Consider the following 55,406-nt stretch of genomic DNA (forward strand, 5'->3'; position numbering starts at 1 on the left):
ATTGCCGGGTTGATGGGTGCTAAACCCGTTTAAGGCTTGAAACCGGGTCGCCTTCATTCGCGAGCAAGCCCGCTCCCACATTCGACTGCATTCCAACGGTGGAACTCGATCAAATGTGGGAGCGGGCTTGCTCGCGAAAGCGTTATCAGCCGCGCAGGCTAATCACCGGCCAACCACGCTTCTCAGCCTCAGCCCGCAGATTCGGATCCGGATCCACCGCCACCGCGTTCGTCACCTGCTCCAGCAACGGCAGGTCATTCATCGAATCGCTATAGAAGTAACTGTCCTCCAGGCTATACCCGGTCTCTTCCAGCCAACGATTCAAGCGCGTCACTTTACCTTCGCGAAAGCACGGGATATCCGTGCTGCGCCCGGTGTAACGGCCACCTTCCATCTCGCATTCCGTCGCAATCAGGGTTTCAACCCCCAGCCGCTCGGCAATCGGTGCCGTCACAAAACGGTTGGTCGCGGTGATGATCACCAGCTTGTCGCCCGCCGCCCGGTGCTTGGCCAGCAATTCAACCGCCTGGGGCAGCATGATCGGCTCGATGCAGTCGCGCATGTAGTCACGGTGCCATTCATCCAGCTGGGCCATCTCGGTGCGGCCGAGGATTTCCAGGCAGAAGTTCAAGTACTCGGCGTTATCCAGCTTGCCGGCCAGGTAGTCCTGGTAGAACTCATCGTTGCGGGCCTTGTAGGCCACGGCGTCGAGAATCCCGCGTTCACAGAGGTAATCGCCCCAGGCGTGATCGCTGTCACCCCCCAAAAGCGTGTTGTCCAAGTCGAATAAAGCCAGGCGCATTGCAGTTACTCGCTGAAATGTCTGTAAAAAGGCGTCCAGAATACGGTCTTTTCACAAGAGTGCACATAAGGTAAGCAGCCTCGTTGCCGCTGTATCAATCTTTGTGGAACAATGCGGTGACATGCGTTTGCGAGGTTGTTGCCGTGATCGACCCCGATGGTTTCCGTCCTAATGTCGGGATTATTCTTACGAATGATGCCGGACAGGTGCTATGGGCTCGCCGTATCAACCAAGATGCCTGGCAGTTTCCTCAAGGCGGAATCAACCCCGACGAAACCCCTGAAGACGCCTTGTACCGTGAGTTGAACGAAGAAGTAGGCCTTGAACGTGAAGATGTGCAAATTCTGGCCTGCACCCGAGGCTGGTTGCGCTATCGTTTGCCGCAACGTCTGGTGCGTACCCACAGCCAACCGCTGTGCATCGGCCAGAAACAGAAATGGTTTCTCCTGCGCCTGATCTCCAACGAGCAGCGGGTGCGGATGGATTTGACCGGTAAACCGGAGTTCGATGGCTGGCGCTGGGTCAGTTATTGGTATCCGTTGGGCCAGGTGGTGACATTCAAGCGCGAGGTTTATCGTCGCGCTCTTAAAGAGCTTGCCCCGCGCCTTTTAGCGCGCGACTGACGACGGAGTTCGACCCCGAGCCATGCTCAATACGCTGCGCAAGATCGTCCAGGAAGTTAACTCCGCCAAGGATCTCAAGGCGGCGTTGGGGATTATTGTGTTGCGCGTCAAGGAAGCCATGGGCAGCCAGGTCTGCTCGGTTTACCTGCTGGACCCCGAGACCAACCGTTTTGTCCTGATGGCCACCGAGGGCTTGAACAAGCGCTCCATCGGCAAGGTCAGCATGGCGCCCAATGAAGGTCTGGTGGGCCTGGTGGGGACGCGTGAAGAACCCCTGAACCTTGAAAACGCTGCCGATCACCCGCGTTATCGCTACTTTGCCGAAACCGGCGAAGAGCGCTACGCCTCGTTCCTCGGTGCACCGATCATTCACCACCGCCGCGTTGTCGGCGTGTTGGTCATCCAGCAGAAAGAACGCCGCCAGTTCGACGAAGGTGAAGAAGCCTTCCTCGTGACCATGAGCGCGCAGCTCGCCGGGGTTATTGCCCACGCCGAGGCCACCGGTTCGATTCGCGGCCTGGGGCGCCAGGGCAAGGGTATCCAGGAAGCCAAGTTCGTCGGCGTACCGGGTTCGCCGGGCGCAGCCGTCGGTACCGCCGTGGTCATGCTGCCGCCGGCCGACCTGGACGTGGTGCCGGACAAGACCGTCACCGACATCGACGCTGAAATCATCCTCTTCAAGACCGCCCTCGAAGGCGTGCGCAATGACATGCGTACCCTGTCGACCAAGCTGGCCACCCAGCTGCGGCCTGAAGAACGGGCGCTGTTCGACGTGTACCTGATGATGCTCGACGACGCGTCCCTGGGCAGCGAAGTCAAGGACGTGATCAAGACCGGCCAGTGGGCCCAAGGCGCGCTGCGCCAAGTGGTCACCGATCACGTCAACCGTTTCGAATTGATGGACGACGCCTACCTGCGCGAACGCGCCTCGGACGTGAAAGACCTCGGTCGCCGTCTGCTGGCCTACCTGCAGGAAGAACGCTCGACCACCCTGGTGTACCCCGACAACACTATCCTGATCAGTGAAGAACTGACCGCCACCATGCTCGGCGAAGTGCCGGAAGGCAAACTGGTGGGCCTGGTCTCGGTATTGGGTTCGGGTAACTCCCACGTCGCGATCCTGGCCCGGGCCATGGGCATTCCGACGGTGATGGGCCTGGTGGACCTGCCGTATTCCAAGGTCGACGGCATCCAAATGATCGTCGACGGCTACCACGGCGAGGTCTACACCAACCCCAGCGAAGTGCTGCGCAAGCAATACGCTGAAGTGGTGGAAGAAGAACGCCAGCTGTCCCAGGGCCTCGACGCCCTGCGGGAGCTGCCGTGCGTGACCCTCGACGGCCACCGTGTACCGCTGCTGGTCAACACTGGCCTGCTGGCGGACGTGGCACGCGCACAACAGCGCGGCGCTGAAGGTGTTGGGCTGTACCGCACCGAAGTGCCGTTCATGATCAACCAACGTTTTCCGAGTGAGAAGGAGCAGCTGGCGATTTATCGCGAGCAACTGTCCGCCTTCCATCCGTTACCGGTGACCATGCGCAGCCTGGACATTGGCGGCGACAAGTCACTGTCGTATTTCCCCATCAAGGAAGACAACCCCTTCCTCGGCTGGCGCGGTATTCGCGTTACCCTCGACCATCCTGAAATCTTCCTCGTCCAGACTCGCGCCATGCTCAAGGCCAGCGAAGGCCTGAATAACCTGCGCATTCTTCTCCCGATGATCTCCGGCACCCACGAGTTGGAAGAAGCCCTGCACCTGATCCACCGGGCCTGGGGCGAAGTGCGCGACGAAGGTTCTGATGTACCGATGCCGCCGATTGGCGTGATGATCGAGATTCCGGCGGCGGTGTACCAAGCTAAAGAGCTGGCGCGGCAGGTGGACTTCCTGTCGGTGGGTTCCAACGACCTTACCCAATACCTGCTGGCCGTTGACCGCAACAACCCACGGGTGGCCGACCTTTACGACTACCTGCACCCGGCAGTGCTGCAAGCCTTGCAGAACGTGGTGCGCGACGCCCATGCCGAAGGCAAGCAAGTGAGTATTTGCGGCGAGATGGCCGGTGACCCGGCGGCGGCCGTGCTGTTGATGGCGATGGGCTTTGACAGCCTGTCGATGAACGCCACCAACTTGCCGAAGGTGAAATGGATGCTGCGCCAGATCAACCTGAGCCGGGCCAAGGAACTGCTGGCGGAGTTGATGACCATCGACAACCCGCAAGTTATCCACAGCTCGCTGCAATTGGCGCTGAAGAACCTTGGGTTGGCGCGGATGATCAATCCGGCGTCTGCAAAAAGCCTCTAGCCGGATTTCAGAGCCTGTCCCCAATCGAAATGTGGGAGCGGGCTTGCTCGCGAAGGCGGTGTATCAGTCAGCTTATGTATTGGCTGACACGCCGCCTTCGCGAGCAAGTCGAATCGTCGCACCGCCGCTCCCACATTTGATTTGCGTGACGTTCAGATTTTGAGTTCCACCTCGCCCAGCCTGCCGCCATGGGGCCCAAAACTGCGCTCCACGATATGCCGTGTCCCGTCGGCATTCACAATCAACGCCGTACTCGCCCGCGTCCCGTAACTGGGGCTGGCAATAAACACGCTCGACAACAGACTCTCTGTCGCCAATCCCACGCCGGTATCCGGCAAGTCGGCAAACGGCGCGGTCTGCGGGTCGCTCAAAATCCCCAGCAAGGCCTCGGGCTGAGGATCTTCCAGCACTTGCGTCAGCGCCGCCTTGGCCTTCAACAACTTCGGCCACGGCGTATCCAGCCCCGCGTTGGATAACCCATAAACCCCTGCTTCCAGGCGCGTCGGCGCTGATTCGCTGGCGTTGTAATGCCACAATTCGTCCCGCGTCCCCACCAACAGGTTAAACCCGGCATATTCAATCGATCTGCCGTTAACGTCGGCCAAGTAATCGTCAATCAGCAGCGAACCGCTGAGAAACCGCGCCACCAATTCGCCCCGCGACTTGCGCGCCGGCGGCTGGTGCGGGTCACGGATATTGGTCAGCGCCGCAAAGCGCCCATCCGCCCCGACCCCCAGCCAGGTCCCGCCGGCTTCCTGATCGCGCCCGGCGTAAACATGGGGCGCATCCAGCCACTGGGCCAACGGCAGACTGGGCCGGGCATAGAACTCATCACGGTTGGCCGCGACGATCAGCGGCTGGGCGTGGCCCGGCCGCCAGGCAAAAACAATCAGGCACATAAGGCGATCCCTTTGTGTTTTGCCCACTCTACCCATAGAACCCTGTGCTTTGCATCCGTTAACATGCCGGTCTGTTTTCGGGGGCTCCCATGGAATTTCTGCTGTATTTGCTGCTGGGTTCCTGTGCGGGCATGCTCGCCGGGCTGTTTGGCGTGGGCGGCGGGATCATTATCGTGCCGGTGCTGGTGTTCAGTTTCACCTTGCAGGGCTTCGATCCCTCGGTGTTGACCCACCTCGCTGTCGGCACGTCCCTGGCGTCTATTATCTTCACCTCGGTCAACGCGGTGCGCGAGCATCACCGCCGGGGAGCCGTGCGCTGGCCGATCTTTGTGTGGATGGCCGTGGGCATTCTGCTGGGTGCAGGCTTCGGTGCGCTGACTGCCGAGGCGATTTCCGGGCCGCATTTGCAGAAGATCATCGGTGTGTTCGCCCTGGTGATCGCTGTGCAGATGACCCTGGAGCTCAAGCCCAAGTCCAGCCGCCAGGTGCCGGGCAAGCTCGGCCTGACCTTGGCCGGCGGCGTGATCGGCTGGTCGTCGGCGATTTTCGGCACCGGTGGTGGTTCGTTGACCGTGCCGTTCCTGACCTGGCGCAGCGTGCCGATGCAGCAGGCGGTGGCCACTTCGTCGGCTTGCGGCTTGCCGATCGCCCTGGCCAGTGCATTAAGTTTCATGATTCTGGGCTGGCATGACCCGCTGCTGCCCGAGCATAGTCTCGGCTTTGTGTATTTGCCGGCGCTGCTGGGCATTGCCCTGACCAGCATGGTGGCGGCCCGTTTCGGCGCGCGCCTGGCGCATCGGTTGTCGCCGCGCTTGCTCAAGCGGCTGTTCGCCGGCTTGCTGTTTTGCGTAGGTTTGAATTTTTTGTTGTAACGCAGGCTTAATCGCGCAACGGCATGGTCCGATGCGCCATGACTATTGATTTAACGAGGAGTCGCAATGCTGCCTTACCCGCAGATCAACCCGGTGGCCTTGGCCATCGGTCCGCTGCAAATCCATTGGTACGGGTTGATGTACCTGATCGGCATCGGCGGTGCCTGGCTGCTGGCTTCCCGGCGCCTGAACCGTTTCGACCCGACCTGGACCAAGGAGAAGCTCTCCGACATGGTGTTCTGGATGTCGATGGGGGTCATCGTCGGCGGACGCCTGGGGTATGTGCTGTTCTACGACCTGTCAGCCTACATCGCCAACCCGACGCTGATCTTCGAGGTGTGGAAGGGCGGCATGGCGTTCCACGGCGGGTTTGTGGGCGTGATGATCGCTGCCTGGTGGTTTGGCCGGCGTAACGGCAAGTCGTTCTTCCAGCTGATGGACTTCGTCGCGCCGTTCGTGCCGATTGGCCTGGGTGCCGGGCGTATCGGTAACTTCATCAATGCCGAATTGTGGGGCAAGCCGACTGACGTGCCGTGGGCCATGGTGTTCCCGCCGTTCAGCGACCCGGCGCAGTTGCCGCGTCACCCGTCGCAGCTGTACCAGTTTGCCCTGGAAGGTGTGGCGCTGTTCCTGATCCTCTATATCTTCTCGCGCAAGCCACGCCCAACCATGGCCGTGTCGGGCATGTTCGCGCTGTTCTACGGGATCTTCCGCTTTATCGTCGAGTTCGTGCGGGTGCCGGATGCGCAGCTGGGCTACCTGGCGTGGGGCTGGTTGACCATGGGTCAGATTCTCAGCCTGCCGATGATCATCGCCGGCCTGGGTCTGCTGTGGTGGGCTTACAATCGCCCGCAAGGCATCAAGAACACCGCGCTTTAAATTCGAACGCCGGGGCCCGAGGGTCCCGGCTTCAACGAAACAGGTATAGACATGAAGCAATATCTCGAACTACTGAACGATGTCGTGACCAATGGCCTGACCAAGGGCGATCGCACCGGCACCGGCACCAAGGCGGTGTTTGCCCGTCAGTTTCGGCATAGCTTGGCCGACGGCTTCCCGCTGCTGACCACCAAGAAGCTTCACTTCAAAAGCATCGCCAACGAATTGATCTGGATGCTGAGTGGCAACACCAACATCAAGTGGTTGAACGAGAATGGCGTAAAAATCTGGGACGAATGGGCCACCGAAGACGGCGACCTGGGCCCGGTGTACGGCGAGCAGTGGACCGCCTGGCCAACCAAGGACGGCGGCAAGATCAACCAGATCGACTACATGGTCGAGACGCTGAAGACCAACCCCAACAGCCGCCGCATCCTGTTCCACGGCTGGAACGTCGAGTACCTGCCGGACGAGACCAAAAGCCCCCAGCAAAACGCCCGCGACGGCAAGCAAGCGCTGCCGCCTTGCCACCTGCTGTACCAGGCTTTTGTGCATGACGGTCACCTGTCGATGCAGTTGTACATCCGCAGCTCCGATGTATTCCTCGGTCTGCCGTACAACACCGCGGCCCTGGCGTTGCTCACCCATATGCTGGCCCAACAGTGCGACCTGATCCCTCACGAGATCATCGTCACCACGGGCGACACCCATGCCTACAGCAACCATATGGAACAGATCCAGACCCAGCTGGCGCGCACGCCGAAGAAGCTGCCGGAACTGGTGATCAAGCGCAAACCCGAGTCGATCTACGATTACAAATTCGAAGACTTTGAAATCGTGGGCTACGACGCCGACCCGAGCATCAAGGCCGACGTAGCCATTTAAAGGCGGTCTCGGTCTAAATGTGGGAGGGGGCTTGCTCGCGAATACGGTGTATCAGAAACACATTCAGTGGCTGACACTCCGCTTTCGCGAGCAAGCCCGCTCCCACATTTGTTCTGTGTACACATTCAATGGCCGTGGCTTCTGCCCACATGTGAGGGCTCAGCCTCGCTGGCCGCGACACTCCCGCTGACTTCCAGCCGCTGCAAAATCCCGCACTGGTCCAGATCCGGCCCGCCGCCGCAGCGTTGGCGCAGGTCGAGCAACTGTTCCTGCAACGCCAGCAGCCCGTCGATCCGCGCTTTCACGTGGTGGATGTGCTCGTCAATCAATGCATTCACGCTTTCGCACTGATCCTGAGGACTGTCCCGCAGGCCCAGCAGGCTGCGAATTTCCTCAAGGGTCATGTCCAGGCTGCGGCAGTTGCGGATAAACACCAGCCGTTCGGTGTGCGCCTGGGTGTACAGGCGGTAGTTTCCGTCACTGCGCGCAGGCGGCGGCAGCAGGCCTTCCTTCTCGTAATAACGGATGGTTTCCACCTGGCAATCCGTCAATTTTGCCAATTCGCCGATCTTCATCGCAGCAATCTCCAAAAGGGTGCTTGACCCTATAGTGGCTACAGGGTCTTTACTTGGCAACAGGCACCTTTACGGACGCGACAGAATGAGCGACTCCATCCACACCCCGCACAAGCACGACCATGATCATGACCACGCGCACGATCACGGCCCCAAGCTGAAACCTGTACAGAAGCACGACCATGGCAGCCATGGCGATTCCTGCTGTTCCAGCAAAGCGGCGCCTGCGCTGGTGAAGCTGACTGAAGCCCCGACGGCGGGCTCGCGGCTGAGCACCTTCCGCATTGAAGCCATGGACTGCCCCACCGAGCAGACGCTGATCCAGAACAAACTGGGCAAGCTCGCCGGTGTGCAGCAACTGGAATTCAACCTGATCAACCGCATCCTCGGCGTGACCCACGACTTGCCGACTACCGCGCCGATCATCGACGCCATCAAGTCCTTGGGCATGCAGGCGGATCCCATCGAAGAGGGCGTCGCCCCGGCGGAACCGCCGGCGAAGAAGCACTGGTGGCCGCTGGCCCTGTCTGGCGTTGGTGCGTTAGGCGCCGAAGTGCTGCACTTCACCAACGCAGCCCCGACGTGGGTGATCGCCCTGGTCGCGCTGATCTCGATCTTCAGCGGCGGCCTCACCACCTACAAAAAGGGCTGGATTGCCCTGAAAAACCTCAACCTGAACATCAACGCCCTGATGAGCATCGCCGTCACCGGCGCGATCCTGATCGGCCAGTGGCCTGAAGCCGCGATGGTGATGTTCCTGTTCACCGTGGCCGAACTGATCGAAGCCAAGTCCCTCGACCGTGCTCGCAATGCCATCAGTGGCTTGATGCAGATGACCCCGGAACAGGCCACGGTTCGTCAGGCCGACGGCAGTTGGGTTGAACAGGATGTCAAAGTCATCGAACTGGGCGCCATCGTGCGGGTTCGCCCCGGCGAGCGCATTGGTCTCGACGGTGAAGTCACCTCCGGCCAGTCCACCATCGACCAGGCGCCGATTACCGGTGAAAGCCTGCCGATTGAAAAGACCCTGGGCGACAAAGTCTTCGCTGGCACCATCAACCAGGCCGGCTCCCTGGAATACAAAGTCACCGCCGCCGCCAACAACTCGACCCTGGCGCGGATCATCCACGCCGTGGAACAGGCCCAAGGCGCCCGTGCGCCAACCCAGCGTTTTGTCGACACCTTCGCCAAGGTCTACACCCCGGCGGTGTTTATCTTTGCCTTGGGCGTGGCGCTGATTCCGCCGCTGTTCATGGCAGGCGCGTGGTTTGATTGGATCTACCGTGCGCTGGTATTGCTGGTCGTCGCCTGCCCTTGTGCGCTGGTGATTTCCACCCCGGTGACCATCGTCAGCGGCCTGGCCGCCGCAGCGCGCAAAGGCATCCTGATCAAGGGTGGCGTGTACCTGGAGGGCGGTTACAAGCTCGACTACCTGGCCCTGGACAAGACCGGCACCATCACCCACGGCAAACCGGTGCAAACCGATTACCTGTCGCTGTTCCCGAACATGGAAGACAGCGCGCCGGCCCTGGCCGCGAGCTTGGCCGGGCGCTCCGATCACCCGGTGTCCCTGGCCATCGCCAACGCAGCTGTGGATAAGAATCTTACCGTTCACACTGTGGATAACTTCGAAGCCCTGGCGGGTCGCGGCGTACGTGGTGAAATCAATGGTGAAGTCTATTACCTGGGCAATCACCGTCTGGTGGAAGAGCTGAACCTGTGCTCGCCGGCCCTTGAAGAAAAACTCTTCGCCCTGGAAAAACAAGGCAAGTCCGTGGTCCTGCTGCTGGACAAGTCCGGCCCATTGGCGCTGTTCGCCGTGGCCGACACCGTGAAAGACACCAGCCGCGAGGCCATCCAGCAGTTGCATGATCTGGGCATCAAGACCCTGATGCTCACCGGCGACAACACCCACACCGCCAAGGCAATCGCCGATCAGGTCGGCATCGACCAGGCCCAGGGCGACCTGTTGCCCACCGACAAACTGCAAGCCATCGAAGCGCTCTACGCCAAGGGCCACCGGGTGGGCATGGTTGGCGACGGCATCAACGACGCCCCGGCGCTGGCCCGTTCCGAGATCGGGTTTGCCATGGCCGCCGCCGGTACCGACACCGCCATCGAGACCGCCGACGTGGCGCTGATGGACGACGACCTGCGCAAGATTCCGGCATTCATTCAACTGTCGCGGCGCACGTCGAGTATCCTCAAGCAGAACATTGCCCTGGCCTTGGTGATCAAGGCGATCTTCCTGGCGGTGACCTTCCTTGGGATGGCCACCATGTGGATGGCAGTGTTCGCCGACATGGGCGTGAGCCTGCTGGTGGTGTTCAATGGTCTGCGCCTGTTGCGCAAATAGTCGATGAGAGGGTGGTGTGCTGAGTGCCGAGCTGAAGGCGTTTTACATGGTCGCCCGCCTGGGCAGTATTACCCAGGCGGCGAAAAAGCTCGGGCTGAGCCAGCCCACGGTGACCACCCAGATTCGTCACCTGGAAAGCCAGTACTCGGTGGAGTTGTTCTACCGTGGCGGGCGCCGCCTGACCGTCAGCGACGAAGGCGCGCGGCTGTTGCCGATGGTCAAGGCGCTGTTGCAGCAGGAAGCGGACATCGAGTTTTTCCTGCGTAACAGCGGCCAGGTGCAAGGCGCGTTGAGGATTGCCGCGACGGCGCCTTATTACATTCTCGACCTGGTCAAAACCTTCCGTGAGCGGCTGCCGCAGGTTGAGGTTTCGGTGGAAATCGGCAACTCCCAGCAGGTGCTGGAAGCGCTGGATGACTACCGCGTCGACGTCGCTGCTTCATCCCAGTTGCTTGAAGACCCGCGCCTGATCCGGCGGGTACTGGGCATGGACCCGCTGGTGCTGGCGGTGCATCGCAATCATCCGCTGGCAGTGCTCGACCATGTGCCGTTGACCGCGCTGGCCGGGCACACCTTGCTGATGCGCGAGCCGGGCTCCACCACCCGTCGGTTAACCGAGGAGATGCTGCAGGGCGCCGGTGTGAGTTACGGGCCGTTGCTGGAGATCGGCAGTCGGGAATCGATCCGTGAGGCGGTGTTGCGTAACATCGGCATCAGCATCATCGCCCGGCAGGAAGTGCCCCACGATCCGCAACTGCGTGTGCTGACCATCGAGAATGCCCCGCAGATTCCCGAATATTTGTACTGTCTTAAAGAGAGAAAGGGTGCCCGATTGCCGGCGGCTTTCCTGGGGTTGGCGCAGGAAATGTCTCCGGCAGGCTAACTTGCTTCCATGGCGAGCGGGCTTTTGTGGCGAGGGGGCTTGTCCCCCGTTGGGCTGCGAAGCAGCCCCAATAAGGTCACTGCATTTTTCCTGGCAGATCGCGCCAGCAGGGTTTAGGACTGCTGCGCAGTCCAACGGGGGACAAGCCCCCTCGCCACAAGCGCTAGGCTTTAGATACGGGGTAAACCTTACCCAAATCCACCAATACCACTATCGCCACGTTTTGCCTTTCTGCCACAAGAGGGACGCATTGCCTGCATAGGATGACCTTCATCAGTTTGATGAGGTGCCTCCATGAACACAGCACAGACCCGCCCCGGCGCGCCAATGAAGGTGCGCGGTGTGCAGAAACGCTTCGGCGCCTTTACCGCGTTGGATAACGTGTCCCTGGATGTCGCCGCCGGCGAACTGGTGTGCCTGCTGGGCCCGTCAGGCTGCGGCAAGACCACCTTGCTGCGCTGCATCGCGGGCCTTGAACGCCAGGACAGCGGCGAGTTGTACCTCGGCGACCGCGACGTTTCCCTACTGGCACCCCAGGCACGGGACTACGGCATTCTGTTCCAGTCCTACGCGCTGTTTCCCAATCTCACCGTCGAAGCGAACATCGGCTACGGCCTCACTGGCAGTGGCCGCGATGAGGTGCGCAAGCGCGTCGGGCAGATGCTGGAACTCGTAGGCCTGGTGGGCAGTGAAAAGAAATTCCCCGGTCAACTCTCCGGCGGCCAACAACAGCGCGTCGCCCTGGCCCGCGCCCTGGCACCGGCGCCGTCCTTGTTGTTGCTGGACGAACCCATGTCGGCCCTCGACGCCCGGGTACGCGAGCATCTGTGCACCGAGCTTCGCCAACTGCAACGCCGCCTGGGCATTACCACCCTGATGGTCACCCACAACCAGGACGAGGCCATGCTGATGGCCGACCGCATTGCCGTGATGAACAACGGCAAGGTCGAGCAGTACGCCACGCCCCAGGAAATCTACGATCGCCCGGCCACGCCGTTCGTGGCCGAGTTCGTCGGCCAGGGCAACTGGCTGCCGTTCAGCCGCAACAGCGACAGCCACGCCCAGGTCGGCGGGATGAACATGCGTCTTGCGGAAAACTCGGGTGCCGCAAAATCGGGTCGCCTGTTCTGCCGCCCGGAAGCCATCAACGTCAACCCGCCGGTGCATGAAGAAAACCTGTTCCCGGCCAAGGTCCGCGAGATCACCTTCCTCGGCAACCGCTGCCGCATGAGCTTTGAGCTGGACCAACTGCCCGGCCATCCGCTGCTGGCCGAACTGGCCCCGGAAGCCATGCCACGCCTCGGCGCCCAGGACATCTGGGTCGCGCTGCCCCCGCGCAGCCTGCAGGTGTTTGCCTGAGATGGCCCGCGATATAACTCTGCCGATACCCGGTAACGTGGCTCGTCAGGTTTCCCGTGCCGAAGTCGGCGACCGTATTTTTGTTATCGGCGGCAAGCTGCTCTGGCTGTGTTTGCTGGGCGTCGCGGTACTGCTGCCGCTGCTGGCCATCTTCTGGCGCGGCTTCAGCAGTGAAGCCGGGCAGGGCGGTGGCCTGGTGGCTGCGCGGGAACTGGTCACCAGCGATAACTTCCACTGGTTGCTGGGTAACAGCCTGAAGGTTTCCCTCAGTGTGGCGGCCATCGTCGTACCGCTGGCTTACCTGTTTGCCTACGCTTTGCAACGCACGCTGATTCCCGGCAAGGCGATCTGGCGCGGCATGTCGCTGCTGCCATTGATGGCGCCGTCGATGCTGCCCGGGATTGCGCTGGTCTACCTGTTCGGTAACCAGGGCATGCTGCGCGGGCTGCTGTCGGACAACATCTATGGCTTCTGGGGCATCGTCCTCGGTGAAGTGATCTACACCTTTCCCCATGCCCTGATGATCCTGTTGTCAGCGCTTTCCCTGGCGGACGCACGATTGTTTGACGCCGCATCGAGCATGGGCGCGAGTCCCGCCCGGGCGTTCCGCAGCATCACCTGGCCGGCGACGCGTCAGGCTGTCTTCGCTGCATTTTGCCTGGTGTTCACCTTGACCATCACTGACTTCGGCGTGCCCGTGGTAGTCGGTGGCGACTATCAAGTACTGGCCCTGGAAGCCTACAAAGCCGTGGTCGGGCAGCAACAATTCGGCCGGGGCGCCTTGATCGGCATGGTCCTGCTGCTGCCGGCACTCTTCAGCTTCGGCGTCGACGCCTGGCTGCGCCGCCGTCATGGCGACTCCATGAGCGGCCGCGCCCAAGTGTTCCAGCCGGCACCGTCGAAGCTGCGGGATGGCTGCTACCTGGCCATCGTCCTGCTGATCTGCGCGATCCTGTTGCTGGTGTTTGGCATGGCGGTCTACTCGTCGCTGGTGAAATTCTGGCCCTATAACCTGTCGCTGTCCCTGGCCCATTACCAGTTCGAGGACACGGCCGGCGGCGGTTGGCTGGCCTACCGCAACAGCATCACCATGGCCCTGTGCACTGCATTGATCGGCAGCGTGCTGATCTTTACCGGCGCCTACCTGATGGAAAAGACCAAGGGCCAGAAGGGCCTGAACCTGGCGTTGCGCATGCTCAGCTTCGTGCCGATGGCGGTGCCGGGGTTGGTGCTGGGCCTGGGCTACGTGTTCTTTTTCAACCTCAACGGCAACCCGCTGCATGTGCTCTACGGCACCATGACGCTGCTGGTGGTGTGCACCATTGCTCACTATTTGACCACCGCACAAATGACCGCCACCACGGCCCTGCGCCAGTTGGACGCCGAGTTCGAAGCCGCCGCGCTGTCCCTCAAGGCGCCGCTGTACCGGCATTACCTGCGGGTCACCGTGCCGATCTGCCTGCCGGCGCTGCTGGACATCGTGCGCTACCTGTTCGTCTCGGCGATGACCACCGTCTCCGCCGCGATCTTCCTCTACAGCCCCGACACCATCCTCGCGGCAGTCGCCGTATTGAACATGGACGACGCCGGCAACGTCGGCGGCGCGGCGGCCATGTCGACCCTGATTCTGTTCACCTCGGCGGGCGTGTCCTTGCTGCTGGCGTGGGCCTCACGCGGCTTGTTGCGCCGCTCCCAGGCCTGGCGCCAAACCGCGCCCGGTCAATAAATCATCCATAAAGGAACTGCACCATGTTCAAGCCCCTGGCGTTAGCCGCTGCTGTGCTCACTGCGTTCAGCCTGAATGCCTTTGCCGCCAAGACCGAGTTGACCGTGTACACGGCCCTCGAAGCCGAGCAATTGAAGACTTACAAACAGGCCTTCGAAAAGGCTAACCCGGACATCGATATCAAATGGGTACGCGATTCCACCGGCATCATCACCGCCAAGCTGCTGGCCGAAAAATCCCGCCCGCAGGCTGACGTGGTCTGGGGCCTGGCGGCTTCCAGCCTGGCGATCCTCGACCAGCAGGGCATGCTGCAAAACTACGCACCCAAGGACCTGGGCAAGATCGGTGCGAACTACCGCGACGCCGCCAATCCGCCGGCCTGGGTCGGCATGGACGTGTGGGCTGCGACTATCTGCTTCAACACCGTTGAAGCCGAAAAGCAGGGCCTGAGCAAGCCGCTGAGCTGGCAAGACCTGACCAAGCCTGAGTACAAAGGCAAGATCGTGATGCCCAATCCGGCCTCGTCCGGCACCGGTTTCCTGGATGTGAGCGCCTGGCTGCAGACCTTCGGCGAGAAGCAGGGCTGGCAGTACATGGACGACCTGCACCAGAACATCGGCCAGTACGTTCACTCCGGTTCCAAGCCGTGCAAGCTGGCGGCCTCGGGTGAGTTCCCGATCGGCATTTCGTTTGAATACCCGGCCGTTCAACTGAAGCGCCAGGGTGCACCGCTGGACATCATCCTGCCGAAAGAAGGCCTGGGCTGGGACATCGAAGCGACTGCCGTGATCAAAGGCACTGCCCACGCGGACGCGGCACAGAAACTCGCCGACTTCTCCGCCAGCCCGGCGGCGATGGAGCTGTACAAGGAAAACTTCGCGGTACTGGCCCAGCCGGGCATCGCCAAACCGCAGACCGAATTGCCGGCTGACTATGAGCAGCGGCTGATCAAGAACGACTTCGCCTGGGCGTCGAAAAACCGCGACAGCATCCTGACCGAATGGCGCAAGCGCTATGACGGCAAGTCGGAAAAGGTGGCGGGTCAGTAATTTTTCGGGTTGGGCTGATGGCCTCTTCGCGAGCAAGCCCGCTCCCACATTTTGAATGTGTTCACAAATCAAAATGTGGGAGCGGGCTTGCTCGCGAAGGCGGTCTCGAATTCAGGACATCACTTCATGACACAACTGCTGATCATCGGCGCCGGCATCCTCGGCCTTTCCCACGCCTACGCGGCCGCCAAACGCGGCCTCAAGGTCAAGGTCTTCGAGCGCAGCGCCACTCCATTGGGCGCTTCCGTGCGCAACTTCGGCCAGGCACTGGTCACCGGCCAGCCGCCCGGGCCGATGCTCGACCTGGCGCGGGAAAGCCGCGAGATCTGGGGCCAGTGGGCAAAGCTCGCCGGTATCCAGCTCAAACGCAACGGCTCCTACCTGTTCGCCCGTACCGAGGCCGAAGAGCACTTGCTTGAAGCTTTCTGTGCCGGTCGCGCCAAGGAGCACGGTTATCGCGTCGAGTTGCTGCAAGGTGCCGACCTGCACGACCTTTACGGCGGCCAGTTCAAGCATCACCGCGCCGCGCTTCACGGGCTGGACGATCAGCAACTGTATTCCCGCGAAGCCATCCCGGCGCTGATCAACTACCTGAGCCGCGAACTCAACGTGGAGTTTCACTTCTCCACTCTGGTCCGCGACATCGAACCCGGGCAGGTGCACACCACTGCCGGTTCCTTTCGCGGCGAGCAGATCATTGTCTGCTCCGGCCACGACTACCAGACGCTGCTGGCCGAGCAGATCGCCGAGCTCAACCCGCAAATCTGCCGCCTGCAAATGCTGCGCGCCCGGCCTGCGGTGGAATTGAACCTGCAACACGCGCTGCTGACCGGTCTGAGCTGCGTCCACTACGGCGCCTTCGCTGATTTGCCGGAAGCCGCGCCGGTGCAGGCCGAAATCCTGCGGGATGTACCGCATCTGCACGAAAACGGCATTCATCTGCTGATCAGCCCAACGCCTTATGGCGAGCTGATCATCGGTGATTCCCACCATTACGGCAGCGACCCTTCACCGTTCAACGCTGAGCAGGTGGACACCTGGATGATCGAGTTGGCCGAAGAGACGCTGGGCTGCAAGATCCAGGTGGTGGAACGCTGGCAGGGTGTCTATGGTTCCCGTGGCCCAGGGCCGTTTTCGTTCCTGCGGGCGGCACCGGGGGTGAGCGCGGCGCTGATGCACACCGGCGTGGGCATGAGCGTCGGGCCGGCGATGGCCGAGCGCAATATCACAGAGCTGTGGGGGAGTGCTTGATGAACACTGAACAGGCAATCGCCGAGGTCTTCGGCCTGTATGAACTACACGGCACCGCTGACTACATCGGCGAACCGGTCTCGCAGATCGAGCACATGTCCCAGGCTGCGCAGTTGGCCATGGCTGAGGGCTTCGATGATGAAGTGGTGCTGGCGGCGTTCTTCCACGATATCGGGCATATTTGCGGCCAAGGTGGCGAGAACATGGGCGGCTATGGCGTGGTCAGCCATGAACGGCTGGGCGCCGATTATCTGCGCCGCGCAGGCTTCAGCGAGCGTATGGCCAAACTGGTGGAGTACCACGTGCAGGCCAAGCGTTACCTGACCTTCAGCCAGCCGGATTACTACGCACGCTTGAGCGAAGCCAGCCGCCGTACCTTGGGTTACCAGGGTGGCGTGATGACAGCCGAGCAAGCACGGGCGTTTGAGCAGGATCCGCTGTGCGCCGTCAGCCTGCGCATGCGCCACTGGGATGAACAGGCCAAGGAAATGCATGTGCCGGTGCTGGACCTTGAAGTGCTGAAGTCCAAGGCGCGGCAACTGTTGGCGGCTTAGGTCTCGTCCAGGCGCTGGGCCAGGGCTTCGATCTGTTCCTGGCGCTCGGCCTGGCTCAACTTGGGGTGCGGGTTAAGGGACGACCATTGCGGGTGGGCACGGGCCTTGTTCAGGGCTTCCGGCAGCTTGCCTTCGCGCCAGGTCTTGTCCTGGGGTGTGTCGACCTTGATGCTGTGGATCGCCGCGTGACCCCGCAGGTTAAGGGCCTTGAGCAGTTGCCGCTGGCGCAGGGCCAACAGGCGCAGCACGCTGTCGTCGACGGTCAGCTCGCGCTGGCCCTTGATCTTGCCCAGCAGGCGGCTGCCATAACTGCGAGCCGTTTGCAGTGCGCCTCCCGCGATGGCTCCGGCGAGCGCGGCGGCGCCGAGGGTCAGGCCGCCTACGAGTAGATCCACACCCGCACCGGCGGCCGCGCCGGCTGCGATACCGCCACCGACCCGCACGCCCAGTTGCTTGAGGGTTTCGGGGTTGAACAGGTCATCGCCCCAACGCCCGTCCAGCAGCGGTAAATCGCTGGCGGCGGCGTCTTGCGGGCGGAAGCCGAACAGCTTGAGCAAGGCCTCCACGCAACGCTGTTCGCGCTGGCGCACGGCTTTGCGCAGTTCGCTGATGGCTTGCTGTTCTACCTCGGCTTCGCTGACCACGCTGCGGCGGCAGGCGGCGCAGTCGACCAGCAGTTCGGCGATCAGCCGTGCAGCACTTTGCTGGCGAGCCTGGCGCTGGGCTTCCTGATCGAGGATCAGCCGCTCCAGTTGCCCACGGGAATTTTCCAGCAGCAGGGCGAGGCTTTCATAGAGGCGGCGCTCGCCGTCTTCCGGTGGCGCGACGCTGTCGAAACGCACCAGTGCGTGCAGGCCGAGGCGGGCGAGGGCTTCGCGCCAGTCCGGCTCGCGGTGGTCGGCGCTGCTGACAAAATTGAGCACCGGCAGCAACGGCTTGCCACAGCTGGCCAGCACTTGCAGCTCATCGCGGTACTTGGCCAGCACCGGCTCCCTGGCATCTATCACATACAGCCCGGCATCCGAGGCCAGCAGTTGGCGCAGCACCTTGGCTTCCTGTTCGAAGCGTTGCCGGGCCTCGCTGCCTTCCAGAAAACGCGCCAGCCGTGCCGGGCCGTCGAGGCGTTCGCCGGGGCGGTCCAGGCGCTCGAGGTAATCGAGCAGGGCGATGGCATCTTCCAGGCCGGGCGTGTCGTACAGCTCCAGCAAGGCTTCGCCGTCTACCGACAGCCGAGCACCTTCGACATGCCGGGTGGTGCTGGGCCGATGGGAGACTTCTCCGAAGCCGACGTCTCGCGTGAGGGTGCGCAGCAACGAGGTCTTGCCGACGTTGGTGTGGCCGACCACGGCGAGTTTCAGGGGCTTAGTCATGACCGGTCTCCAGCCAAGTGAGCGGCGCGCAATCAGCGAACGGGATCTGCAACTGCTGCAATGCTGTATGCCAATCACCCAAACGTTCCGCGTCCAGCGCCTGGCCCGCCGGCGCTTGCAGCAGCCAGACGCGGGTGGCGGTGGCGCTGCGGGCCAGTTCGGCAATCAGCGCGAGGCTGCCACGATCCGGCGAGCGCCGTGGGTCGCAGGCGATGGCCAGGCGTGCGGGCGGGAAGCGGGTGAGTTGCTCCAGCAGCTTGTTGCGGGATTCACGGCTGTCGAGGATGCCGGCGTCCTTGACGCTGGCCGGGAGCTTCGGAGGCCAGGTGCGTTGGTCATCGAGTTCAATGGCCACCAGCAGGGCGCCGTCGCTTTCCAATTCGCTGACGCCGCCGGTCACGTTGTGCAACTGTTCGGGCGCTGCATCGTTGACCCCAAGCCGTTCGCTGCTGGGCATCAGCCGCTCACGCAGTTGGCTGTAGCCGGGCAGGTTAAGGTCGAGGCTCAAGGCGGCGCGCCCGCGTTTCCAGCGCCACAGGCACAGCAGCGCGAGGATCAGGCGCGGCAGGATGCCGTAAACCAGCAGCACGCCCACCAGCCAAGCGGCCCAGGCCTGGCGGGCGCTTTCGATATTCAGGGCGGCATCGCCGCTGGCGCGGATCATCTCGACGGTGGGCACATTGAAGCCGAGCAAGGCGGGCAGGGCGCCGAGGGTTTGGGTCACGGCGACAAAGGTATCGGCCCGCAGGATGGTGGTTTCCCACACAAAACCGTAGCGCCGGGTGGCCAAGAGCGTCAGCAGGATCACCAGGGCGCTGAGCAGGGCCAGCAGCCACAAGCTGTTGACCAGCACACCGACGGCCCAGCGATTGAGTTTGCGCCGTTGCAGCAACAGCAGCAGGGCGGGCGCCAGTTGCGCGGCCTTGGCGTCGCGGGCGAGTTTTTCGCTGAGCCATAACCACAGGCGGCCGAGGCTCGCGCCGTGTTCACCGGCAAACAACAGGCCCAGGGCCCAGCTCAACAGCAGGATCAGGTTCAAACCCAGCAAGCTGCCCAGGGCCCAGAACACATTGACCGGCGCCAGCCCGTTGCCCAGCGCGGCAAAGGCCAGGCCGGCACCGCTGACGATAGCAACCACCGCCAGCAGGATCAGCGCCAGGCGTGCACCTTGCAGCCAGCGGGTCAGGGCGGCGGTCAGGCCATCGCGTTCAGCCAGCCACAGCGCGCGGTTTTGAATGCGCGTCGGCAAGTCACCGCCGCTGCTGCGGGCCAGGCGATTGGCTTCCTGGTCTTCCAGGGCGCCGGCGTGTTCCTCGCGCAAGCGCACGGTTTCGGTCAGCCAGAGTGTTTGCAGGGGATTCAGAGCTGTCACGCGCCGTCCTGTTGAGCCAGTGAGGTTGGAGCATAACCGCTGGAACGCCGGTTGGGGTATGCCGCGCGCGCCTCTGGTATTCTCGTCGCCATGAAAAAAACTCTCCCTTTAAGCCTGATCGCAGCCCTCGGTGAAAACCGTGTGATCGGCGTCGACAACAGCATGCCCTGGCATTTGCCGGGGGATTTCAAATATTTCAAGGCCACCACCTTGGGCAAGCCGATCATCATGGGGCGCAAGACCTGGGATTCCCTGGGTCGACCGTTGCCGGGCCGGTTGAACATTGTGGTCAGCCGTCAGACCGACTTGGCGCTGGAAGGTGCGGAAGTTTTTCCGTCCCTCGAAGCGGCAGTGGAGCGGGCTGAGCAATGGGCCAAGGCGCAGGGCGTGGATGAGCTGATGCTGATCGGCGGCGCGCAGTTGTATGCCCAGGGGCTGGAGCAGGCGGATCGCCTGTATTTGACGCGGGTGGCGTTGAGCCCGGACGGGGATGCGTGGTTTCCCGAGTTTGATTTGAACCAGTGGAAGCTGGTGTCGAATGTCGAGAATGCGGCTGAGGGTGATAAGCCGGCGTATAACTTTGAGGTTTGGGAAAAAGCCTAAAATTCATGTGGCGAGGGAGCTCGCTGTGGCGAGGGAGCTTGCTCCCGCTGGGCTGCGAAGCGGCCCTGAAAGCTGATCCCTCAATCTCTCAGAAAACTCGGTCGCCTGCTTTGGGGCTGCTGCGCAGCCCAGCGGGAGCAAGCTCCCTCGCCACAAAGTTCAGCCGTTAAGCCTGCGCCAACTCCGCATGCTCATCCGCATTCAACAACTCTTTATCCGTCTGCTGCATGATTTGGCTGGTAATCGCCCCGGCCGTCATCGAACCGTTCACGTTCAACGCCGTACGGCCCATGTCGATCAGCGGCTCAACCGAAATCAGCAACGCCACCAGTGACACCGGCAAGCCCATCGCCGGCAGCACGATCAGCGCGGCAAACGTCGCACCGCCGCCCACGCCCGCCACACCGGCGGAACTCAAGGTGACAATCGCCACCAGTGTTGCGATCCACAGCGGGTCCAGCGGGTTGATGCCCACTGTCGGCGCAACCATCACTGCCAGCATCGCCGGATAAAGGCCCGCGCAACCGTTCTGGCCAATCGTCGCGCCAAACGAGGCGGCAAAGCCGGCGATGGACTGCGGAATCCCCAGGCGACGGGTCTGCGCTTCAATGCTCAGCGGGATGCTGGCGGCGCTGGAGCGGCTGGTGAAGGCAAACGTCAGCACTGGCCAGACCTTGCGGAAGAACCGCAGTGGGTTGACCCCGGCCAGGGACAGCAGCAGGCCGTGCACCACAAACATCAGGCCCAGGGCCAGGTACGACACCACCACAAAACTGCCGAGCTTGATGATGTCTTGCAGGTTGGAGCTGGCGACCACTTTGGTCATCAGCGCCAATACGCCGTACGGGGTCAGTTTCATCACCAGGCGCACCAGGCGCATCACCCAGGCTTGCAGGGTGTCGATGGCGTTGAGGACTTTCTGGCCTTTTGCCACGTCATCCTTGAGCAGTTGCAGCGCGGCAACCCCGAGGAATGCAGCAAAAATCACCACACTGATAATCGACGTCGGCTTGGCCCGGGCCAGGTCGGCGAACGGGTTCTGCGGGATGAACGACAGCAGCAGTTGCGGGATATTCAGGTCGGCGACCTTGCCTGCGTAATCACTCTGGATCACTTGCAGGCGCGCCATTTCCTGGGTGCCGGCCACCAGGCCTTCGGCGGTAAGGCCGAACAGGTTGGTCAGGCCGATACCGATCAGCGCCGCAATCGCCGTGGTGAACAGCAGCGTACCGATGGTCAGGAAGCTGATCTTGCCCAGGGACGACGCGTTATGCAGGCGGGCTACGGCGCTGAGGATCGAGGCGAACACCAGCGGGATCACGATCATTTGCAGCAACTGCACGTAACCGTTGCCGACCAGGTCGAACCAGCCGATCGAGGCCTTGAGCACCGGGTTGCCGGCACCGTAGATCGCGTGCAGCACCACACCGAAGATCACGCCGAGTACCAACGCGAACAAGACCTTCTTGGCGAGGCTCCAGTTGGTTCGACGGGTTTGTGCCAGGCCCAGCAACAGGGCCACGAACACCAGTAAGTTGAGAATCAGGGGCAGATTCATTGAAGCTCCGTTGAGAAGGCAGCCAATCGCGTGAGCCTGCGATTGCGAACCGGAAATGCTAACAGCTTGAAATATAATGATTTAATACCTTTATGGAATGGTCACTGTCGTTTTTGGAATAAGCAAATGGCGCCCAGGCGTACGCGGGTGGCGCGATCACGACGAAAGCGGTCGCGCTCGGGCGATAACTGTCACACAGATTTGTTAGCGTCGATGTCTTTCACTCAGGGAGAAAACGCACATGAAGCTAGCGCCGAAACTGTTTGCCGCCGCGCTGTGCCTGGGCCTTGCGAGCCAGGCCTTTGCCGCCACCGAGTTGAAACATTGGCCTGCGGCTGCCGCGAAGCAACTGGACACGATGATTGCCGCCAATGCCAACAAGGTCAACTTTGCGGTATTCGACATGGACAACACCAGTTACCGCTACGACCTTGAAGAGTCGTTGCTGCCGTACCTGGAAAACAAGGGCCTGATCACCCGCGACACCATGGACCCTTCCCTGAAGCTGATCCCGTTCAAAGACACCGCCGACCACAAGGAAAGCCTGTTCAGTTACTACTACCGCCTCTGTGAAGTCGACGACATGGTCTGCTACCCATGGGTCGCGCAGATTTTCTCCGGCTTCACCCTCAAGGAACTCAAGGGCTACGTCGACGAGATGATGGCGTCGGGCAAGCCGGTGCCGGTCACCTATTACGAAGGTGACGTGGTCAAGAAGATGGAAGTGCAGCCGCCGAAGGTCTTCACCGGCCAGGCTGAGCTGTTCAACAAGCTGATGGAAAACGGCATTGAGGTCTACGTGATGACCGCCGCGTCCGAGGAACTGGTGCGCATGGTCGCGGCCGATCCGAAGTACGGCTACAACGTTAAACCCGAGAATGTCATCGGCGTGACCACCTTGCTCAAGGACCGCAAGACCGGCGAGCTGACCACCGCGCGCAAGCAGATTGCTGCAGGCAAGTATGACGAGAAGGCCAACCTCGGCCTGGAACTGACCCCGTACCTGTGGACCCCAGCCACCTGGATGGCTGGCAAGCACGCGGCGATCCTGACCTATATCGACGAGTGGAAAAAACCGGTGATCGTCGGTGGCGACACGCCAACCAGTGACGGCTACATGCTGTTTCATGACGTGGACGTGGCCAAGGGCGGCATCCACCTGTGGATCAACCGTAAAGACAAATACATGACCCAGCTCAACGGCATGATGGCCAAGCACGCGGCGGCCCAGGCCAAGGAAGGGTTGCCGGTGACAGCGGACAAGAACTGGGTGATCGTCAAGCCGGACGAAATTCAGTAAGTACGGATGTACTCGGTCAAAAATGTGGGAGCGGGCTTGCTCGCGAAGGCGGTGGATCAGCTAGCTTATTCAGTAACTGGCACACCGCAATTCGCGAGCAAGCCCGCTCCCACAGTTGATCTCCTTTGTTTGAGGAATTATCTCCAGGCAAAAAAATGCCCCGCACGTGACGGGGCATTTTTATGGGCGAGGTTTACAGACCGTCAAGCATCGCCTTGTTACGCACAGCACCTTTGTCGGCACTGGTGGCCAGCAGGGCGTAAGCCTTCAGCGCGGTGGTGACTTTGCGCGGACGCTTCTCCACCGGCTTCCAGCCTTTCTTGTCCTGCTCGACCCGGCGTGCCGCCAGTTCTTCGTCGCTGATCAACAGGTTGATCGAGCGGTTCGGAATGTCGATCAGCACCTTGTCGCCATCTTGCACCAGGCCAATGGCGCCGCCCGCAGCGGCTTCCGGTGACGCGTGGCCGATGGACAGGCCCGAAGTGCCGCCCGAGAAGCGGCCGTCGGTCAGCAAGGCGCAGGCTTTGCCCAGGCCTTTGGATTTCAGGTACGACGTCGGGTAGAGCATTTCCTGCATGCCCGGGCCGCCTTTCGGGCCTTCGTAGCGGATGATGACGATGTCGCCTTCTTTCACTTCGTCAGCGAGGATGCCGCGTACCGAACTGTCCTGGCTTTCGTAGATCTTGGCGCGGCCTTCGAACACGTGGATCGACTCATCCACACCGGCGGTTTTTACCACGCAGCCATCGAGGGCGATGTTGCCGTACAGCACGGCCAGGCCACCTTCTTGCGAGTAGGCGTGCTCGACACTGCGGATGCAGCCGTTTTCACGGTCGTCGTCGAGGGTTTCCCAGCGGGTCGACTGGCTGAACGCGGTTTGCGTCGGGATACCGGCCGGGCCTGCCTTGAAGAAGGTGTGCACGGCTTCGTCGTCAGTCTGGGTGATGTCCCACTTGGCGATGCCTTCAGCCAGGGATTTGCTGTGCACGGTCGGCAGGTCGGTGTGCAGCAAGCCGCCACGGGCCAGGGAGCCCAGGATCGAGAAGATCCCGCCGGCGCGGTGCACGTCTTCCATGTGGTACTTCTGGATGTTCGGCGCGACTTTGCACAGTTGCGGCACGTGGCGCGACAGACGGTCGATGTCCTTCAGGTCGAAGTCGATCTCGGCTTCTTGCGCGGCGGCCAGCAAGTGCAGGATGGTGTTGGTGGAACCGCCCATGGCGATGTCCAGGGTCATGGCGTTTTCGAACGCCTTGAAGTTGGCGATGTTGCGCGGCAACACCGACTCATCGTTCTCGGTGTAGTAGCGCTTGCACAGCTCGACGATGGTGCGGCCGGCCTGCAGGAACAGTTGCTCGCGGTCGCTGTGGGTGGCCAGTGTCGAGCCGTTGCCTGGCAAGGCGAGCCCTAAGGCTTCCACCAGGCAGTTCATCGAGTTGGCGGTGAACATGCCGGAGCACGAACCGCAGGTAGGGCAGGCGCTGCGCTCATATTCCGCGACCTTCTCGTCAGAAGCGCTGGAATCGGCGGCGATGACCATGGCGTCCACCAGGTCGAGGCCGTGGGAGGCGAGTTTGGTCTTACCGGCTTCCATCGGGCCGCCGGAAACGAAGATCACCGGGATGTTCAGGCGCAGGGAGGCCATCAGCATGCCGGGGGTGATCTTGTCGCAGTTGGAGATGCACACAATGGCGTCGGCGCAGTGGGCGTTGACCATGTATTCCACGGAGTCGGCGATGATCTCGCGGCTCGGCAGGGAATACAGCATGCCGTCATGGCCCATGGCGATGCCGTCATCCACGGCGATGGTGTTGAATTCTTTTGCCACGCCGCCGGCGCGTTCGATCTCGCGGGCGACCAGTTGGCCCAGGTCCTTGAGGTGGACGTGGCCGGGTACGAACTGGGTGAACGAGTTGGCAATCGCGATGATCGGCTTCTTGAAGTCGTCATCTTTCATCCCCGTGGCGCGCCACAGTGCGCGCGCGCCGGCCATGTTGCGGCCGTGGGTGGATGTTTTCGAACGGTAATCTGGCATGGAACACTCCGGGCGGCTAATCAGGTGCTAAAGGGGAAGTGAGCTTCTATCGACGTCTGGAACACTCAGAAAATGGCCGTGTGTCCGGAAGTTGCCACTCGCGTCGCGGGATCGCCGCGTGCTTGGGCCTCGAGCTCATAAACCCGCCGGGGGATGACTGGCGATGAATAGGTCCGATTCTACACCGTCTACCTGTAGGAGCGAGCTTGCTCGCGAAAAACGTCAACGATAACGCAGCGCTATCAGGTGGCCCGTGTCGCCTGTTGGTTTTTCGCGAGCAAGCTCGCTCCTACAGGGTTGCGTATTTTAAAGCCACATGGCGTCCCAGAGCGGATAGTCGCCGATACGCTCAACCAGCCCTGCTCTTAATGGATTGGCGACGATGTATCGGGCTGTTGCTTTCAGGTCATCTTCCCGGCGCAACGCGCGATCAAAGTAGCCCTTTTGCCAAAGTGTCCCGTGGCAACTCCTCGCTTTGTTAATGGCGTGGGCACTTCGCGACTTGGTGATTCGCATCAGCCTTGGCAAATCGCCGTTGTGCAATTCCACCAGCCAATGGAAATGGTCCGGCATCACGACCCAGGCAAGTGAAGTCGCCTCGCCGTCAACCTGAGCCTTTCTGAATTCGCGAACAAGCAGGCGGCCGATACGCCAGTCCTGGAAGATTAGCTGTCGTTGATGGGTGACAGCGGTGAGCAGGTAAATGCGGCCGGATTCTGAATAGCGGCCTGTACGCAGACGATGTGCGTTTTGGTGGGTGGACATTCCTTCGTCCTCTTCGTGTGGGTAGAAGAGAGACGGTAGGAGGCAGCGGTGTCTATTGGCGTTTAAACACTGGTTCTGAATATGTCATGCCTTTCTGTAGGAGCGAGCTTGCTTGCGAAGAACGTCAACGATAACGCAGCGCTATCAGGTGGCCCGTGTCGTCTATACGTTTTTCGCGAGCAAGCTCGCTCCTACAGTGGGAGGGCGTTAGTGTCCGACTCTAATGTTCGTCACCACGCCCCAGACGCTGAACACGATGAAGCTGATAGCGATGGTCATCAGCAAGTTGGCTCCGGCTTGGGCGAGCGCGGCGCTGCTGACGGCGGCGGTGATGAACATGATGCTGTTGCCGGCCGAGGCGGCGGTGCCGGCGCTGCTGGAGAACAGCAACATGGCCGCGGAAATTGCGGCGGGGCGAACCAGGGTCACGGCCAGGGCGCTGATCAGCATCGGGATCAGCAGGGTGACGGTGGTCATGGCCTCATAGTGAATGACCAGCGCCAGCAACACGCCGGCGACCCCCAGTAGGCCCAGCCCGAGGTTGATTTGCCGCGTGAGGGAGATATGTTTCTGCAGGGCGGTCGCTGCAACGCCGCCCAGCAGATAGGCAACGCCATACACCATCAGCACCACCGCGTACTGGTATTCAGACAGCTTCAACTCATCCATGAAAATCAACGGCGTGACGCTGATCAAGGCGAAGTAACAGGCGAATACCAACGCGGCGATCCACCAATAGCGGATGAAGTCCCGGTTCCCGGCGATGGATTTCAGCGTGGCGATGATCGAGACAGGGGCTCTTTCAGGGCTGGCCGCCTTGGACGGCAATATCAGCCAGGCGTGGATAAACATGCCCAGCGCCATCACCGCAAACCCGTAGAAGCTGCCCTGCCAATCAAATGTGGTTTGCAGCCAGGAACCGAGCAGCGGCGACAGCGCAACGAACGATCCGCTCAGGGTCATGTAATAGATGCGGATGCGGGCGCGATCCTGCTCTTCAAACAGGTCCTCCACCAGCGCATGGCCCAGTACGAAAAAACCACAGCCGATGGCCTGGACGGCGCGAAACAGCAGGAAGCTCGGGTAATTGGCCGCCAGTGCGCAGCCGATCGAGCCAAGGGTGGAAACCACAATGCAGCCCAGCAGGACTTCCTTGCGCCCGAACTTGTCTGAAAGCGGGCCGGCGATCAGCTGGGAAATCGCAAATACCAGGGTGAACAGGCTGATAGACAGCGCGACTTCAGCGGTTGAAGTGTCGAACTTCGCGGCCAGGGCTGGAAAGGAGGGCAGCAGGATATTGATCGGGAAGAAGCTGATCAGGGAGATGCAGGTGATGAGGATGAAGCGCGAGCGTTGTTGGCGTTTTACGTCGCCATGGGGTGGCGAATAAGAGGACTCAGACATTGTTTTTATTTTCCGGAGTAAAACCAGAAACCGATACTAGTCTGCGAAACGGGGAATTCAATCAAAAGTGTTGTGGGAGGCCAGCCCATGATGATGTTTGTTGCCGCTGTAGGAGCGAGCTTGCTCGCGAAGAACGTCAACGATAACGCAGCGCTATCAGGTAGCCCGTGTTATCTATTCGTTTTTCGCGAGCAAGCTCGCTCCTACAGTTGATCCGGTTCCAATTGGGCGTTAGCTATTCGGCAACAACCGGCAAGTAATGCTCTTGATATACCGGGTCTCGGCAATCGCCGGGTGCACCGGGTGATCCGGGCCCTGGCCGCCGCGTTCCAGCATCTGGATATTGCGGTCCAGGTGACGGGCGCTGGTCAGCAGGATGTTTTGCAGGTCATCTTCAGGCAAGTGCATCGAGCACGACGCGCTGACCAGGATGCCGTCCTTGCTGAGCAGGCGCATGGCTTGCTCGTTCAGGCGGCGGTAGGCGCCTTCGCCGTTTTTCATGTCTTTCTTGCGCTTGATGAAGGCAGGCGGGTCGGCCACGATCACGTCGAAACGCTCTTCGCTGGCTTTCAGCTCTTTGAGGGCTTCGAACACGTCGCCTTCGATGCAGGTCATCTTCTCGGCAACGCCGTTCAGTGCCGCGTTGCGCTCCACGCCGTCGAGGGCGAAGGCGGAAGCGTCGACGCAGAACACTTCGCTGGCGCCGAAGGCTGCGGCTTGCACGCCCCAGCCGCCGATGTAGCTGTACAGGTCGAGTACGCGCTTGCCTTTGGCATACGGGGCCAGGCGGGCGCGGTTCATGCGGTGGTCGTAGAACCAGCCGGTCTTCTGACCCTGGATCACTGGCGCTTCGAACTTCACGCCGTTTTCTTCCAGGGCAACCCACTCCGGCACCAGGCCGAATACGGTTTCGACGTATCGGTTGAGGCCTTCGGCATCACGCGCGGCGGAGTCGTTCTTGAACAGGATGCCGCTCGGCTTGAGCACTTGGGTCAGTGCGGCGATCACGTCTTCCTTGTGGGCTTCCATGGTCGCCGAAGCGATCTGCACCACCAGGATGTCACCGAAACGGTCAACCACCAGGCCAGGCAACAGGTCGGAATCGCCATACACCAGGCGGTAGAACGGCTTGTCGAACAAGCGATCGCGCAGGGACAGGGCCACGTTGATGCGGTGCACCAGCAGCGACTTGTCCAGCGGCAGCTTGATGTCGCGGGACAGCAGGCGGGCGCAGATCAAGTTGTTCGGGCTCATGGCCACGATGCCGAGGGTCTTGCCACCGGCTGCTTCCAGGATCGCCTGGTCGCCTGCCTGGAAGCCGTGAAGAGGTGTGGCCGCCACATCGATTTCGTTGCTGTAGACCCACAGGTGGCCGTTGCGCAAACGACGATCGGCGTTGGCTTTGAGACGCAGGCTTGGCAGGGACATGACGTCGCTCCGGAAAAAAGAGCGGGAGTATACCGTGTTGTTTACTACTTGGCGGCGCCGCCGGACATGTGGGAGCGGGCTTGCTCGCGAAAGCGGAGGATCAGTAAACACATTCGGTGGCTGACACACCGCTTTCGCGAGCAAGCCCGCTCCCACATTTGATCCGGTTCAGTTCGGGTTTTTGAGGTGTCAGCCGAGTCTTTATAAAGGTTAGAATCGCCGCCTAGTCCAGAGTGTGCCCCCTATGTCCCAAGAGCTATCCGCCGAACAGATCCAACAGAGCCTCCAAGGCATCAGCGTGCCGCCTCAACCGCAAATCATGGTGGATTTGCAGATGGAGCAGTACATGCCCGATCCGGACCTGGAAGTGATCGCCCGGCTGATCGCCCAGGACCCGGGCCTCTCCGGCTCGCTGCTGAAGATCGTCAACTCGCCGTATTACGGGCTGAGCAACAAGATCGTCTCGATCCAGCGCGCGGTGAACCTGCTGGGCAGCCGCTCCATCATCAACCTGATCAACGCGCAGTCGATCAAGGGCGAGATGAGCGACGACACCATCGTCACCCTCAACCGTTTTTGGGACACCGCCCAGGATGTGGCCATGACCTGCCTGGCCCTGGCCAAGCGCACCGGCAGTCAGGCGGTCGATGAAGCCTACGCATTGGGGCTGTTCCACGATTGCGGCGTGCCGTTGATGCTCAAGCGTTTCCCGAACTACATGAGCGTGCTGGAAGAGGCCTACGCCAACGCCGGCCCGGAATGCCGTGTGGTCGACACCGAGAACCAGGCGTTCAACACCAACCATGCCGTGGTGGGTTACTACACCGCCAAATCCTGGCGCCTGCCGGAACATGTGACCGATGCCATCGCCAATCACCACAATGCCCTGGCGATTTTCAGCGACGAGTCCAACCACAAGCCGCAGCTGAAAAACCTGCTGGCGATCCTGAAAATGGCCGAGCACATTTGCGCGTCCTACCGCGTGCTGGGTAACCAGGTGGATGACCATGAGTGGAACGCCATCGGCCCGCTGGTGCTGGACCATATCGGCCTGTCGGACTACGACTTCGAGAGTTTGAAGTTGTCGATCCGCGAGCTGGGCGCGCACTAACCCTTTCTCCTAGAGGTAAACATGCCCGAGTTACCGGAAGTCGAAACCACCCGGCGCGGAATTGCGCCGCATCTGGAAGGCCAGCGGGTCAGCCGTGTGGTGGTGCGTGAGCGGCGCCTGCGCTGGCCGATCCCGGAAGACCTGGATGTGCGGCTGTCCGGGCAACGGATCGTGCTGGTGGAACGGCGGGCCAAGTACCTGTTGATCAATGCCGAAGTCGGCACCTTGATCAGCCATTTGGGCATGTCGGGCAACCTGCGCTTGGTGGAGGCCGGCAGCCCGGCGGCCAAGCATGAGCATGTGGATATCGAGCTGGAGTCGGGCCTGGCCCTGCGCTACACCGACCCGCGACGCTTTGGCGCAATGCTCTGGAGCCTCGACCCGCTGAACCACGAACTGCTGATTCGCCTGGGGCCTGAGCCGTTGACCGACCTGTTTGACGGCGAGCGGCTGTTCCAGCTGTCCCGTGGACGCTCGATGGCGGTGAAACCGTTCATCATGGACAACGCGGTGGTGGTGGGCGTGGGCAATATCTATGCGACAGAAGCGCTGTTTGCCGCCGGGATTGATCCGCGCCGGGAAGCCAAGGGCATTTCCCGTGGGCGTTATCTGAAGCTGGCGATCGAGATCAAACGCATCCTGGCGGCGGCCATCGAGCGCGGCGGCACCACGCTGCGGGACTTTATCGGCGGCGACGGGCAGCCGGGGTATTTCCAGCAGGAATTGTTCGTCTATGGCCGTGGTGGCGAGGCGTGCAAGGTCTGTGGGACCGAATTGCGCAGTGTGACGCTGGGGCAGCGGGCAAGTGTGTTCTGCCCGAAGTGTCAGAGCTGAGAATTTGTGGTGCTGCTGATGGCCTCTTCGCGAGCAAGCCCGCTCCCACATTCGTTCGAGTTCCACCTTTGGAATGCAGTCGAATGTGGGAGCGGGCTTGCTCGCGAAGGGGCCTAACGAATCGCCAAGGGACTTAGGCCTTGCCGGTAATCAGCCGGTACTTCTCCATCAGTTGCTCTTCCGTCTCCGGATGAGCCTCGTCCAGGGGAATGCAATCCACCGGGCAAACCTGCTGGCACTGGGGTTCGTCGTAGTGGCCGACACACTGGGTGCACAGGTTGGGGTCGATCACGTAGATCTCCTCACCCTGGGAAATGGCAGCGTTCGGGCACTCGGGTTCGCAGACGTCGCAGTTGATGCAATCGTCGGTGATGATCAGGGACATGGAAACTCCTGCCAGGGCTGTCAGCCAAGGCATCTGAAAACTAATGCGCGCAATTGTGCCGCATTGGCGCCCCTGTGGCGAGGGGGCTTGTCTGTGGCGAGGGGGCTTGTACCCCGTTGGGGCGCGAAGCGGCCCCGAATCAGGCGATTGGGTTTTACCTGAAACTACGCGGCGTCTTTATTGGGGGCTGCTTCGCAGCCCAACGGGGGACAAGCCCCCTCGCCACAGACAAGCCCCTCGCCACAATAAGCCCAAAGACCAGAATTACTTCTTGAAGCGCAGCGTCAGCGCATCCGCCACAGCCGGGTGCACAAACTTGGTGATATCCCCGCCCAATGCCGCGATTTCTCGCACCAACGTCGAGGAAATGAACGAATAACGCTCCGACGGCGTAAGAAACAGGCTTTCCACGTCCGGCGCCAGTTGGCGGTTCATGTTGGCCAGCTGGAATTCGTATTCGAAGTCCGACACCGCGCGCAGGCCGCGCAGGAACACATTCGCGTTCTGCTCCTTGGCAAAGTGCGCCAGCAGGGTGGCAAAGCCGACCACTTCAACGTTGGGCAGATGCTTGGTGACCTCACGGGCCAGCTCCACGCGCTGTTCCAGGGGAAACAGCGGGTTTTTCTTGGGGCTGGCAGCGACCGCGATAATCACATGGTCGAACAAGCGCGAGGCGCGTTCGACCAGATCGCCATGGCCCTTGGTGATTGGGTCGAAGGTACCTGGGTACAACACTCGGTTCATCGCGTCGTCCTGGCGGAGTCCGTTGGGGAACCGGATGGTATCGCAGCCATCCCGGTCGGCCAAGTCAACTTATTCAGAAGAAAGCACTATAGACACCGCGAATACCCGGTTTTTTCAGGCCGTTTTCAGACGTTCGGCCAACGCTGTCGCCAGTTGCGCGGTCAATCCATACACCGATAGCTGCGGGTTAGCCCCAATGCTGGTAGGGAATAGCGAGCCATCGTGGATCGACAGATTACGCAGTTGGTGATGGCGCCCAAGGCTGTCGGCCACCGCATTTTTCGGTTCTTCACCCATGGCGCAACCGCCCATCACATGCGCGCTGCCGAGCCGCGTGCGATGCAATTCGAGGTTCAAGCCGTCAATCATGCTGCGGGCTTCGGCCAATGTGTTCACGTAGCGCGCATCCCCGTGCAGCGGCATCACCGACTTGGCGCCGCCGGCGAACTGAATCTCCGCCATGCTGTGGAAGGCCCGGCGCAGGCCGTCCCAGGCGTAGGGCGAGACCTGATAATCGAGCACCGGGGTGCCATCGCCGCGTAATTCGACCGTGCCGCCCGGGCTGTCGGGGTGAAAGCCGTCGCGCAACAGGGCAAGCATCGCGTGAGTGTTCGGCAGTTGGCCCATATCCAGGGCGTTCTGGGTGCCATAGCCGCCGAGCAAGGTGCTGGCCAGGCCGGGATGCAGTGGCGGCACTTCGAGCTTGTAAGACATTTTGCCGGTGGTGCCGTCCTGCCATTGGAAGTGATCGGAGTAAATCGACTGCGGCGCACCGTAGAACGGGTTGATCACCTCGTCGAACAGCCCGGCAGAAAAATTCACCAGGTGCAGAAAGGTCCGTTTGCCCAGGCGCGAATGGGGGTCGGGCGCATCGGAACGAAGCAGCAGCGCCGGGCTGTTGATGCCGCCGCCGGCCAGTACGTAGTGCTTGGCTTTGACCGTGATTTTGCGGCCTGTGGGAGCCACGCAATACTGATCCATGGCCACGCATTCGAGACAGGTGATGGTGTCGCCGCTGAACTTCAGGCGTTCGGCGCGGGCCAGGTACAGCAACTCGCCGCCTTTCTCCAGGGTGGACGGAATGGTCGTCACCAGCATTGATTGCTTGGCGTTGACCGGGCAACCCATGCCGCAATACCCCAGGTTGAAACAGCCGCGCACATTGCGCGGGATCACGTGCCAGCTGTAGCCGAGCTTTTCGCAGCCTTTGCGGATCACGTCGTTGTTGGCATTCGGCGGCATGGCCCAAGGGGCGATACCGAGGCGCTGTTCCATTTTTTCGAACCAGGGTGCCATCTCGGCGCTGCTGTGGCCCTTGACCGCGTACTCGCTGGCCCAGTGGGCGAGGGTCGGGTCCGGGGTGCGGAAACTGGAGGTCCAGTTGATCAGCGTGGTGCCGCCGACCGCTCGGCCCTGCAAAATGGTGATCGCGCCGTCCTTGCTCATGCGCCCGATACCTTCCTGGTACAGGCTGGCGTAGGCCTCGTCTTCCAGCAGCTTGAAGTCGTTGCTGGTTTTCAGCGGGCCTTCTTCGATCAACAGCACCTTGTAGCCGGCGGCGCTGAGGATTTCGGCGGTGGTGCCGCCGCCGGCACCGCTGCCGATGATTGCGACGTCAGCCTCCAGGGTCAGGTCCTGGTCGAGGGCGGCGCCATTGTGGGTTTTCCAGCCGCGGGCCATGCCATCGCGGAACAGATCAGGTACGGGCATCAGGGTCTTCTCTTGTTTTTATCGGGATGCGAATCAGATTTTCGGTGGGCCGGGGTAGCCGCAATGCGCCCAGGACTCGGGGCGGAAATACCAGGCCATGATCACCAGCTTGAGCAACGAGCCCTGGCCCATGCGCAGCAGGTTCAAGTAGCTGTTTTCCCAGCGGTGCAGGAAGTTGCGGATCTGCTCGCTGCTGGCGTTTTCCCAACTGCCCCACACCCCGGTCAGCGGCCCACGGGTGACCGCCATGCCCAGTACGTCGAACAGTTGCTGGGTGAGCTTGAACATCTCCGGCGACAGGTGTTGCAGGCTGAAGTCGAGCTTTTTCAGGGTGTCGTCGATGCCGGCTACCACCACCTCGGCGCTGGCCACACCTTCGAGCAGCACCGGAATCACCGCCCGCAAAAACGGCAGGTCACTGCTGCGCAACATCGCAAAGCCGCTGGCCGGGGTGCTGCTGGAGCAGCCGCTGAGGCTGGCGCCAAGCCCGGCGGTGGCCAGGAAGGCGCTGGCGCACAGGCCGAGTTTCAAGAAGCCGCGCCGTGACAGCGCGGGTGATTCAGTCAGGCTTGGGTTCATTCTTATTGTTATCCCGATGATGGGTTTGTTAGCGGACGAACAGCTTCTGGATCAACTTCTGGATGGATTTGCCATAGGGCGGGTAAATCAGCTTGGCCGCGTTCAGGCGCTGCTTGATCAACACACCCTTAGCCTTGCTGAAGGTCAGGAAACCTTCATGGCCGTGGTAATGGCCCATGCCCGACGGGCCGATGCCGCCGAAGGGCATGTCGTCCTGGGCTACATGCAAGAGGGTGTCGTTCAGGCACACGCCGCCGGAGTGGGTCTCGTGCAGTACGCGGTTCTGTTCCGCCTTGTTGTAGCCGAAGTAATACAGCGCCAGTGGGCGAGGGCGCTGATTGATGTAGGCGAAAGCCTGGTCGAGGCCGCGATACGGCACGATCGGCAGCACCGGGCCGAAGATTTCGTCCTGCATCACCGTCATGTCATCGCTGACATTCAGCAGCAGGCTGTGGGCCATGCGGCGTTCCTGGCCCTGGTCGTACAGTGGGATCAGGGTGGCGCCCTTGTCGGTGGCGTCTTTCACGTAGCCGTTGAGCCGGGCCAGTTGTCGTTCGTTGATGATCGCGGTGTAGTCCGGGTTGTCGGCCAAGGTCGGATAGAACCCGCGAACGGCTTTGCTGTAGGCCTCGACGAAACCGTCCACACGGTCTTCCGGTACCAGCACGTAGTCCGGCGCCACGCAGGTTTGCCCGGCATTCAGCGCCTTGCCGAAGGCGATGCGTTCGGCGGCGTCCTTGAGCGGTACGTCGGCGGAAACAATCGCCGGTGACTTGCCGCCCAGTTCCAGGGTGACCGGTGTCAGGTGCTCGGCCGCAGCGCGCATCACGTGTTTGCCGATGCTGGTGGCGCCGGTGAACAGCAGGTGATCGAAGCGCAACTTGGAAAACGCCATGCCGACTTCCGCTTCACCGAGCACTACACACACCAGGTCTTCGGGGAAGATCTTCGCCAGCAGCGCCTTGAGCAACTGGCCGGTGGCGGGGGTAGATTCGCTGAGCTTGAGCATCACCCGGTTGCCGGCCGCCAACGCGCCCACCAAAGGGCCGATGGCCAGGTACAGCGGGTAGTTCCAGGGCACGATTACCCCGACCACGCCCAGCGGTTGATAGATGACTTTGGCCGACGCGGGCTGGAAGGCGATGCCTACAGCGCGACGGGAAGGTTTCATCCAGCCTTTGAGGTGTTTGCTCGCGTAGTGAATGCCATGCAGGCTGGGCATCAGTTCGGCGAACAGGGTTTCGTCGGCGCTGCGGTGGCTGAAGTCACGGCTGATGGCGTTGATCAGCGCCTGGCGCTCATCGCTCAGCAGCTCGCGCAAGGCCTTGAGCCATTGCTGGCGCTGGGCGGCGGGCGGCATCGGGTTGGCCGCGTAGGCTTGGCGCTGAGCGTCAAACAGGACCTGGAGCTGGTCCAGCGCCTGGGAATCTTGCAGGTAGGCAACGTTGGCAGACATGGCGAAGTTCCCGATTGTTATTGGAATGCTTCAGTTTTTAGAGTCATTACTCTAAATTGTCAAATAACATTGCAAGTACATGCCGATTTATCCGGACAAGGATAGTCCGTAAGATGCCGTCATCACGGGTCTAGAAGTTGATTTCCCATGGCACCACGAGTCAAGACCAGCGAGCGCATTGTGCAAACCAGCCTGGAGCTGTTCAACCAGCAGGGCGAGCGCAGTGTCAGCACCAACCATATCGCCGCCCATATGGAAATTTCCCCGGGCAACCTGTACTACCACTTCCCCAACAAGCAGGCGATTATCGCCGTGCTGTTTCGCGAGTACGAAGCGTTGGTGGACAGTTTCCTGCGCCCGCCCCAGGGCCGCGCGGTGACCGTGGAAGACAAACGCTTCTACCTGCAGGCGGTGCTCGCCGGCATGTGGCGCTACCGCTTCTTGCACCGCGACCTCGAACACCTGCTGGAAAGCGACCCGGAACTGGCCACCGGCTACCGACGGTTTTCCCAGCGCTGCCTGATCCAGGGTGCGGCCATCTATCAGGGCTTTGTCGATGCCGGCATCCTGAACATGGACCCGGTACAAACCGAAGCCCTGACCCTCAACGCCTGGATCATCCTCACCTCATGGGTGCGCTTCCTGTGCACCACCAATGAAAAATCCACGCACCTGAGCGCCGAGGCGATCAAGCGCGGTGTGTACCAGGTGCTGGTGCTGGAAGCCGGGTTTATCACCCCAAAAGCCAAGGACGCGGTGGATGCGCTGTTCAAAGAGTTTTACGTGCCGTTGAATCAGGCGCTGGAAGAAGTGAAGTAGGATGTTTCCCGAACGCTAACGTAGCCACAGGAGTCAGTCATGCCGCTTGCCCAACTGATCAGCCCCCAGCAACTGGCCGAGCGCCAGAAGTCCGGCGGGCTGGTGATCCTCGATTGCCGCTTTGCTCTGGAAGACCCGGACTACGGCCTGTGCAGCTACGCCGAAGGGCATATCGAAGGGGCGCAGTATGCCGATCTGGAGCGCCACCTCAGCGGGCCGATAATCAAGGGCGTGACCGGTCGCCATCCGCTGCCTGCGGCGGATGCGTTTATCCGGCAACTGCGGGCATGGGGCGTTAGCGCCGACAGCGATATCGTTTTGTATGACGACGGCCCCGGTGCCTATGCCGCCCGCGCCTGGTGGCTGCTGGCCTGGCTGGGCAAGCGCGACGGAGTGTTTATCCTCGATGGCGGCCTGAAAGCCTGGCACGCGGCGGGCTTCCCCCTGAGCCTGGATGCGCCGGTGATTGAGCCCGGCACCTTCAGCGGCTCGCCGGACAACCACCTGCAACTGGATGCCGAACACCTGCAAAAACGCCTCGGCCAACCCGGCCTGACCCTGATCGACGCCCGCGCCCAGCCGCGCTTTCGCGGTGAAGTGGAGCCGATCGATCCGGTTGCCGGGCATATTCCCGGTGCGCAATGTGCGGCGTTCAATGAAAACCTGGGCAGCGACGGCCGTTTCCTGCCGGCGGACCAGCTCAAGCAACGCTTCGCCGCCAAGCTGCAAGATCGCTCGCCGGATGACCTGGTGGCTTACTGCGGCTCGGGTGTGACGGCGTGCCACAACCTGTTTGCGCTGTGTCTGGCGGGTTACCCGTTGGGCAAGTTGTACGCGGGGTCGTGGAGCGAGTGGATCACTGATCCAAAGCGGGAAGTTGCGACAGGCGACTGAGGTCTGCCTGACCCGGTCTGATCCAAAGTGTGGGAGCGGGCTTGCTCGCGAAGGCGGTGTGTCAGGCACAGATGTATTGGCTGACACTCCGCCTTCGCGAGCAAGCCCGCTCCCACATTTTTATCCGCGTTGTGTCAGCAGCCACTCCGGGATTCGTCGTTCCAGGTAGTAAGTCGGCTGTTTCAACGTGCCATCGACAAACCCCACATGCCCGCCCTTGGCCAGCAGTTCGAACTCGGTGCAGTCCGACAACTCGCTGGGCTCGGGCAGGCTGTGGGCGAACACGAAGGGATCGTCGGCGGCCTGGATGATCAGGGTCGGCGTGCGAATCGACCCGAGGTAATAGCGGCTTGAGGCCCGGCGGTAATAGTCCTCGGCGCTGAGAAACCCGTGCAGCGGCGCGGTGACGCGGCCGTCAAAGTCCCAGAACGTGCGCATCTTCTCCAGTGAGCCCAGGTCGGCCAGGGTTTTCAGGCCTGCCTCGTGGCCATCCTTTAGAAATCGGCTTTGTTTGACACGGATATAGGCCACCATTTCACGCATGAAATGCTTCTGATAAACCCGTGAAAACCCCAGCCCGATGCGATCTGCGCACTGATCCAGGCGAAACGGCACCGACACGGCTGCCGCGCCTTGCAGCCCGGAGGCTTCGCCAGTTTCCCCCAGATGCTTGAGCAGCACATTCCCGCCCAGCGAATAACCCACCGCATACAGCGGCGCCAACGGGCGCATGGCCCGCAAGTGAGCGATGGTTTCGGCCAGGTCTTCACTGGCGCCGGAATGGTAGCTGCGGGCGAGCAGGTTGGGTTCGCCGGAACAGCCACGCCAGTTCAGTGCCACGCTGGCCCAGCCTTGAGCCGCCAGGGCTTTTTGCAGGCCGGCTACGTAAGGCGAGTTGGACGAGCCGGTCAGCCCATGCAGTACCAGCACCAACGGGGTGGTTGCGTCATGGGGCCCGTGCCAGTCGAGGTCGAGAAAGTCCCCGTCTGCGAGCCACAGCCGTTCGCGCTGGCGTTCGATATGGGTGGTTTTGCGCCACAGCGGTCCCCACAACGTTTGCAGGTGCGGGTTGCCGAGGCCGAAGGCGGGGGTGAAGCGGTCGGACGTTTTTGACACGATGATTCTCGCGGCAGGTGGCAGAGCGGATAAGCAACCTGTGGCGAGGGAGCTTGCTGTGGCGAGGGAGCAAGCTCCCTCGCCACAGGGTTAGTGTTGTGTCGTGCGCTGCCACAACGCGTAATACACCCGCCCGGATTTCTGCTCGCGGTGCAGGCGCCAGGTGCCTGGCAGGCCGAGTGTGGACGGTGCGGTTTCGCTTTCAGTGTAGATCCAGGCATCCGGTGCCAACCACTGACGCTCTTCCAGCAACGCGCAAACGGTCGGCAGCAGGTTCTGGTTGAACGGCGGATCGAGGAACACCACGTCAAACTCACGGGCTTCCTGGGTTTCCAGGTAGCGCAGCGCATCAGCCGTCTGCACTTGCCCCGTGGTGCAACGCAGGGTGCCCAGGTGTTCCTTGAGGCTGGCAACCGCCACGTTGCTGGCATCCAGCGCCTGGCCCAAGGCAGCGCCACGGGACAGGCTTTCAAGGAACAACGCGCCGCTGCCCGCGAACGGGTCCAGCACCTTGGCCCCGGCGATATACGGCGCGAGCCAGTTGAACAGGGTTTCACGCACGCGGTCGGGCGTCGGGCGCAGGCCCACGACGTCAGGGAAGCTCAGCTTACGGCTGCCCCATTCTCCACCGATGATGCGCAGTTGGCCCACACCGTTGTGAACGTTGTGGACAGGTTTTTTGGGACGGGATGGACGGGCCATTAATGCTCCGGAACCCCGAGCGGCTGCTCGGCGGGTTTATCTGTGGGGGGCGGTAGTGGCTTTTGCGCAATCGTTGGGCCGGCGGTCACGATGACCAGCTTGTCGGCACTCAAATGTTTGTTCAAAGCAGCTTTGACCTGGTCAACGGTCAGCGCCTGGGATTGTTTCATGAAATCTTCCAGGTAGCTCAGCGGCAAGTTGTAGAAACCCATGGCGCCCAGCTGCCCGACGATATCGGCGTTGCTCGCGGTGGACAGCGGGAAGCTGCCGGCCAGTTCGCGCTTGGCGTCGTCGAGTTCTTTCTGTGTCGGGCCGGTCTTGAGGTAGTCGGCGAGTACGTCCTGCACCAATCGCAGCGTGCCGGCGCTCATTTCGGCGCGGGTTTGCAGGTTGATCATGAACGGGCCGCGCACCTGCATCGGTGAGAAGCCGGAGTATACGCCGTAGGTCAGGCCACGTTTCTCGCGGACTTCGCTCATCAAGCGGGTGCCGAAGCCACCGCCGCCGAGGATCTGGTTGCCCAGGGACAGCGCGGCGTAGTCCGGGTCGGCACGGTCGATGCCCAGTTGCGCCAGCAGCAGGGTTGTCTGCTTGGACGGGAACTCGATATGCGTGGTGCCCGCCTTCGGTTCGACCGGTTGGGCGATCTTCGCCAGCGCCGGGCCTTTGGGCAGTGAAGCGGAGACCTTGGCGGTCATGGCTTCGGCTTCGGCGCGAGTCAGATCGCCGACTACAGAAATCACTGCGTTGCCGGCGGCATAGGCCTTGGCGTGGAAGTCCTTCAACTGCGCGAGGGTCACCTTCGGCACGCTCTCGGCGTTGCCTTCGCTCGGATGGGCGTAAGGGTGGTCGCCATAGAGCTGCTTGAACAGCTCGATGCTCGCCAGTTTGCCGGGGTTCTGCTTCTGGTACTCGAAGCCCGCCAGCAGTTGGTTCTTGATGCGCGCCAGGGAGTCGGCGGGGAAGGTCGGCTTGCCGATCACGTCGTCAAACAGTGAAAGGGCCGCGTCACGCTTGTCGCTGGCGCTCAGGCTGCGCAGGGAAACCAGCGCCATGTCGCGGTAGGCGCCATTGCTGAAATCGGCACCCAAGCCGTCGAAACCGGCGGCAATCTGGCTGACGTCCTTGCCCGGCACGCCTTCGTTGAGCATCGCGTTGGTCAACAGCGCCAGGCCCGGTGTGTCGCCATCCTGGCTGCTGCCGGCGGCGAACAGGATGCGCATGTCGAACATCGGCAGTTCATGGGCTTCGACGAACAGCACCTTGGCGCCGTCGGCGGTGGTCCAGGTTTGCACGTCGAGCTTGCGGTTGGTCGGCGCCTTGTCGTCCAGCTCGGCCAGGGATTGCAGCTTGTTGGCGGACTTGGCCTGCTCCAGCGCCTGGCTGGCGACGGATTCGCTCGGGCGCAGGAAATACACCGCGCACGCGGCAGCCAAAGTGACCACGATCAAACCGGGCAGCACCAGACGGTTGTTTTTACGTTCACTCATGAGCGGTCTCCTCAGGCAAAACATGGGCGACGCTGAGACGTTCGCGGGTGAAATAGGTGCGTGCAGCTTTCTGGATATCTTCGGCGGTTACGCTTTGCAGTTCGGCAAGCTCAGTGTCCATGAGCTTCCAGGACAGGCCCACCGTCTCCAGGGAGCCGATGGCGGTGGCCTGGCTGGTGATCGAATCGCGCTGGTAAACCACACCGGCGATGACCTGGGCGCGGATACGCTCCAATTCCTCTGCGCTCGGTGGCTTGGCCTTCAGTTCATCCAGCAGGCGCCACAGGCCGGCTTCAGCCTGGGCCACGGTCTTTTTCTTCTGCAGGTTCGGGGTAGCGGTCAGGGTGAACAGGCTGTCGCCGCGGGTGTAGGCGTCGTAACTCGACGAACCGCCGGACACCAGTTCTTCGCCGCGCTCCAGTTGCGTCGAGATGCGCGCGCTGTAGCCGCCGTCCAGCAGGGCCGAGATCAGGCGCAAGGCGTTGACCGAACGCTTGTCTTCAGCGGTGGCGAGGCTGGGCACGTTGAAACCAAGGATCACGCTCGGCAGTTTGGTCTGTACGTGCATTGTCAGCAGGCGTTCGCCGGGCTCGGCCAGTTCCAGCGGGATTTTCGCCGGTGGCACGTCGCGCTTGGGGATCGGGCCGAAGTAGCGTTGGGCCAGGGTCTTGACTTCATCCGGGGTCACGTCGCCCACCACCACCAGGGTGGCGTTGTTCGGCACGTACCAGGATTGGTACCAGTGGCGCAGCTCTTCAACCTTCATGCGGTCCAGGTCGGCCATCCAGCCGATGGTCGGCGTGTGGTAGCCGCTGGCGGGGTAGGCCATGGCCTTGAAGCGCTCGTAGGCCTTGGACATCGGGTTGTCGTCGGTGCGCATTCGGCGCTCTTCCTTGATCACCTCGATTTCGCGGCTGAACTCGTCGGCCGGCAGGCGCAGGCTGGCCATGCGGTCGGCTTCCAGCTCGAAGGCAACGCCCAGGCGGTCACGGGCCAGCACTTGGTAGTAAGCGGTGTAGTCGTCACTGGTGAAGGCGTTTTCTTCGGCGCCCAGGTCACGCAGGATCAGCGAGGCTTCGCCGGGGCCAACCTTGGCGCTGCCCTTGAACATCATGTGTTCCAGGGCGTGGGACAAACCGGTCTGGCCCGGGGTTTCATAGCTGGAGCCAACCTTGTACCAGACCTGGGAAACCACCACCGGCGCGCGATGGTCTTCGCGCACGACGACCTTGAGGCCGTTGTCCAGGGTGAATTCGTGGGTGGGTTGTGGGTCGGCAGCCAAAGCTGAAAGGGGCAGACAAACTGTGCTGAGCAGCAGGCCTGCGGCGCGGCGGGCTAGAGCATTCATTCGTTTTTAAACCTGTTGAGCTGCCCGCTTGGTCTTAGCGTCGGCGGGCGAGGAGGTGCTAGGATACTGATCCGACCTAGGGACGGCCACTACGGCTGTCTTGTTGAGGCCCTATTTAGGCCTTACAAAATGTTGCGCATGAACGAGCTGGCTAAAAAACAGTCTGTTACGCATCGAATTTTATTTACCGACGCGCCCCTTGGCGCGTCGCTACCTTGAGATAGCCGTCTCCATGTTTGGTTCCAACGACGACAAGAAGACCCCAGCTGCGGCTGGCGAGAAAAAAGGCCTGTTCGGATGGCTGCGCAAAAAGCCGCAGGAAACCGTCGTCGAACAGCCGCAGGTTCAAGCAGAACCGATCCCTGAATCCCCAGTAGAAGCCGAACCGGTTGCCGAAACCCCGGCCCCGGTGGTGTTGCCGATGGCTGAGCCGGTGTTGCAGCCGGTAGCCGAGGTAGAGCCTGAGCCCGAGCCTGAACCCGAGCACACGCCATGGCCGGAGTTGCCGGTGGCTGAAGAGCCGGTGGCGCTGGTCGAGGATGTGCAGGCCGAGCATGTTGCACCGCGGATTCCTGTGGTTGTCGAGCCGCTGCAGGTCATCGTCGAGGCGCCAGCGCCGGTGGTGGCCGAGCCAGTACCGGCTCCTGTGGTGGTTGCCGCTCCTGCTGTCATCGAAGTCGAAGCACCTGCCGCGCCCACCGAAACCAGCAAGACCGGCTTCTTTGCCCGCCTCAAGCAAGGCCTGAGCAAGACCAGCGCCAGTATCGGCGAAGGCATGGCCAGCCTGTTCCTCGGCAAAAAGACCATCGATGACGAGCTGCTGGAAGACATCGAAACCCGCCTGCTGACTGCCGACGTGGGCGTTGAAGCCACCGCCGTGATCATCCAGAGCCTGACCCAGAAGGTCGCGCGCAAGCAGTTGACCGACGCCGATGCACTTTACAAGTCGCTGCAGGCCGAGCTGGCGGCCATGCTCAAGCCGGTGGAAGCACCGCTGGTGATCAATACGCAGAACAAGCCGTTTGTGATCCTGGTGGTCGGCGTCAACGGCGCCGGCAAGACCACCACCATCGGCAAGCTGGCCAAGAAGCTGCAACTGGAAGGCAAGAAAGTCATGCTGGCCGCCGGTGACACCTTCCGTGCTGCTGCCGTGGAGCAACTGCAGGTCTGGGGCGAGCGCAACAAGATCCCGGTCATCGCCCAGCACACCGGCGCCGATTCGGCTTCGGTGATCTTCGATGCGGTGCAGGCTGCCAAGGCCCGCAACATTGATGTGCTGATCGCCGATACCGCCGGTCGCCTGCACACCAAAGACAACCTGATGGAAGAGTTGAAGAAAGTTCGCCGCGTGATCGGCAAGCTCGACGCCGACGCGCCCCACGAGGTGTTGCTGGTGCTGGACGCCGGTACTGGTCAGAACGCTATCAGCCAGGCCAAACAATTCCACCAGACGGTCCAGCTGACCGGCCTGGCATTGACTAAGCTCGACGGCACGGCCAAAGGCGGCGTGATCTTCGCCCTGGCCAAGCAGTTCGGGTTGCCGATTCGTTATATCGGCGTCGGTGAAGGCATCGACGACCTGCGCACTTTTGAAGCCGAACCCTTTGTACAGGCACTGTTTGCCGAGCGGGAGCGTTCATGATTCGTTTCGAACAGGTCGGTAAACGCTACGCCAACGGGCATGTCGGCTTGCATGAGCTGAGTTTCCGGGTGCGTCGCGGCGAATTCTTGTTTGTGACCGGCCATTCCGGTGCCGGTAAAAGTACCTTGCTGCGCCTGCTGCTGGCCATGGAGCGTCCAACCACCGGCAAACTGCTGCTGGCGGGCCAGGACCTGGCCACCATCAGCAACGCACAGATTCCATTCCTGCGCCGGCAGATCGGCGTGGTGTTCCAGAATCACCAGTTGCTGTTCGACCGCACGGTGTTCAACAACATCGCCTTGCCATTGCAGATTCTCGGGCTGTCCAAGGCCGAAATCATCAAGCGCGTGGATTCGGCACTGGAGCGCGTCGCGCTTTCCGACAAGACCGACCTGTATCCGGGCGACCTGTCCACCGGCCAGCAACAGCGTGTCGGCATCGCCCGCGCCATCGTCCATCGCCCGGCCTTGCTGCTGGCGGACGAACCCACCGGTAACCTCGACCCGCGCCTGGCTGCAGAAATCATGGGCGTGTTCGAAGACATCAACCGCCTGGGCACCAGCGTGCTGATCGCCAGTCACGACCTGGCGTTGATCGCCCGCATGCGTCACCGCATGTTGACCCTGCAGCGCGGCCGCCTGATTGGCGACGGGGAGGCTGGGGTATGAGTGCTACACGCAGCCCTAAGGTTTCCGAGCGCGTCGCGCCAAAAGCGGCCGACCCGCAGCCTCAGAAGAAAAAACGCGACGAAGACGATGGCCCGGACTTCGGCACCCTGGTGCATGCCTGGATCGAAAGTCACCGTGCCAGCCTGGTAGACAGCCTGCGGCGCCTGGGCAAACAGCCGATCGGCAGCTTCTTTACCTGCCTGGTGATGGCCGTGGCCTTGAGCCTGCCGATGGGGTTGTCGCTGCTGCTCAATAATGTCGAGCGCCTTGGCGGCTCGTGGCAGCGGGCGGCGCAGATTTCCCTGTACCTGAACCTGGACGCCAGCGCCAAAGACGGCGAGTCCCTGCGCGACGAGATCAAAGAGCTTCCAGGTGTGGCCGAGGCTGAATACATCAGCCGTGACCAAGCCCTGGAAGAGTTCCAGCAACAGTCCGGCCTGGGTGAGGCGCTCAAGGAGTTGCCGCAGAACCCGCTGCCAGGCGTGGTGCTGGTAACGCCGAACGAAGTGGACAAGACCACCCTGGAAGCCCTGCGACAAAAACTCGCAGAGATGCCGAAGGTTCAGCAGGCCCAACTTGATCTAGTCTGGGTAGAGCGGTTGGCGGCAATTCTCAAGCTGGGCGACCGGTTTGTGTTCGGCCTGACGGTGTTGCTGGTTTCTGCATTACTTTTGGTGATAGGCAATACCATTCGTCTTCATATTGAAAACCGCCGCACCGAGATAGAAGTGATTAAACTCGTCGGCGGCACGGACAGCTATGTGCGTCGTCCATTTCTGTACATGGGCGCGCTTTATGGCTTTGGTGCCGGGATTTTGTCCTGGGGTGTACTGGCTTTTGGCCTTGATTGGCTGAACGACGCGGTGGTGGGGCTTGCCGGCTTGTACGGCAGTGATTTTGCCTTGGCCGGCGTGCCGGCAGCCGACGGTCTGTCATTGTTGCTTGGGGCAGTGCTCTTGGGGTATATCGGTGCGTGGATTGCGGTCGCACGGCATTTACGTGAGCTGGCACCGAAGTAGTTAATGTCAGGGTAATGTGGTTTCGTTTGTATTGACCGTATCAGTGGTTTAGGGAACTTGTCCTACGGTTCCCGGTCAATTTTCGCAGTGCTGAACTGCACGAGTTATGTGAGTCGGAGGTTTTTTCGTATGACCACTTCTTTGCAACCTGCTTATGCTCTGGTCCCGGGTGCGAACCTGGAGGCCTATGTGCACACGGTCAACAGCATTCCATTGCTGACGCCCGAGCAGGAGCGTGAACTGGCCGAGAGTCTCTACTATGAGCAGGATTTGGGGGCGGCTCGGCAGATGGTGCTCGCCCACCTGCGTTTTGTCGTACATATCGCCCGTAGTTATTCCGGCTACGGCTTGGCCCAGGCTGACCTGATTCAGGAAGGCAACGTTGGCCTGATGAAAGCTGTAAAGCGCTTCAACCCGGAAATGGGTGTGCGCCTGGTGTCGTTTGCTGTGCACTGGATCAAGGCGGAAATTCACGAATTCATCCTGCGCAACTGGCGCATCGTGAAAGTCGCGACCACCAAGGCCCAGCGCAAACTGTTCTTCAACCTGCGCAGCCAGAAGAAACGCCTGGCGTGGCTGAACAACGAAGAAGTGCATCGCGTGGCCGAAAGCCTCGGCGTTGAGCCACGTGAAGTGCGCGAGATGGAAAGTCGCCTGACCGGCCATGACATGGCCTTCGACCCGGCCGCCGAAGCGGACGACGACAGCGCCTTCCAATCGCCGGCCAACTACCTGGAAGACCACCGGTACGACCCGGCGCGTCAACTGGAAGACGCTGACTGGAGCGACAATTCCAATCACAACCTGCATGAAGCACTGGAAGTGCTGGACGACCGCAGCCGTGACATCCTCTACCAGCGCTGGCTGGCAGAAGAAAAAGCCACGCTGCACGACCTGGCGCAGAAGTACAACGTGTCGGCTGAGCGGATTCGTCAGCTCGAGAAGAGTGCGATGAACAAGCTGAAACTGTCGATCGCCGCCTGACACAGGCAGCCAGGACAGCGCGATCGAAATGTGGGAGCGGGCTTGCTCGCGAAGGCGGTGGATCAGTCACCTAAGATATTGACTGGCACACCGCCTTCGCGAGCAAGCCCGCTCCCACTTTTGTTTTATGGGGTGTCAGTCAGCCCAAGGCGCCTTGCGCGAGTTGTTCAGCTCATTCAGGTAGCTGTCGCCACCCAACTGGCTCATCTGCTGCCGAATCCACGCCGCCCGTCGCGCCACATACGACGTTGGATGACTGGCACTCCACACCCGCGGGTTAGGCAGCACCGCAGCCAGATAGCTGGCCTGCTGGCGGGTCAGCGCCTTGGCACTCACCCCAAAATGATGCCGCGCCGCCGCTTCTGCGCCGAACACGCCTTCATCCCACTCCACGCTGTTGAGGTACACCTCAAGAATCCGCTGCTTGGGCCATAAAATCTCGATCAGCCCGGTAAACCAGGCTTCCAGGCCCTTGCGGAAATAGCTGCGGCCGGTCCACAAAAACAGGTTCTTCGACACCTGCTGGCTCAACGTACTGGCGCCACGAATCGAACCGCCGCGCTCGTTATGCAGCAATGCCGCCTGGATCGCGCCAAAATCAAAGCCCCAATGCTGCGGGAAGCGCTGGTCTTCACCCGCCATCACCGCCACTTTAAGCTCGTCGGAGATCTGATCCCACGGCACCCACGTGCGCTGTACGTCAATCGGCTCGCCGTCGACCCAGGACTCGACCTTGCGCTCAACCATCAACGCGGTGCCCGGAGGCGGCACGAAACGGAACAGCAGCACCAGCAGCACACTGCCGATGGCAAACCACTTGAGGGCTTTGAGAACACGCTTGAAGAGAAGATGCAGCATAGAGATGGCTTGGCCGAACCCGTTGAGCGGGCCATTATACAGACCCTGTCCACTGAGTCTGACTGGAGTTCCTCATGTTGCGTGGCTTTCTGATGCTGGCTGCCTTTTTCGGTTTCACCGGCGTTGCCTTGGGCGCGTTTGCCGCCCACGGCCTGAAAAACCGCCTGAGCGCCGAATACCTGGCGATTTTCCACACCGGCGTGACCTACCAACTGGTGCACACCCTGGCGCTGTTCGGCGTGGCATTGCTGGCGGTGCACATTCCCGGTCGACTGGTGACGTGGGCGGGCGTGTCCTTTGCCGTGGGCATTCTGCTGTTCTCCGGCAGCCTGTATGTGCTGACCATGACCGGCATCAGCAAGCTCGGCATCATCACCCCGTTCGGTGGTCTCGCCTTCCTGCTGGGCTGGTTCTTCCTGGGCCTCGCGGCGTGGCGCCTCCAGGCCGCCTGAAGCTGGCGGTAGGTTGCTGACCGGAGGGCTTGGGTCATCAGCGCCGATCACGCTAGAATGCTGGCCCCTAAAAACGATGGCGGCCCGTGGCATGCGCATTCAGTTGAACGGCGAATCCTTTGAACTGCCCGACGGTGAAACCGTTTCGGCCCTGCTGACCCGTCTGGATTTGACCGGGCGTCGCGTCGCAGTGGAGCTCAACCAGGATATCGTCCCGCGTAGCCAGCACGCCGAGACCGCGCTCACCGAAGGTGACCAGGTCGAAGTGGTCCACGCCATCGGCGGCGGCTAGCCGCCCGGCGCTCAAGAGCGCCAAACCGCATTCTGCAGAACCTCACCCCAACTCGAGGATTTCCCATGAGCATCGTTCGTAGCGACAAGCCTTTTGTCCTGGCCGGTCGTACCTACCAGTCCCGTTTGCTGGTCGGTACCGGCAAGTACCGCGACATGGAAGAAACCCGCCTGGCCATCGAAGCCTCGGGTGCCGAGATCGTTACTTTCGCCGTGCGCCGTACCAACCTCGGCCAGATCGAGGGCGAGCCGAACCTGCTCGAAGTGCTGTCGCCGGATCGCTACACCTTCTTGCCGAACACCGCCGGTTGCTACGACGCCATCGAAGCCGTGCGCACCTGCCGCCTGGCTCGTGAGTTGCTCGACGGCCACAACCTGGTGAAGCTGGAAGTGCTGGCCGACCAGAAAACCCTGTTCCCCAACGTGATCGAAACCCTCAAGGCCGCCGAAACCCTGGTCAAGGAAGGCTTCGACGTGATGGTCTACACCAGCGATGACCCGATCATCGCCCGCCAACTGGCCGAAATCGGCTGCATCGCCGTGATGCCGCTGGCTGGTCTGATCGGTTCCGGCCTGGGCATCTGCAATCCGTACAACCTGCAGATCATCCTTGAAGAAGCCAAGATCCCGGTGCTGGTGGATGCGGGCGTGGGTACTGCCTCCGACGCCACCATCGCCATGGAACTGGGTTGCGATGCGGTGCTGATGAACTCGGCCATCGCCCATGCGCAGCAACCGATCATGATGGCTGAAGCCATGCAACACGCGATCGTCGCCGGCCGCCTGGCGTACCTCGCCGGGCGCATGCCGAAAAAACTTTACGCCAGCGCCTCCTCGCCGCTGGATGGTCTGATCAAGTAAGAGCCATTGATGACTGAATCAAACGAAACGCCGAACACCCTGGAAGAAGGCGACGAGTCCAAGCACCGCCGCATCAAGAGTTTTGTGATGCGCGCCGGTCGCATGACCGAGGGCCAGCAAAAAGGCCTGGAGCAGGGCACGCCGCTGTTCGTCCTGCCGCTGGTGGACGCACCGGTGGATTATGACCAGGTGTTCGGCCGCTCGGCGCCACGTTCCCTGGAAATCGGCTTCGGCATGGGCCATTCCCTGCTGGAAATGGCTGCGGCTTCGCCGGAGCAGGATTTTATCGGGGTTGAAGTACACCGTCCGGGTGTTGGCGCGCTGCTGAACGGCGTGCTGACTCAGGGCTTGACCAACCTGCGGGTCTACGACTGCGACGCGATCGAAGTGCTCAACCGCTGCATCGCCGACAACAGCCTTGACCGCCTGATGCTGTTCTTCCCGGACCCATGGCACAAGAGCCGTCACCACAAGCGCCGCATCGTCCAGGCTTCCTTCGCGGAACTGGTGCGCAGCAAACTGAAAGTGGGCGGCATCCTGCACATGGCCACCGACTGGGAGCCGTATGCTGAGTACATGCTGGAAGTGATGAACGTCGCCCCTGGCTACCGCAACCTGGCGGAAGACGGCAAATGCGTCCCGCGCCCGGCCGAGCGGCCGATCACCAAGTTCGAACGTCGCGGCGAGCGACTCGGGCATGGGGTTTGGGATTTGAAGTTCGAGAAGCTGGCGTAACTCGCCACAACCTTGAAATGCAACTCACTGTAGGAGCGAGCTTGCTCGCGAAAAAACAACAGGCGACGCGTGCTACCTGATAGCGCTGCGTTATCGTTGACGTTCTTCGCGAGCAAGCTCGCTCCTACAGTGGCTTGTGTCGTTCCTTGGGTCAGCGGCGATCCGCCACCACCCCAATCAACACCAGCACCACCAACAACACCGGCGCCAGGCTGTAGTTGTTGAACTGGCTCAACCCGCGAACAATCCACGGTGTGGCGTAGATCAGTGCCGCGCCGCTGCCGATCATGCACACCAGTGCCATCAGCGGCACGCGCAGTGCACCCGCGATGCTGCCCAGTCGTGATTCGATCCAGCCCTTGATGTCGGCGCCAAACAGCACCAGCAGGCAGCCTACCAACGCCAGGGAGATTTCCGACAGGTTGCTACGGCTCCAGCGGGATACGGTGGCGAGCAGGTCGAGTACCAGATCCATTCGATTTCCTTAAGAGCAATCAGCTCAAAAACTTCTGCAGCAGGTCATTGAGAAAGAGTTGCCCGCGGTCGGTGGCCGCCAGGCGTGACGGTTCGACCTGCATTAAGCCACTTTGTTCTGCATCCGTGCGGGCTTCATCGAGGCTCGCCAGCTCAAGGCCGGTGCGCTCGGCGTAAAGCCTGGCTTCGACGCCGTCGGTGAGGCGCAGGGCGTTCATCAGGAACTCGAACGGTAACTCTTCGTTGGTCAGTTCTTTCGCGCCGGCCTGGTAGTTTTTCGCCGGGTTGAGGTAGTCCTTCGGCGCCCGGGTTTTCCAGGTGCGCACGATGCGCCCATCCGGATGGCTGAGCTTGCCGTGGGCACCGGCGCCGATGCCGATAAAGTCGCCAAAGCTCCAGTAGTTCAGGTTGTGCCGCGCCGGCCGGCCCGGCTGGGCGTAGGCCGATACTTCGTACTGGGCGTAACCGTGCTCGGCGAGCAACGCCTGGCCGGCTTCCTGAATGTCCCACAGGGTGTCGTCTTCCGGCAGCACGGGCGGCTGGTTCCAGAATACGGTGTTGGGTTCCAGGGTCAGTTGATACCAGGACAGATGCGTGGGCTTGAGGGCAATGGCCTGGCGCAGGTCGCTCAGGGCGTCGTCCAGGGACTGATCGGGCAAGCCGTGCATCAAGTCTAGGTTGAAGTTGTCGAACCCGGCCTGGCGCGCCATGCCGGCGGCACGTACCGCTTCGTCACCGTTGTGGATGCGGCCCAGGGCTTCGAGTTTTTCCTGCTGGAAACTCTGGATACCAATCGACAGCCGATTGATCCCCAGCTTGCGGTACGCCACGAACTTCTCTTGCTCGAAGGTGCCGGGGTTGGCTTCCAGGGTGATCTCGATGTCGCTGGCAAACGGGATGCGCGCTTCTACGCCCTTGAGCAACCGGCCCAGCGCAGCGGCGCTGAACAGGCTCGGGGTGCCGCCGCCGAAAAAGATCGAACTCAGCTCGCGGCCATACACCGCATGCAGGTCCTGATCGAGGTCGGCCAGCAATGCGTCGACGTACTCTTCTTCCGGCAGCACCTTGCTGGCGGTGTGGGAGTTGAAGTCGCAGTAAGGGCATTTGCGCACGCACCACGGGATGTGGATGTACAGCGCCAGGGGCGGCAGGTGAGGCAAGGCCGCCCGAGGTGTTTGCGCGCCACCGAGGATCAGCGGCTGCGCAGAGGTGTTCTGAGTCATTTCAGGCCCAGACGCTGGCGCAGCAAATCCATTGCGCGGGCGCGGTGGCTGATCTGGTTCTTGTCGGCTGGGCTCAGTTCGGCGCTGGAGACATTGCGTTCCGGTACCCAGAACAGCGGGTCGTAGCCAAAGCCGTGCTCGCCGCTGGCCGCGTGCAGGATGCGCCCGTGCCACAGGCCTTCACAGAGGATCGGCAATGGATCATCGGCGTGACGCACCAGGGCCAGTACGCAGACGAACTGTGCGCCGCGCATCGCGTCGGGCACGTCCTTGAGGGCGTCGAGCAGCTTGGCGTTGTTGGCCGCGTCGCCTTTGCCGTCGGCATAACGCGCCGAGTAGATGCCCGGGGCACCACCGAGGAAATCCACGGCCAAGCCCGAATCATCAGCCAGTGCCGGCAGGCCGGAAATGCGCGCGGCATTGCGGGCCTTGAGGATGGCATTCTCGACGAACGACAGGCCGGTCTCTTCCGGCTCTACCTGGCTGAACTCGCCAATCGAGCGCAATTGCACCGAGTCGCCGAGCATGGCCTGGAGTTCTTTGAGCTTGCCGGCGTTATGGCTGGCGAGTACGAGTTGTGTGAGGTTCATCATTCGGCCGGAAACAGTTCCTGGTTGAAACTGAAACCGTGGGCTTTGCCACCGGTTTCAACGTTGATGGTGAAAATCTTGGTTTCCTGCTGCGGCACCGGGTACTGGGCGACGTAAAGCGTAGAACCTTTCTGGGTGATTTTCTTGAACGTCAGCATCTCGCTCTTGCCGCCCAGGTCTTTGATCGTGCCGGTGACGGTGGCGTCTATCGATTCGACGCCCTTGTTCACGAACACATTGATCATGCCCAGCTCTTTGCTGCGTACGATCCCGGCTTCCTGGGCCATTTCCGGTGTCAGGAAACTGGTGGTCAGGGTGTTGTAGTGCACCGTGATATCGCCGAATTCTTTCTGGCGATTACCATCGATAACATCCGCCGCCATAGCGCTGACGCTCAGGCACGCGGTGAGTAAAAAAGTAGCCAAACGACTCATGTTCGTCCTCCTTGAAAATGGTTAGACGGCAATCTGGTGGTCCGTCAGGCCCGGGCTGCTGACCCGGTAGATCCCGATCTCACCCAGCAGGTTGGGCCATAGCTTACTCGCCCAGCCGTGACGGTGCTGTTGATCGACGGCAAGACGGTTGATGACTTTGGCTTCGCGCTCGCTGCACAGGGCTTCGAAGTCTTCGAAGGTGCAGAAGTGGATGTTGGGCGTGTTGTACCAGGTGTAGGGCAGGAAATCCGACACCGGCATGCGGCCCTTGGTGGCCAGGTACCAGCGGCAGCGCCAATGGCCGAAGTTGGGGAAGGTGATGATGCACTGGCGGCCGACCCGCAACATCTCGTCGAGGATCCGGTCCGGGTAGTGCACGGCTTGCAGCGCCTGGGTCATGACCACGATGTCGAAGCTGTTGCTGGCAAAGTTGCCGAGGCCCTTGTCGAGGTCCTGCTCGATTACGTTGATGCCCTTGGCCACGCACTGGGCGATGTTGTCCGGGTCGTTTTCCAGGCCGTAGCCGGTGACTTGCTTGTTGTCGCGCAGCCAGCTCAGCAGTTCGCCATCGCCGCAACCGAGGTCGAGCACGCGGCTGCCGGCGGGGATCCAGTCTTGGATGATTTCCAGGTCGGCTCTCATGGCGTTCTCCCAAAGCGTAAGCAATTCATATAAGCGCAATTCGGTTCATGTAGTTGCTAAAGGCCTGCAAGTAACGCGGGATCGGGATCAGGAAGGCATCGTGGCCTTGCGGTGCGTCGATCTCCAGGTAGCAGACGTCTTTCTTCGCGGCCATCAGCGCATCCACCAATTCCCGCGATCGGGCCGGGGAGAAGCGCCAGTCGGTGGTGAACGACATCACGCAGAACTTGGCGGTGGCCGCCTCGAAGGTGCGCGCCAGGTCGTCGTCGAAGTTCGCCGCCGGGTCGAAGTAGTCCAGGGCCTTGGTCATCAGCAGGTAGGTGTTGGCGTCGAAACGCCCGGAGAACTCCTCACCCTGATAACGCAGATAGCTCTCGACCTGGAACTCGACGCTGTGGAAGTCGTAGTTGAGCTTCTCGCTCTTGAGACCACGGCCGAATTTCTCGCCCATGGAGTCATCCGACAGGTACGTGATGTGCCCGACCATGCGCGCGAGCATCAGCCCGCGCTTGGGGATCACGCCGGCTTCCTGGAACGAACCGCCGTGGAACTCCGGGTCGGTGAGGATCGCCTGGCGCGCCACTTCGTTGAAGGCGATGTTCTGCGCCGACAGCTTGGGGGCCGAGGCGATGGCCAGGCAGTGGCGCACGCGGTCCGGGTAGGTGATGGTCCATTGCAGGGCCTGCATGCCGCCCAGGCTGCCGCCGATTACCGCGGCCCATTGGGCGATGCCCAGTACGTCGGCCAGGCGCGCCTGGCTGTGCACCCAGTCTTCCACGGTCAATACCGGGAAATCGGCGCCAAACGGCTTGCCGGTTTCCGGGTTGAGGCTGCTGGGGCCAGTGGAACCGTTGCAGCCGCCGAGGTTGTTCAGGCTGACTACGAAGAACTTGCTGGTGTCGATCGGTTTGCCCGGGCCGATGCAGCTGTCCCACCAGCCGGGCTTGCGCTCGTCCATGCTGAGGTAACCCGCAGCGTGGTGATGGCCGGACAGGGCGTGGCAGATCAGCACGGCATTGCTGCCCGTGGCGTTCAGTTGGCCGTAGGTTTCATAGATCAGGTCGTAGGCGGGCAGCGAACGGCCGCAGGCCAGGGCCAGCGGTTCGCTGAAGTGCGCCACTTGGGGCACGACCAGTCCAACAGAATCGGGGGGGAAGGCAGCTGGCATCGACCCTGCTCTCGTTTAAATGAGGCGTAAGTCTAAAGACCGCTGCACCCAGCGGCAAGCAAAGGCCTGCTGCTGGTGTTTTTAAGGCTTTTTGTGGCGAGGGAGCTTGCTCCCGCTGGAGCGCGAAGCGGTCCCAAGCCGGCTGCCGCGATTTTGCAGATGCAACGCGGTCGGCCTTTTTGGGGCTGCTGCGCAGCCCAGCGGGAGCAAGCTCCCTCGCCACATTGTTGTCAGATCAGACCGAACAGTTCTTTGGGCATGAATGCGTAGAAAGCCAGGCGCGGAATCACCCAGCTTTGCAGCAGTTGAATCGCGATAAACGCGAAGATCGGCGAGATATCCAGGCCACCCAGGTTCGGTATCAGGCGGCGGAACGGCGCCAGCACCGGCTCAGTGATCTGCCCCACCAGCTCTGCGCCAGGGCTGCGGCTGCCGGGAGCGACCCACGAGAGGATCACGCTGATGATCATCGACCAGAAAATGATCTTCAAAAACAGCGAGAAAATCCCGATCAAGGCCCACGGCAGCAACAGCAGCGTGGTGGCCTGGTAGCCGTTGAGCAGCAGGATGACCGCGAACAGCAGGATCTGCAGCAGCAGCGCCAACACCAGCGAGGACATGTCCAGGCCGAACATGCTCGGGATTACCCGGCGCAGTGGCTTGAGCAGCGGCTGCGTAGCCTTCACCACGAACTGGCACAGCGGGTTGTAGAAGTTCGCCCGCACCAGTTGCAGGATAAAACGCATCAGCACGATCAGCAGGTACAGGCTGCCCAGGGTCTGGATGATGAAAATGGCAGCGTCATTGATTCCGAGCATGTTTAATTCCTATGTGGGGGACGACTATTTGCCCAGCTGCTCGGCCATTTCGGCCGAACGATGTGCTGCGGCACCCAGTGCTTTTTCCACCAGGGCTTCAAAGCCCCCGGCCTGGAACGATTCGATTGCCGCTTGGGTAGTTCCGCCCGGCGAGGTCACGCGACGGCGCAGTTCGGCGGCGTCGACATCACTGGTCACGGCCATCTGCGCGGCGCCCAGTGCGGTTTGCTCGGCCAATTGCTCGGCGACTTCCTGTGGCAGGCCGAGTTTCACGCCAGCGGCGGTCATGGCCTCGATCAGCAGGAAGAAATACGCCGGGCCGCTGCCGGACACGGCGGTGACAGCGTCCAGTTGCTGCTCGTGTTCCAGCCACACGGCAATACCCACGGCGGACAGCAGCTCTTGTGCCTGATCACGCTGTTGGGCAGTGACTTCGGACGTGGCGTACAAGCCGCTCACGCCCTTGCGCAGCAGCGCCGGGGTGTTGGGCATGCAACGTACAATTGGCT

The 55,406-nt window shown here is 61.5% G+C and carries 55 protein-coding genes (2 of these 55 cut by a window edge); 27 read left to right on the forward strand and 28 right to left on the reverse strand.

The window, feature by feature from the left end; translation table 11 throughout:
* On the forward strand, window positions 1–33 hold the 3' portion of the coding sequence (locus HBJ59_RS15800) for a DUF2269 family protein (protein WP_076013032.1). It extends 381 nt beyond the left edge of the window; 33 of the gene's 414 nt are visible here — the last part of the coding sequence; the start codon falls outside the window, past its left edge; the stop codon is at window positions 31–33.
* A gap of 112 nt (window positions 34–145) precedes the next feature.
* Here HBJ59_RS15800 and HBJ59_RS15805 read toward each other — a convergent pair whose 3' ends face one another.
* On the reverse strand, window positions 146–802 hold the full coding sequence (locus HBJ59_RS15805; RefSeq protein WP_167664067.1) for an HAD family phosphatase: 657 nt from the start codon (window positions 800–802) through the stop codon (window positions 146–148).
* Between the two features lie 143 nt (window positions 803–945).
* Between HBJ59_RS15805 and HBJ59_RS15810 the strand changes: the two genes are divergently transcribed.
* Complete coding sequence (locus HBJ59_RS15810; RefSeq protein WP_003176750.1) at window positions 946–1,425, forward strand: RNA pyrophosphohydrolase; 480 nt, start codon at window positions 946–948, stop codon at window positions 1,423–1,425.
* A gap of 22 nt (window positions 1,426–1,447) precedes the next feature.
* Complete coding sequence (gene ptsP / locus HBJ59_RS15815) at window positions 1,448–3,727, forward strand: phosphoenolpyruvate--protein phosphotransferase (protein ID WP_076013030.1); 2,280 nt, start codon at window positions 1,448–1,450, stop codon at window positions 3,725–3,727.
* 152 nt (window positions 3,728–3,879) lie between these two features.
* Here the strand turns inward: ptsP and HBJ59_RS15820 are convergent, their stop codons facing one another.
* Entirely contained in the window at window positions 3,880–4,626 is a 747-nt protein-coding gene (locus HBJ59_RS15820) for an NRDE family protein (protein WP_167664068.1), read from the reverse strand.
* Window positions 4,627–4,715: 89 nt separating this feature from the next.
* Here HBJ59_RS15820 and HBJ59_RS15825 point away from each other — a divergent pair, with 89 nt between their 5' ends.
* The 3 genes from HBJ59_RS15825 (at window position 4,716) to HBJ59_RS15835 (ending at window position 7,262) form a co-directional block, all read left to right on the forward strand.
* Window positions 4,716–5,498: a sulfite exporter TauE/SafE family protein gene (locus HBJ59_RS15825; RefSeq protein ID WP_167664069.1), complete on the forward strand. Its 783-nt coding sequence runs from the start codon at window positions 4,716–4,718 to the stop codon at window positions 5,496–5,498.
* Between the two features lie 66 nt (window positions 5,499–5,564).
* Window positions 5,565–6,377 carry a prolipoprotein diacylglyceryl transferase gene (gene lgt / locus HBJ59_RS15830; RefSeq protein ID WP_076013027.1) on the forward strand — a complete coding sequence of 271 codons (813 nt, stop codon included), beginning with the start codon at window positions 5,565–5,567 and terminating at the stop codon, window positions 6,375–6,377.
* Between the two features lie 51 nt (window positions 6,378–6,428).
* Window positions 6,429–7,262, forward strand: a complete 834-nt coding sequence (locus HBJ59_RS15835; RefSeq protein ID WP_076013026.1) for a thymidylate synthase — start codon at window positions 6,429–6,431, stop codon at window positions 7,260–7,262.
* 125 nt (window positions 7,263–7,387) lie between these two features.
* Here the strand turns inward: HBJ59_RS15835 and cadR are convergent, their stop codons facing one another.
* Entirely contained in the window at window positions 7,388–7,837 is a 450-nt protein-coding gene (cadR, locus tag HBJ59_RS15840; RefSeq protein ID WP_017476559.1) for a Cd(II)/Pb(II)-responsive transcriptional regulator, read from the reverse strand.
* An 85-nt stretch (window positions 7,838–7,922) separates the two neighbouring features.
* Here cadR and HBJ59_RS15845 point away from each other — a divergent pair, with 85 nt between their 5' ends.
* From HBJ59_RS15845 to HBJ59_RS15875, 7 genes are all read left to right on the forward strand, one after another.
* Window positions 7,923–10,193: a heavy metal translocating P-type ATPase gene (locus HBJ59_RS15845; RefSeq protein WP_167664070.1), complete on the forward strand. Its 2,271-nt coding sequence runs from the start codon at window positions 7,923–7,925 to the stop codon at window positions 10,191–10,193.
* Between the two features lie 16 nt (window positions 10,194–10,209).
* Window positions 10,210–11,076: a LysR family transcriptional regulator gene (locus tag HBJ59_RS15850; RefSeq protein ID WP_076013024.1), complete on the forward strand. Its 867-nt coding sequence runs from the start codon at window positions 10,210–10,212 to the stop codon at window positions 11,074–11,076.
* Between the two features lie 294 nt (window positions 11,077–11,370).
* Window positions 11,371–12,435, forward strand: coding sequence for a putative 2-aminoethylphosphonate ABC transporter ATP-binding protein (locus tag HBJ59_RS15855; RefSeq protein ID WP_076013023.1), 1,065 nt, complete (start codon window positions 11,371–11,373; stop codon window positions 12,433–12,435).
* 1 nt (window position 12,436) lies between these two features.
* On the forward strand, window positions 12,437–14,161 hold the full coding sequence (locus HBJ59_RS15860) for a putative 2-aminoethylphosphonate ABC transporter permease subunit (protein WP_167664071.1): 1,725 nt from the start codon (window positions 12,437–12,439) through the stop codon (window positions 14,159–14,161).
* 23 nt (window positions 14,162–14,184) lie between these two features.
* The gene (locus HBJ59_RS15865; RefSeq protein WP_167664072.1) at window positions 14,185–15,210 is read left to right on the forward strand and encodes a putative 2-aminoethylphosphonate ABC transporter substrate-binding protein; all 1,026 of its coding nucleotides are present in this window, start codon (window positions 14,185–14,187) and stop codon (window positions 15,208–15,210) included.
* A gap of 126 nt (window positions 15,211–15,336) precedes the next feature.
* Window positions 15,337–16,461, forward strand: coding sequence for a TIGR03364 family FAD-dependent oxidoreductase (locus tag HBJ59_RS15870; protein WP_167664073.1), 1,125 nt, complete (start codon window positions 15,337–15,339; stop codon window positions 16,459–16,461).
* Entirely contained in the window at window positions 16,461–17,015 is a 555-nt protein-coding gene (locus HBJ59_RS15875; protein ID WP_167664074.1) for a phosphonate degradation HD-domain oxygenase, read from the forward strand. Before HBJ59_RS15870 ends, HBJ59_RS15875 begins: the two co-directional genes overlap by 1 nt.
* Here HBJ59_RS15875 and HBJ59_RS15880 read toward each other — a convergent pair.
* A complete protein-coding gene (locus HBJ59_RS15880) occupies window positions 17,012–18,385 on the reverse strand; it encodes a DUF3482 domain-containing protein (protein ID WP_076013018.1) in 1,374 nt (457 codons plus the stop codon). The two genes, HBJ59_RS15875 and HBJ59_RS15880, sit on opposite strands and share 4 nt — an antisense overlap.
* On the reverse strand, window positions 18,378–19,757 hold the full coding sequence (locus HBJ59_RS15885; protein ID WP_167664075.1) for a DUF2868 domain-containing protein: 1,380 nt from the start codon (window positions 19,755–19,757) through the stop codon (window positions 18,378–18,380). Before HBJ59_RS15885 ends, HBJ59_RS15880 begins: the two co-directional genes overlap by 8 nt.
* Window positions 19,758–19,847: 90 nt before the next feature.
* Between HBJ59_RS15885 and HBJ59_RS15890 the strand changes: the two genes are divergently transcribed.
* Window positions 19,848–20,360 (forward strand): dihydrofolate reductase, encoded by a 513-nt coding sequence (locus HBJ59_RS15890; RefSeq protein WP_167664076.1) that lies wholly within the window; start codon window positions 19,848–19,850, stop codon window positions 20,358–20,360.
* Between the two features lie 166 nt (window positions 20,361–20,526).
* Here the strand turns inward: HBJ59_RS15890 and HBJ59_RS15895 are convergent, their stop codons facing one another.
* Window positions 20,527–21,918 carry an L-cystine transporter gene (locus HBJ59_RS15895; protein WP_167664077.1) on the reverse strand — a complete coding sequence of 464 codons (1,392 nt, stop codon included), beginning with the start codon at window positions 21,916–21,918 and terminating at the stop codon, window positions 20,527–20,529.
* A gap of 241 nt (window positions 21,919–22,159) precedes the next feature.
* On the opposite strand from HBJ59_RS15895, the gene HBJ59_RS15900 reads away from it, so the two are divergent.
* Window positions 22,160–23,218 (forward strand): haloacid dehalogenase-like hydrolase, encoded by a 1,059-nt coding sequence (locus tag HBJ59_RS15900; RefSeq protein WP_167664078.1) that lies wholly within the window; start codon window positions 22,160–22,162, stop codon window positions 23,216–23,218.
* Between the two features lie 193 nt (window positions 23,219–23,411).
* Here HBJ59_RS15900 and ilvD read toward each other — a convergent pair whose 3' ends face one another.
* The 4 genes from ilvD to HBJ59_RS15920 form a co-directional block, all read right to left on the reverse strand.
* Window positions 23,412–25,253: a dihydroxy-acid dehydratase gene (gene ilvD, locus HBJ59_RS15905; RefSeq protein ID WP_167664079.1), complete on the reverse strand. Its 1,842-nt coding sequence runs from the start codon at window positions 25,251–25,253 to the stop codon at window positions 23,412–23,414.
* 306 nt (window positions 25,254–25,559) lie between these two features.
* Window positions 25,560–26,018, reverse strand: coding sequence for a transposase (locus HBJ59_RS15910; protein ID WP_167664080.1), 459 nt, complete (start codon window positions 26,016–26,018; stop codon window positions 25,560–25,562).
* A 207-nt stretch (window positions 26,019–26,225) separates the two neighbouring features.
* On the reverse strand, window positions 26,226–27,422 hold the full coding sequence (locus tag HBJ59_RS15915) for an MFS transporter (RefSeq protein WP_167664081.1): 1,197 nt from the start codon (window positions 27,420–27,422) through the stop codon (window positions 26,226–26,228).
* Between the two features lie 231 nt (window positions 27,423–27,653).
* Window positions 27,654–28,850, reverse strand: a complete 1,197-nt coding sequence (locus HBJ59_RS15920) for a class I SAM-dependent rRNA methyltransferase (protein WP_003213799.1) — start codon at window positions 28,848–28,850, stop codon at window positions 27,654–27,656.
* A 298-nt stretch (window positions 28,851–29,148) separates the two neighbouring features.
* Here HBJ59_RS15920 and HBJ59_RS15925 point away from each other — a divergent pair, with 298 nt between their 5' ends.
* Together HBJ59_RS15925 and mutM are read left to right on the forward strand one after the other, a co-directional pair.
* Complete coding sequence (locus tag HBJ59_RS15925) at window positions 29,149–29,961, forward strand: HDOD domain-containing protein (protein ID WP_173860309.1); 813 nt, start codon at window positions 29,149–29,151, stop codon at window positions 29,959–29,961.
* Between the two features lie 21 nt (window positions 29,962–29,982).
* Entirely contained in the window at window positions 29,983–30,795 is an 813-nt protein-coding gene (gene mutM / locus HBJ59_RS15930) for a bifunctional DNA-formamidopyrimidine glycosylase/DNA-(apurinic or apyrimidinic site) lyase (protein WP_076013010.1), read from the forward strand.
* 133 nt (window positions 30,796–30,928) lie between these two features.
* Here mutM and HBJ59_RS15935 read toward each other — a convergent pair whose 3' ends face one another.
* From HBJ59_RS15935 to HBJ59_RS15955, 5 genes are all read right to left on the reverse strand, one after another.
* The gene (locus HBJ59_RS15935) at window positions 30,929–31,180 is read right to left on the reverse strand and encodes a YfhL family 4Fe-4S dicluster ferredoxin (RefSeq protein WP_003213796.1); all 252 of its coding nucleotides are present in this window, start codon (window positions 31,178–31,180) and stop codon (window positions 30,929–30,931) included.
* Window positions 31,181–31,444: 264 nt separating this feature from the next.
* Window positions 31,445–31,924, reverse strand: coding sequence for a pantetheine-phosphate adenylyltransferase (coaD, locus tag HBJ59_RS15940; protein ID WP_049711086.1), 480 nt, complete (start codon window positions 31,922–31,924; stop codon window positions 31,445–31,447).
* A gap of 114 nt (window positions 31,925–32,038) precedes the next feature.
* A complete protein-coding gene (locus HBJ59_RS15945) occupies window positions 32,039–33,634 on the reverse strand; it encodes a GMC family oxidoreductase (protein WP_167664082.1) in 1,596 nt (531 codons plus the stop codon).
* 33 nt (window positions 33,635–33,667) lie between these two features.
* Window positions 33,668–34,213: a twin-arginine translocation pathway signal protein gene (locus HBJ59_RS15950; protein ID WP_167664083.1), complete on the reverse strand. Its 546-nt coding sequence runs from the start codon at window positions 34,211–34,213 to the stop codon at window positions 33,668–33,670.
* A gap of 28 nt (window positions 34,214–34,241) precedes the next feature.
* A complete protein-coding gene (locus HBJ59_RS15955; protein ID WP_167664084.1) occupies window positions 34,242–35,669 on the reverse strand; it encodes a coniferyl aldehyde dehydrogenase in 1,428 nt (475 codons plus the stop codon).
* Between the two features lie 147 nt (window positions 35,670–35,816).
* Here HBJ59_RS15955 and HBJ59_RS15960 point away from each other — a divergent pair, with 147 nt between their 5' ends.
* Window positions 35,817–36,488: a TetR/AcrR family transcriptional regulator gene (locus HBJ59_RS15960; RefSeq protein WP_003213791.1), complete on the forward strand. Its 672-nt coding sequence runs from the start codon at window positions 35,817–35,819 to the stop codon at window positions 36,486–36,488.
* A gap of 39 nt (window positions 36,489–36,527) precedes the next feature.
* On the forward strand, window positions 36,528–37,382 hold the full coding sequence (locus HBJ59_RS15965) for a sulfurtransferase (RefSeq protein WP_167664085.1): 855 nt from the start codon (window positions 36,528–36,530) through the stop codon (window positions 37,380–37,382).
* A 120-nt stretch (window positions 37,383–37,502) separates the two neighbouring features.
* On the opposite strand, the gene HBJ59_RS15970 is transcribed toward HBJ59_RS15965, so the two are convergent.
* From HBJ59_RS15970 to HBJ59_RS15985, 4 genes are all read right to left on the reverse strand, one after another.
* Window positions 37,503–38,498, reverse strand: a complete 996-nt coding sequence (locus HBJ59_RS15970) for a hydrolase (protein WP_167664086.1) — start codon at window positions 38,496–38,498, stop codon at window positions 37,503–37,505.
* A 90-nt stretch (window positions 38,499–38,588) separates the two neighbouring features.
* Window positions 38,589–39,200, reverse strand: a complete 612-nt coding sequence (gene rsmD / locus HBJ59_RS15975) for a 16S rRNA (guanine(966)-N(2))-methyltransferase RsmD (RefSeq protein ID WP_076013004.1) — start codon at window positions 39,198–39,200, stop codon at window positions 38,589–38,591.
* On the reverse strand, window positions 39,200–40,690 hold the full coding sequence (locus HBJ59_RS15980) for a pitrilysin family protein (RefSeq protein ID WP_167664087.1): 1,491 nt from the start codon (window positions 40,688–40,690) through the stop codon (window positions 39,200–39,202). Before HBJ59_RS15980 ends, rsmD begins: the two co-directional genes overlap by 1 nt.
* Window positions 40,683–42,038: a pitrilysin family protein gene (locus HBJ59_RS15985; RefSeq protein ID WP_003213786.1), complete on the reverse strand. Its 1,356-nt coding sequence runs from the start codon at window positions 42,036–42,038 to the stop codon at window positions 40,683–40,685. The genes HBJ59_RS15980 and HBJ59_RS15985 overlap by 8 nt, the downstream gene beginning before the upstream one ends.
* A gap of 232 nt (window positions 42,039–42,270) precedes the next feature.
* Between HBJ59_RS15985 and ftsY the strand changes: the two genes are divergently transcribed.
* The 4 genes from ftsY (at window position 42,271) to rpoH (ending at window position 46,351) form a co-directional block, all read left to right on the forward strand.
* On the forward strand, window positions 42,271–43,680 hold the full coding sequence (gene ftsY / locus HBJ59_RS15990; protein ID WP_167664088.1) for a signal recognition particle-docking protein FtsY: 1,410 nt from the start codon (window positions 42,271–42,273) through the stop codon (window positions 43,678–43,680).
* A complete protein-coding gene (gene ftsE, locus HBJ59_RS15995) occupies window positions 43,677–44,348 on the forward strand; it encodes a cell division ATP-binding protein FtsE (RefSeq protein WP_017476533.1) in 672 nt (223 codons plus the stop codon). Before ftsY ends, ftsE begins: the two co-directional genes overlap by 4 nt.
* Window positions 44,345–45,367, forward strand: a complete 1,023-nt coding sequence (gene ftsX, locus HBJ59_RS16000; RefSeq protein WP_076013000.1) for a permease-like cell division protein FtsX — start codon at window positions 44,345–44,347, stop codon at window positions 45,365–45,367. The genes ftsE and ftsX overlap by 4 nt, the downstream gene beginning before the upstream one ends.
* Before the next feature lie 129 nt (window positions 45,368–45,496).
* Entirely contained in the window at window positions 45,497–46,351 is an 855-nt protein-coding gene (gene rpoH, locus HBJ59_RS16005; protein WP_003176698.1) for an RNA polymerase sigma factor RpoH, read from the forward strand.
* Between the two features lie 135 nt (window positions 46,352–46,486).
* On the opposite strand, the gene mtgA is transcribed toward rpoH, so the two are convergent.
* Window positions 46,487–47,209 carry a monofunctional biosynthetic peptidoglycan transglycosylase gene (gene mtgA / locus HBJ59_RS16010; RefSeq protein ID WP_076012999.1) on the reverse strand — a complete coding sequence of 241 codons (723 nt, stop codon included), beginning with the start codon at window positions 47,207–47,209 and terminating at the stop codon, window positions 46,487–46,489.
* A 74-nt stretch (window positions 47,210–47,283) separates the two neighbouring features.
* Between mtgA and HBJ59_RS16015 the strand changes: the two genes are divergently transcribed.
* The 4 genes from HBJ59_RS16015 (at window position 47,284) to trmB (ending at window position 49,548) form a co-directional block, all read left to right on the forward strand.
* Window positions 47,284–47,661, forward strand: coding sequence for a DUF423 domain-containing protein (locus HBJ59_RS16015; RefSeq protein WP_076012998.1), 378 nt, complete (start codon window positions 47,284–47,286; stop codon window positions 47,659–47,661).
* A gap of 91 nt (window positions 47,662–47,752) precedes the next feature.
* The gene (thiS, locus tag HBJ59_RS16020) at window positions 47,753–47,953 is read left to right on the forward strand and encodes a sulfur carrier protein ThiS (protein ID WP_063026500.1); all 201 of its coding nucleotides are present in this window, start codon (window positions 47,753–47,755) and stop codon (window positions 47,951–47,953) included.
* A gap of 65 nt (window positions 47,954–48,018) precedes the next feature.
* A complete protein-coding gene (locus tag HBJ59_RS16025; RefSeq protein WP_003234615.1) occupies window positions 48,019–48,813 on the forward strand; it encodes a thiazole synthase in 795 nt (264 codons plus the stop codon).
* A 9-nt stretch (window positions 48,814–48,822) separates the two neighbouring features.
* Complete coding sequence (trmB, locus tag HBJ59_RS16030) at window positions 48,823–49,548, forward strand: tRNA (guanosine(46)-N7)-methyltransferase TrmB (protein WP_063026504.1); 726 nt, start codon at window positions 48,823–48,825, stop codon at window positions 49,546–49,548.
* Between the two features lie 151 nt (window positions 49,549–49,699).
* Here trmB and HBJ59_RS16035 read toward each other — a convergent pair whose 3' ends face one another.
* The 8 genes from HBJ59_RS16035 to proC form a co-directional block, all read right to left on the reverse strand.
* Complete coding sequence (locus HBJ59_RS16035) at window positions 49,700–50,023, reverse strand: DUF3392 domain-containing protein (protein ID WP_167664089.1); 324 nt, start codon at window positions 50,021–50,023, stop codon at window positions 49,700–49,702.
* Between the two features lie 19 nt (window positions 50,024–50,042).
* Complete coding sequence (gene hemW, locus HBJ59_RS16040) at window positions 50,043–51,245, reverse strand: radical SAM family heme chaperone HemW (protein WP_076012996.1); 1,203 nt, start codon at window positions 51,243–51,245, stop codon at window positions 50,043–50,045.
* Entirely contained in the window at window positions 51,242–51,838 is a 597-nt protein-coding gene (gene rdgB, locus HBJ59_RS16045) for an RdgB/HAM1 family non-canonical purine NTP pyrophosphatase (protein ID WP_008434161.1), read from the reverse strand. The genes hemW and rdgB overlap by 4 nt, the downstream gene beginning before the upstream one ends.
* On the reverse strand, window positions 51,835–52,269 hold the full coding sequence (locus HBJ59_RS16050; RefSeq protein ID WP_076012995.1) for a DUF4426 domain-containing protein: 435 nt from the start codon (window positions 52,267–52,269) through the stop codon (window positions 51,835–51,837). Before HBJ59_RS16050 ends, rdgB begins: the two co-directional genes overlap by 4 nt.
* Window positions 52,270–52,290: 21 nt before the next feature.
* Window positions 52,291–52,911 carry a methionine biosynthesis protein MetW gene (gene metW / locus HBJ59_RS16055; RefSeq protein WP_076012994.1) on the reverse strand — a complete coding sequence of 207 codons (621 nt, stop codon included), beginning with the start codon at window positions 52,909–52,911 and terminating at the stop codon, window positions 52,291–52,293.
* Between the two features lie 25 nt (window positions 52,912–52,936).
* The gene (locus HBJ59_RS16060; protein ID WP_167664090.1) at window positions 52,937–54,079 is read right to left on the reverse strand and encodes a homoserine O-acetyltransferase; all 1,143 of its coding nucleotides are present in this window, start codon (window positions 54,077–54,079) and stop codon (window positions 52,937–52,939) included.
* 230 nt (window positions 54,080–54,309) lie between these two features.
* Window positions 54,310–54,897, reverse strand: a complete 588-nt coding sequence (locus HBJ59_RS16065) for a YggT family protein (RefSeq protein WP_017476523.1) — start codon at window positions 54,895–54,897, stop codon at window positions 54,310–54,312.
* 24 nt (window positions 54,898–54,921) lie between these two features.
* On the reverse strand, window positions 54,922–55,406 hold the 3' portion of the coding sequence (gene proC / locus HBJ59_RS16070) for a pyrroline-5-carboxylate reductase (protein WP_167664091.1). 334 nt of this gene lie beyond the right edge of the window; 485 of the gene's 819 nt are visible here — the last part of the coding sequence; the start codon falls outside the window, past its right edge; its stop codon occupies window positions 54,922–54,924.

The organism is Pseudomonas sp. AN3A02 (genome assembly GCF_011765255.1).
Lineage (GTDB): Bacteria > Pseudomonadota > Gammaproteobacteria > Pseudomonadales > Pseudomonadaceae > Aquipseudomonas.

Excerpts from the sequence above, each read along its gene's own strand:
- HBJ59_RS15805 (WP_167664067.1), bottom strand. The coding sequence starts at position 802 with ATGCGCCTGGCTTTATTCGACTTGGACAACACGCTTTTGGGGGGTGAC.
- ptsP (WP_076013030.1), top strand. The coding sequence starts at position 1,448 with ATGCTCAATACGCTGCGCAAGATCGTCCAGGAAGTTAACTCCGCCAAG.
- HBJ59_RS15820 (WP_167664068.1), bottom strand. The coding sequence starts at position 4,626 with ATGTGCCTGATTGTTTTTGCCTGGCGGCCGGGCCACGCCCAGCCGCTG.
- HBJ59_RS15825 (WP_167664069.1), top strand. The coding sequence starts at position 4,716 with ATGGAATTTCTGCTGTATTTGCTGCTGGGTTCCTGTGCGGGCATGCTC.
- lgt (WP_076013027.1), top strand. The coding sequence starts at position 5,565 with ATGCTGCCTTACCCGCAGATCAACCCGGTGGCCTTGGCCATCGGTCCG.
- HBJ59_RS15835 (WP_076013026.1), top strand. The coding sequence starts at position 6,429 with ATGAAGCAATATCTCGAACTACTGAACGATGTCGTGACCAATGGCCTG.
- cadR (WP_017476559.1), bottom strand. The coding sequence starts at position 7,837 with ATGAAGATCGGCGAATTGGCAAAATTGACGGATTGCCAGGTGGAAACC.
- HBJ59_RS15845 (WP_167664070.1), top strand. The coding sequence starts at position 7,923 with ATGAGCGACTCCATCCACACCCCGCACAAGCACGACCATGATCATGAC.
- HBJ59_RS15855 (WP_076013023.1), top strand. The coding sequence starts at position 11,371 with ATGAACACAGCACAGACCCGCCCCGGCGCGCCAATGAAGGTGCGCGGT.
- HBJ59_RS15860 (WP_167664071.1), top strand. The coding sequence starts at position 12,437 with ATGGCCCGCGATATAACTCTGCCGATACCCGGTAACGTGGCTCGTCAG.
- HBJ59_RS15865 (WP_167664072.1), top strand. The coding sequence starts at position 14,185 with ATGTTCAAGCCCCTGGCGTTAGCCGCTGCTGTGCTCACTGCGTTCAGC.
- HBJ59_RS15870 (WP_167664073.1), top strand. The coding sequence starts at position 15,337 with ATGACACAACTGCTGATCATCGGCGCCGGCATCCTCGGCCTTTCCCAC.
- HBJ59_RS15875 (WP_167664074.1), top strand. The coding sequence starts at position 16,461 with ATGAACACTGAACAGGCAATCGCCGAGGTCTTCGGCCTGTATGAACTA.
- HBJ59_RS15880 (WP_076013018.1), bottom strand. The coding sequence starts at position 18,385 with ATGACTAAGCCCCTGAAACTCGCCGTGGTCGGCCACACCAACGTCGGC.
- HBJ59_RS15890 (WP_167664076.1), top strand. The coding sequence starts at position 19,848 with ATGAAAAAAACTCTCCCTTTAAGCCTGATCGCAGCCCTCGGTGAAAAC.
- HBJ59_RS15895 (WP_167664077.1), bottom strand. The coding sequence starts at position 21,918 with ATGAATCTGCCCCTGATTCTCAACTTACTGGTGTTCGTGGCCCTGTTG.
- HBJ59_RS15900 (WP_167664078.1), top strand. The coding sequence starts at position 22,160 with ATGAAGCTAGCGCCGAAACTGTTTGCCGCCGCGCTGTGCCTGGGCCTT.
- ilvD (WP_167664079.1), bottom strand. The coding sequence starts at position 25,253 with ATGCCAGATTACCGTTCGAAAACATCCACCCACGGCCGCAACATGGCC.
- HBJ59_RS15910 (WP_167664080.1), bottom strand. The coding sequence starts at position 26,018 with ATGTCCACCCACCAAAACGCACATCGTCTGCGTACAGGCCGCTATTCA.
- HBJ59_RS15915 (WP_167664081.1), bottom strand. The coding sequence starts at position 27,422 with ATGTCTGAGTCCTCTTATTCGCCACCCCATGGCGACGTAAAACGCCAA.
- HBJ59_RS15920 (WP_003213799.1), bottom strand. The coding sequence starts at position 28,850 with ATGTCCCTGCCAAGCCTGCGTCTCAAAGCCAACGCCGATCGTCGTTTG.
- mutM (WP_076013010.1), top strand. The coding sequence starts at position 29,983 with ATGCCCGAGTTACCGGAAGTCGAAACCACCCGGCGCGGAATTGCGCCG.
- HBJ59_RS15935 (WP_003213796.1), bottom strand. The coding sequence starts at position 31,180 with ATGTCCCTGATCATCACCGACGATTGCATCAACTGCGACGTCTGCGAA.
- coaD (WP_049711086.1), bottom strand. The coding sequence starts at position 31,924 with ATGAACCGAGTGTTGTACCCAGGTACCTTCGACCCAATCACCAAGGGC.
- HBJ59_RS15945 (WP_167664082.1), bottom strand. The coding sequence starts at position 33,634 with ATGCCCGTACCTGATCTGTTCCGCGATGGCATGGCCCGCGGCTGGAAA.
- HBJ59_RS15950 (WP_167664083.1), bottom strand. The coding sequence starts at position 34,213 with ATGAACCCAAGCCTGACTGAATCACCCGCGCTGTCACGGCGCGGCTTC.
- HBJ59_RS15955 (WP_167664084.1), bottom strand. The coding sequence starts at position 35,669 with ATGTCTGCCAACGTTGCCTACCTGCAAGATTCCCAGGCGCTGGACCAG.
- HBJ59_RS15960 (WP_003213791.1), top strand. The coding sequence starts at position 35,817 with ATGGCACCACGAGTCAAGACCAGCGAGCGCATTGTGCAAACCAGCCTG.
- HBJ59_RS15965 (WP_167664085.1), top strand. The coding sequence starts at position 36,528 with ATGCCGCTTGCCCAACTGATCAGCCCCCAGCAACTGGCCGAGCGCCAG.
- rsmD (WP_076013004.1), bottom strand. The coding sequence starts at position 39,200 with ATGGCCCGTCCATCCCGTCCCAAAAAACCTGTCCACAACGTTCACAAC.
- HBJ59_RS15980 (WP_167664087.1), bottom strand. The coding sequence starts at position 40,690 with ATGAGTGAACGTAAAAACAACCGTCTGGTGCTGCCCGGTTTGATCGTG.
- HBJ59_RS15985 (WP_003213786.1), bottom strand. The coding sequence starts at position 42,038 with ATGAATGCTCTAGCCCGCCGCGCCGCAGGCCTGCTGCTCAGCACAGTT.
- ftsY (WP_167664088.1), top strand. The coding sequence starts at position 42,271 with ATGTTTGGTTCCAACGACGACAAGAAGACCCCAGCTGCGGCTGGCGAG.
- ftsE (WP_017476533.1), top strand. The coding sequence starts at position 43,677 with ATGATTCGTTTCGAACAGGTCGGTAAACGCTACGCCAACGGGCATGTC.
- ftsX (WP_076013000.1), top strand. The coding sequence starts at position 44,345 with ATGAGTGCTACACGCAGCCCTAAGGTTTCCGAGCGCGTCGCGCCAAAA.
- rpoH (WP_003176698.1), top strand. The coding sequence starts at position 45,497 with ATGACCACTTCTTTGCAACCTGCTTATGCTCTGGTCCCGGGTGCGAAC.
- mtgA (WP_076012999.1), bottom strand. The coding sequence starts at position 47,209 with ATGCTGCATCTTCTCTTCAAGCGTGTTCTCAAAGCCCTCAAGTGGTTT.
- HBJ59_RS16015 (WP_076012998.1), top strand. The coding sequence starts at position 47,284 with ATGTTGCGTGGCTTTCTGATGCTGGCTGCCTTTTTCGGTTTCACCGGC.
- thiS (WP_063026500.1), top strand. The coding sequence starts at position 47,753 with ATGCGCATTCAGTTGAACGGCGAATCCTTTGAACTGCCCGACGGTGAA.
- HBJ59_RS16025 (WP_003234615.1), top strand. The coding sequence starts at position 48,019 with ATGAGCATCGTTCGTAGCGACAAGCCTTTTGTCCTGGCCGGTCGTACC.
- trmB (WP_063026504.1), top strand. The coding sequence starts at position 48,823 with ATGACTGAATCAAACGAAACGCCGAACACCCTGGAAGAAGGCGACGAG.
- HBJ59_RS16035 (WP_167664089.1), bottom strand. The coding sequence starts at position 50,023 with ATGGATCTGGTACTCGACCTGCTCGCCACCGTATCCCGCTGGAGCCGT.
- hemW (WP_076012996.1), bottom strand. The coding sequence starts at position 51,245 with ATGACTCAGAACACCTCTGCGCAGCCGCTGATCCTCGGTGGCGCGCAA.
- rdgB (WP_008434161.1), bottom strand. The coding sequence starts at position 51,838 with ATGATGAACCTCACACAACTCGTACTCGCCAGCCATAACGCCGGCAAG.
- HBJ59_RS16050 (WP_076012995.1), bottom strand. The coding sequence starts at position 52,269 with ATGAGTCGTTTGGCTACTTTTTTACTCACCGCGTGCCTGAGCGTCAGC.
- metW (WP_076012994.1), bottom strand. The coding sequence starts at position 52,911 with ATGAGAGCCGACCTGGAAATCATCCAAGACTGGATCCCCGCCGGCAGC.
- HBJ59_RS16060 (WP_167664090.1), bottom strand. The coding sequence starts at position 54,079 with ATGCCAGCTGCCTTCCCCCCCGATTCTGTTGGACTGGTCGTGCCCCAA.
- HBJ59_RS16065 (WP_017476523.1), bottom strand. The coding sequence starts at position 54,897 with ATGCTCGGAATCAATGACGCTGCCATTTTCATCATCCAGACCCTGGGC.